General features: G+C 63.1%; 49 protein-coding genes (2 of these 49 only partly in view). 24 read left to right on the forward strand and 25 right to left on the reverse strand.

Annotation, left to right across the window (positions count from 1 at the left end; all coding sequences use genetic code 11):
- A protein-coding gene (locus tag FFS30_RS21030; protein WP_137915152.1) for an amidohydrolase family protein crosses the window boundary here: on the forward strand, positions 1 to 1,250 show its 3' portion. The gene continues 61 nt to the left of window position 1, outside the view; only the last 1,250 of its 1,311 coding nucleotides appear in the window; the start codon falls outside the window, past its left edge; the stop codon is at positions 1,248 to 1,250.
- A 264-nt stretch (positions 1,251 to 1,514) separates the two neighbouring features.
- Here the strand turns inward: FFS30_RS21030 and FFS30_RS21035 are convergent, their stop codons facing one another.
- Positions 1,515 to 2,096, reverse strand: coding sequence for a 2'-5' RNA ligase family protein (locus FFS30_RS21035; RefSeq protein ID WP_137915153.1), 582 nt, complete (start codon positions 2,094 to 2,096; stop codon positions 1,515 to 1,517).
- Positions 2,097 to 2,366: 270 nt separating this feature from the next.
- Between FFS30_RS21035 and FFS30_RS21040 the strand changes: the two genes are divergently transcribed.
- The 3 genes from FFS30_RS21040 (at position 2,367) to FFS30_RS21050 (ending at position 4,150) form a co-directional block, all read left to right on the forward strand.
- Positions 2,367 to 2,900 (forward strand): polymer-forming cytoskeletal protein, encoded by a 534-nt coding sequence (locus tag FFS30_RS21040; RefSeq protein WP_137915154.1) that lies wholly within the window; start codon positions 2,367 to 2,369, stop codon positions 2,898 to 2,900.
- The gene (locus FFS30_RS21045; RefSeq protein WP_137915155.1) at positions 2,897 to 3,262 is read left to right on the forward strand and encodes a hypothetical protein; all 366 of its coding nucleotides are present in this window, start codon (positions 2,897 to 2,899) and stop codon (positions 3,260 to 3,262) included. Before FFS30_RS21040 ends, FFS30_RS21045 begins: the two co-directional genes overlap by 4 nt.
- A 195-nt stretch (positions 3,263 to 3,457) precedes the next feature.
- Complete coding sequence (locus FFS30_RS21050; protein WP_137915156.1) at positions 3,458 to 4,150, forward strand: energy transducer TonB; 693 nt, start codon at positions 3,458 to 3,460, stop codon at positions 4,148 to 4,150.
- A 133-nt stretch (positions 4,151 to 4,283) separates the two neighbouring features.
- On the opposite strand, the gene FFS30_RS21055 is transcribed toward FFS30_RS21050, so the two are convergent.
- Entirely contained in the window at positions 4,284 to 5,204 is a 921-nt protein-coding gene (locus FFS30_RS21055; RefSeq protein ID WP_137915157.1) for a M14 family metallocarboxypeptidase, read from the reverse strand.
- Between the two features lie 434 nt (positions 5,205 to 5,638).
- On the opposite strand from FFS30_RS21055, the gene FFS30_RS21060 reads away from it, so the two are divergent.
- A complete protein-coding gene (locus FFS30_RS21060) occupies positions 5,639 to 8,944 on the forward strand; it encodes an Ig-like domain repeat protein (protein ID WP_212742532.1) in 3,306 nt (1,101 codons plus the stop codon).
- A gap of 85 nt (positions 8,945 to 9,029) precedes the next feature.
- On the opposite strand, the gene FFS30_RS21065 is transcribed toward FFS30_RS21060, so the two are convergent.
- Positions 9,030 to 10,256: an MFS transporter gene (locus FFS30_RS21065; protein WP_137915159.1), complete on the reverse strand. Its 1,227-nt coding sequence runs from the start codon at positions 10,254 to 10,256 to the stop codon at positions 9,030 to 9,032.
- Between the two features lie 185 nt (positions 10,257 to 10,441).
- Between FFS30_RS21065 and rhtA the strand changes: the two genes are divergently transcribed.
- On the forward strand, positions 10,442 to 11,329 hold the full coding sequence (gene rhtA, locus FFS30_RS21070; protein WP_137915160.1) for a threonine/homoserine exporter RhtA: 888 nt from the start codon (positions 10,442 to 10,444) through the stop codon (positions 11,327 to 11,329).
- Positions 11,330 to 11,341: 12 nt separating this feature from the next.
- On the opposite strand, the gene FFS30_RS21075 is transcribed toward rhtA, so the two are convergent.
- Both FFS30_RS21075 and FFS30_RS21080 read right to left on the reverse strand, forming a co-directional pair.
- Positions 11,342 to 12,127: an ABC transporter permease gene (locus FFS30_RS21075; protein WP_137915161.1), complete on the reverse strand. Its 786-nt coding sequence runs from the start codon at positions 12,125 to 12,127 to the stop codon at positions 11,342 to 11,344.
- Positions 12,124 to 13,047, reverse strand: coding sequence for an ABC transporter ATP-binding protein (locus FFS30_RS21080; RefSeq protein ID WP_137915162.1), 924 nt, complete (start codon positions 13,045 to 13,047; stop codon positions 12,124 to 12,126). Before FFS30_RS21080 ends, FFS30_RS21075 begins: the two co-directional genes overlap by 4 nt.
- Positions 13,048 to 13,057: 10 nt before the next feature.
- Between FFS30_RS21080 and FFS30_RS21085 the strand changes: the two genes are divergently transcribed.
- The 3 genes from FFS30_RS21085 to FFS30_RS21095 all read left to right on the forward strand — a co-directional run bounded on the left by FFS30_RS21085 (position 13,058) and on the right by FFS30_RS21095 (position 15,203).
- Entirely contained in the window at positions 13,058 to 13,684 is a 627-nt protein-coding gene (locus FFS30_RS21085) for a DUF2975 domain-containing protein (protein ID WP_137915163.1), read from the forward strand.
- Positions 13,684 to 13,929, forward strand: a complete 246-nt coding sequence (locus FFS30_RS21090; protein ID WP_137915164.1) for a helix-turn-helix transcriptional regulator — start codon at positions 13,684 to 13,686, stop codon at positions 13,927 to 13,929. The genes FFS30_RS21085 and FFS30_RS21090 overlap by 1 nt, the downstream gene beginning before the upstream one ends.
- Positions 13,930 to 14,120: 191 nt before the next feature.
- Positions 14,121 to 15,203, forward strand: coding sequence for an ionic transporter y4hA (locus tag FFS30_RS21095; protein WP_137915165.1), 1,083 nt, complete (start codon positions 14,121 to 14,123; stop codon positions 15,201 to 15,203).
- Positions 15,204 to 15,271: 68 nt separating this feature from the next.
- On the opposite strand, the gene FFS30_RS21100 is transcribed toward FFS30_RS21095, so the two are convergent.
- Entirely contained in the window at positions 15,272 to 16,135 is an 864-nt protein-coding gene (locus FFS30_RS21100; protein WP_137915166.1) for a DMT family transporter, read from the reverse strand.
- Between the two features lie 129 nt (positions 16,136 to 16,264).
- On the opposite strand from FFS30_RS21100, the gene FFS30_RS21105 reads away from it, so the two are divergent.
- Positions 16,265 to 17,647: a PLP-dependent aminotransferase family protein gene (locus FFS30_RS21105; protein WP_137915167.1), complete on the forward strand. Its 1,383-nt coding sequence runs from the start codon at positions 16,265 to 16,267 to the stop codon at positions 17,645 to 17,647.
- A 73-nt stretch (positions 17,648 to 17,720) separates the two neighbouring features.
- On the opposite strand, the gene FFS30_RS21110 is transcribed toward FFS30_RS21105, so the two are convergent.
- From FFS30_RS21110 to FFS30_RS21140, 7 genes are all read right to left on the reverse strand, one after another.
- The gene (locus FFS30_RS21110) at positions 17,721 to 18,290 is read right to left on the reverse strand and encodes a 2'-5' RNA ligase family protein (RefSeq protein WP_137915168.1); all 570 of its coding nucleotides are present in this window, start codon (positions 18,288 to 18,290) and stop codon (positions 17,721 to 17,723) included.
- 29 nt (positions 18,291 to 18,319) lie between these two features.
- Positions 18,320 to 19,237 carry a VOC family protein gene (locus FFS30_RS21115; protein ID WP_137915169.1) on the reverse strand — a complete coding sequence of 306 codons (918 nt, stop codon included), beginning with the start codon at positions 19,235 to 19,237 and terminating at the stop codon, positions 18,320 to 18,322.
- A gap of 202 nt (positions 19,238 to 19,439) precedes the next feature.
- The gene (locus tag FFS30_RS21120) at positions 19,440 to 19,925 is read right to left on the reverse strand and encodes a DUF1801 domain-containing protein (RefSeq protein WP_137915170.1); all 486 of its coding nucleotides are present in this window, start codon (positions 19,923 to 19,925) and stop codon (positions 19,440 to 19,442) included.
- Positions 19,926 to 19,958: 33 nt separating this feature from the next.
- Positions 19,959 to 20,384, reverse strand: coding sequence for a VOC family protein (locus tag FFS30_RS21125; RefSeq protein WP_249352575.1), 426 nt, complete (start codon positions 20,382 to 20,384; stop codon positions 19,959 to 19,961).
- 31 nt (positions 20,385 to 20,415) lie between these two features.
- Entirely contained in the window at positions 20,416 to 20,910 is a 495-nt protein-coding gene (locus FFS30_RS21130; RefSeq protein WP_249352576.1) for a helix-turn-helix transcriptional regulator, read from the reverse strand.
- Between the two features lie 142 nt (positions 20,911 to 21,052).
- The gene (locus FFS30_RS21135; RefSeq protein WP_137915171.1) at positions 21,053 to 22,066 is read right to left on the reverse strand and encodes an ATP-grasp domain-containing protein; all 1,014 of its coding nucleotides are present in this window, start codon (positions 22,064 to 22,066) and stop codon (positions 21,053 to 21,055) included.
- 552 nt (positions 22,067 to 22,618) lie between these two features.
- On the reverse strand, positions 22,619 to 23,686 hold the full coding sequence (locus FFS30_RS21140; RefSeq protein WP_137915172.1) for a hypothetical protein: 1,068 nt from the start codon (positions 23,684 to 23,686) through the stop codon (positions 22,619 to 22,621).
- Positions 23,687 to 23,914: 228 nt separating this feature from the next.
- Between FFS30_RS21140 and FFS30_RS21145 the strand changes: the two genes are divergently transcribed.
- A complete protein-coding gene (locus FFS30_RS21145) occupies positions 23,915 to 24,409 on the forward strand; it encodes a hypothetical protein (RefSeq protein WP_137915173.1) in 495 nt (164 codons plus the stop codon).
- A 108-nt stretch (positions 24,410 to 24,517) separates the two neighbouring features.
- Here the strand turns inward: FFS30_RS21145 and FFS30_RS21150 are convergent, their stop codons facing one another.
- The 3 genes from FFS30_RS21150 to FFS30_RS21160 form a co-directional block, all read right to left on the reverse strand.
- Positions 24,518 to 25,051, reverse strand: coding sequence for a hypothetical protein (locus FFS30_RS21150; protein WP_137915174.1), 534 nt, complete (start codon positions 25,049 to 25,051; stop codon positions 24,518 to 24,520).
- Positions 25,052 to 25,202: 151 nt separating this feature from the next.
- Positions 25,203 to 25,838 carry a Type 1 glutamine amidotransferase-like domain-containing protein gene (locus tag FFS30_RS21155; RefSeq protein ID WP_171014774.1) on the reverse strand — a complete coding sequence of 212 codons (636 nt, stop codon included), beginning with the start codon at positions 25,836 to 25,838 and terminating at the stop codon, positions 25,203 to 25,205.
- 121 nt (positions 25,839 to 25,959) lie between these two features.
- Positions 25,960 to 27,036 carry a hypothetical protein gene (locus tag FFS30_RS21160; RefSeq protein ID WP_212742533.1) on the reverse strand — a complete coding sequence of 359 codons (1,077 nt, stop codon included), beginning with the start codon at positions 27,034 to 27,036 and terminating at the stop codon, positions 25,960 to 25,962.
- 619 nt (positions 27,037 to 27,655) lie between these two features.
- Here FFS30_RS21160 and FFS30_RS21165 point away from each other — a divergent pair.
- Positions 27,656 to 29,722, forward strand: coding sequence for an alkaline phosphatase D family protein (locus tag FFS30_RS21165; protein WP_137915176.1), 2,067 nt, complete (start codon positions 27,656 to 27,658; stop codon positions 29,720 to 29,722).
- Positions 29,723 to 29,828: 106 nt separating this feature from the next.
- Here the strand turns inward: FFS30_RS21165 and FFS30_RS21170 are convergent, their stop codons facing one another.
- Entirely contained in the window at positions 29,829 to 30,623 is a 795-nt protein-coding gene (locus FFS30_RS21170; RefSeq protein ID WP_137915177.1) for a hypothetical protein, read from the reverse strand.
- Between the two features lie 154 nt (positions 30,624 to 30,777).
- Between FFS30_RS21170 and FFS30_RS21175 the strand changes: the two genes are divergently transcribed.
- Positions 30,778 to 32,265, forward strand: coding sequence for a S41 family peptidase (locus FFS30_RS21175; RefSeq protein WP_249352580.1), 1,488 nt, complete (start codon positions 30,778 to 30,780; stop codon positions 32,263 to 32,265).
- Between the two features lie 71 nt (positions 32,266 to 32,336).
- Here FFS30_RS21175 and FFS30_RS21180 read toward each other — a convergent pair whose 3' ends face one another.
- The gene (locus FFS30_RS21180; protein ID WP_137915179.1) at positions 32,337 to 32,942 is read right to left on the reverse strand and encodes a hypothetical protein; all 606 of its coding nucleotides are present in this window, start codon (positions 32,940 to 32,942) and stop codon (positions 32,337 to 32,339) included.
- Between the two features lie 234 nt (positions 32,943 to 33,176).
- Positions 33,177 to 33,767, reverse strand: a complete 591-nt coding sequence (locus tag FFS30_RS21185) for a hypothetical protein (protein ID WP_137915180.1) — start codon at positions 33,765 to 33,767, stop codon at positions 33,177 to 33,179.
- Positions 33,768 to 34,067: 300 nt separating this feature from the next.
- On the opposite strand from FFS30_RS21185, the gene FFS30_RS21190 reads away from it, so the two are divergent.
- Positions 34,068 to 34,790, forward strand: a complete 723-nt coding sequence (locus FFS30_RS21190) for an rRNA pseudouridine synthase (RefSeq protein ID WP_137915181.1) — start codon at positions 34,068 to 34,070, stop codon at positions 34,788 to 34,790.
- Between the two features lie 40 nt (positions 34,791 to 34,830).
- Here the strand turns inward: FFS30_RS21190 and FFS30_RS21195 are convergent, their stop codons facing one another.
- A complete protein-coding gene (locus tag FFS30_RS21195) occupies positions 34,831 to 35,301 on the reverse strand; it encodes a DUF1456 family protein (protein WP_137915182.1) in 471 nt (156 codons plus the stop codon).
- 266 nt (positions 35,302 to 35,567) lie between these two features.
- Between FFS30_RS21195 and FFS30_RS21200 the strand changes: the two genes are divergently transcribed.
- Positions 35,568 to 36,104, forward strand: coding sequence for a hypothetical protein (locus tag FFS30_RS21200; RefSeq protein ID WP_137915183.1), 537 nt, complete (start codon positions 35,568 to 35,570; stop codon positions 36,102 to 36,104).
- A 129-nt stretch (positions 36,105 to 36,233) separates the two neighbouring features.
- The gene (locus tag FFS30_RS21205) at positions 36,234 to 36,896 is read left to right on the forward strand and encodes a transposase (RefSeq protein WP_137915184.1); all 663 of its coding nucleotides are present in this window, start codon (positions 36,234 to 36,236) and stop codon (positions 36,894 to 36,896) included.
- An 80-nt stretch (positions 36,897 to 36,976) separates the two neighbouring features.
- Here the strand turns inward: FFS30_RS21205 and FFS30_RS21210 are convergent, their stop codons facing one another.
- From FFS30_RS21210 to FFS30_RS21230, 3 genes are all read right to left on the reverse strand, one after another.
- The gene (locus FFS30_RS21210; RefSeq protein WP_137915185.1) at positions 36,977 to 37,705 is read right to left on the reverse strand and encodes a retron Ec48 family effector membrane protein; all 729 of its coding nucleotides are present in this window, start codon (positions 37,703 to 37,705) and stop codon (positions 36,977 to 36,979) included.
- Between the two features lie 1,538 nt (positions 37,706 to 39,243).
- The gene (locus tag FFS30_RS24355) at positions 39,244 to 43,098 is read right to left on the reverse strand and encodes a methylmalonyl-CoA mutase family protein (protein WP_249352577.1); all 3,855 of its coding nucleotides are present in this window, start codon (positions 43,096 to 43,098) and stop codon (positions 39,244 to 39,246) included.
- A 136-nt stretch (positions 43,099 to 43,234) separates the two neighbouring features.
- Positions 43,235 to 43,846, reverse strand: coding sequence for a TetR/AcrR family transcriptional regulator (locus FFS30_RS21230; protein WP_171014776.1), 612 nt, complete (start codon positions 43,844 to 43,846; stop codon positions 43,235 to 43,237).
- A gap of 259 nt (positions 43,847 to 44,105) precedes the next feature.
- Here FFS30_RS21230 and FFS30_RS21235 point away from each other — a divergent pair, with 259 nt between their 5' ends.
- The 8 genes from FFS30_RS21235 to FFS30_RS21270 all read left to right on the forward strand — a co-directional run bounded on the left by FFS30_RS21235 (position 44,106) and on the right by FFS30_RS21270 (position 55,569).
- Positions 44,106 to 45,263, forward strand: a complete 1,158-nt coding sequence (locus tag FFS30_RS21235) for an isovaleryl-CoA dehydrogenase (protein ID WP_137915188.1) — start codon at positions 44,106 to 44,108, stop codon at positions 45,261 to 45,263.
- Between the two features lie 257 nt (positions 45,264 to 45,520).
- On the forward strand, positions 45,521 to 46,693 hold the full coding sequence (locus tag FFS30_RS21240) for an acetyl-CoA C-acyltransferase (RefSeq protein WP_137915189.1): 1,173 nt from the start codon (positions 45,521 to 45,523) through the stop codon (positions 46,691 to 46,693).
- Positions 46,694 to 46,746: 53 nt separating this feature from the next.
- Positions 46,747 to 47,238 (forward strand): hypothetical protein, encoded by a 492-nt coding sequence (locus FFS30_RS21245; protein ID WP_212742534.1) that lies wholly within the window; start codon positions 46,747 to 46,749, stop codon positions 47,236 to 47,238.
- A 330-nt stretch (positions 47,239 to 47,568) separates the two neighbouring features.
- Positions 47,569 to 49,176, forward strand: a complete 1,608-nt coding sequence (locus FFS30_RS21250; protein WP_137915190.1) for a carboxyl transferase domain-containing protein — start codon at positions 47,569 to 47,571, stop codon at positions 49,174 to 49,176.
- A gap of 105 nt (positions 49,177 to 49,281) precedes the next feature.
- Positions 49,282 to 49,884 (forward strand): hypothetical protein, encoded by a 603-nt coding sequence (locus tag FFS30_RS21255; RefSeq protein ID WP_171014777.1) that lies wholly within the window; start codon positions 49,282 to 49,284, stop codon positions 49,882 to 49,884.
- A 52-nt stretch (positions 49,885 to 49,936) separates the two neighbouring features.
- On the forward strand, positions 49,937 to 52,000 hold the full coding sequence (locus tag FFS30_RS21260; protein ID WP_137915192.1) for an alkaline phosphatase: 2,064 nt from the start codon (positions 49,937 to 49,939) through the stop codon (positions 51,998 to 52,000).
- A 354-nt stretch (positions 52,001 to 52,354) separates the two neighbouring features.
- Positions 52,355 to 54,034: a molecular chaperone HscC gene (locus tag FFS30_RS21265; RefSeq protein WP_137915193.1), complete on the forward strand. Its 1,680-nt coding sequence runs from the start codon at positions 52,355 to 52,357 to the stop codon at positions 54,032 to 54,034.
- Complete coding sequence (locus FFS30_RS21270; RefSeq protein ID WP_137915194.1) at positions 54,031 to 55,569, forward strand: hypothetical protein; 1,539 nt, start codon at positions 54,031 to 54,033, stop codon at positions 55,567 to 55,569. The genes FFS30_RS21265 and FFS30_RS21270 overlap by 4 nt, the downstream gene beginning before the upstream one ends.
- Before the next feature lie 15 nt (positions 55,570 to 55,584).
- Here FFS30_RS21270 and FFS30_RS21275 read toward each other — a convergent pair whose 3' ends face one another.
- Positions 55,585 to 57,357, reverse strand: coding sequence for a glucan ABC transporter ATP-binding protein/ permease (locus tag FFS30_RS21275; RefSeq protein WP_137915195.1), 1,773 nt, complete (start codon positions 57,355 to 57,357; stop codon positions 55,585 to 55,587).
- Positions 57,358 to 57,498: 141 nt separating this feature from the next.
- Positions 57,499 to 57,671, reverse strand: the final stretch of a protein-coding gene (locus tag FFS30_RS21280) for a hypothetical protein (protein WP_137915196.1). 901 nt of this gene lie beyond the right edge of the window; the window shows 173 of its 1,074 coding nt (coding positions 902-1,074); its start codon lies off the right edge, out of view; the stop codon is at positions 57,499 to 57,501.

The raw sequence follows: 57,671 nt of genomic DNA on the forward strand, positions 1-57,671 counted from the left end.
AGGCACCCGCCGCCAAAGCGCCCGCGCCTAAACCGCTCGTGCTCAAGGCCGCCCATCTATTCGACGGACGCAGCGGAGCGCTGGTCTCGCCGGGCATCGTCGTCGTCCAGGGCGAGCGCATCGCCGCGGTCGGCGCGAATGCGGCGATTCCGGCCGACGCCAAAGTGGTCGATCTCGGCGATGCCACCTTGCTGCCGGGCTTCATCGACGCGCATACGCACATCGCTTCCGACCACAACGACGATTGGGCGCAGGGCTTTTACGAAGGCATGCTGCGCTTCCCGGTCGAGCAATCGTTCCATGCCGAGCGCAACGCGCGCGCAACCCTGCGCGCCGGCGTGACCACGGTGCGCGAAGTCGGCGCCAGCGATTTCGTCGACGTCGCCCTGCGCAACGCGATCAACCAGCACATCGCCGAAGGCCCGACCATGCTGGTCGCCGCGCACGCGATCGGTTCCACCGGCGGCCATTGCGACTCCTCGCCGATGCCGCCCGACAAGGTGAAGCCGTCGGGCATCCTCGAAGGCGTGTGCAACGGCCCCGAACAATGCCGCGCCGCGGTGCGCGAACAAATGAAGTACGGCGCCGACGTGATCAAGATCTGCGCCTCGGGCGGCGTGCTCTCCGAAGCCGATCCGGTCGACGTGCCGCAGCTCACGCCGGAAGAACTCAAGGCGATCATGTCCGAAGCACATGCCTGGCGCCGCAAGGTCGCCGCGCACGCGCACGGCGATCTCGCCGCCAAGCTCGCGGTCGAAGCCGGCGTCGACTCGATCGAGCACGGCAGCTTCCTGACTCCGGCGACGCTGCAGTTGATGAAGCAGAAAGGCGTCTATCTCGTGCCGACGCGCATGACCCAGGAATGGGTGTTGGCGAAAGCCGACACGTATCCGCCGAAGATCGCCGGCAAGGCGCGCGCCGCGGCGACCGCGCACACCGACATGATGAAGAACGCGTTGAAGATCGGCGTGCTGATGGCCTTCGGCACCGATGCCGCAGTGTATCCGCACGGCAAGAACGCCGAGGAGTTCGGCGATCTCGTCGCGCTCGGCATGACGCCCGCCACGGCGCTGATGACCAGCAGCATCGGCTCGGCCAAGCTGCTCGGCATCGACGCGGACACCGGCACGCTCGAAGCCGGCAAGTACGCCGACATCGTCGCCGTGCCGGGCGACGTGCTCAAGAATGTGCGCGCAACCGAGAAGCCGCTGTACGTGGTCAAGCACGGCGAGTCCGTGCGCATGGAGTGAGTCGTCGCGAGCGACATCGAGTTCGCCTTGAGCCGCTCGTCGCGAGAACAGAACAGGCGCCGGAGTCTGCTTCCGGCGCTTCTTCAATCGGTCAAGTACCGCCCCACGGGAAGAGCACGAGCTGAGCGTCCGCTTGAAACGCACCGACGCGTTCCTCGGGCGGCGTGATAAAGCGAAGCACTTCCGTTTGAATCCGCTTCCGTTCGCAGTGCAGCGTTGGACCGCGAACGGCGATCACAATGTGCCGGCCGATTGCCGCACAGTTCAGTCGCGCAGGGTCCACCTCTGCAGAATCCGATGCTCGGTCTTGCCGAGCAGGCTGTGCACGAGGGCGAATTCGCGCACGTTCCAGCTTATCGGCCCGATCGCCTGCGCAGGCAGCAGCTCGCGGTCGTAAAGCAAGGTCACGTGCGGAGTGAAATCGCGCGTGACGTGTTTGCCCTGCCCGGTCTCGATCAAGCATTCGCCGAGCAGTTTGCGCAATCGGCGCAGCGGCGAGTCGCCGTCCTCGCCGAGCAAGACGCAGGGTTTCTTTTCCGCACGCGTGGCGAAGCTGGCGACACGATCGAAGGCGACGTCGAACGGCGCCGCGATGATGCGCTTGGCCGCGAGCGCCGCGCCGTCGATCAGACTCGTCGGCAATTCGGCGTAGTCGCCCAGATGGTGCAAAGTGATATGGAAGCGATCGACCTGCAGCGGCTTGCCGCGCAGGCCGTGCTGCTGGCCGATCTCGAGCGCCAGCCGCGCGATCGCCGCGCTCGCCGTTGCATCGGGGAAGATCGCGAAGAACAGGCGATCGGTCGGTTCTGCTGGCGCGAAGCCACCGAAAGACATTTGTCCGGGCATGGGCGAAGTTTAACGGTTGTGAGGATTTCGCAGGTTGAGCAATAACGCGATCGGTTCGGCTTTTTGCCGGCTTCCGCGTACGCGCGGCGTATCGGCAAACTCGTGAATCCAGCGTACGGAACAGTACGCAAGCCCAAGACTTGCAAGGAATTTTAACGAGAATTTCCTTTTTTCTCCGGTCGAATCGCGTAATCTCCAGGCACCGGACAGCGCAGGGGGCGATCGAACGCCGCTGCCGGGACGTCAGCACACCTCGACCAGGAGCGCCCCATGGCACTGTGGAAAGATCAGCCCAAGCAGTCCCCTTCCCCGGCCTTTGCGCCGGAGCCCGTCAACCCCACTCGCTTCGATGCGCCGGTCGCCGCGCCGGAAGCAAAAACCGAACCGGCCCCTGCCGCCGTACAGACCCCGGTGCGCCCGCCGCAGCGCGCGGCGGAGAAGTCCGAATCGCTGATCGCGCCCGACATCGCCATCGAAGGCAAGATCGAAGGCGCCGGGCACGTGCGCGTCGCCGGCCGCTTCAAGGGTGACATCAACGTGCATGGCGATCTGTCGATCGATCCGCGCGCGAACGTGACCGGCAGCGTGCGCGCCGAGAAAGTCGTTATCGCCGGCGAGCTCGTCGGCAACATCGACGCGGCCCAGCATGTCGAACTCACTCAAAGCGGCGCGCTGACCGGCGATCTCAAGGCGGCCACCCTGACCGTCGCCGCCGGTTCGCGCATGCGCGGCCACGCCGAGTTCGGTTGGGGCGACGAGAAGACCGCCGCCGCGCCCAAGACCGCCAACGGCACGGCCTCGTGAGCGGCCCGCGCGCGGGCCTGCCCGGCGCGACGCGCACTTGTCCGCACTGCAGGGAAACCATCCTCGACAGCGCGACGGTGTGTCCGTCGTGCAAGCATCATCTGCGCTACGGCGCGCCGCCGGCCGCAGGCGATGCGCAGGGTGCCGAGGCGATCACGCCGCTGCGCGTCGAAGGCAGCTTTCGCAATGCCGAAAGCAGCGCCTGGGAGTATTCGATGGTGCTGACGATCCGCAACGAACGCGGCGAGGAAATCGCGCGACGCCTGGTCGGCGTCGGCGCGATTCATCCCGACGAGATGCGCGCCTTCACGCTGAGCGTGGAAATGACCCCGACCGCGGGCCGAAATCGCACGCGGCACTGATCACCTCGCGCCCATGCCCTACTTGAAACGGCTCGCGTCCGCAAGAAACGGTCGCGAGCCGTTCTACAAACCGAACCTGAACGGAGCGAACGCCGATAACAGAATGCAAACCTTTGCTGCGGTGCACGCGTGCCAAGCTCGAATTGCCGGGAATGCCGTGTCCGCGCGGCATCCCATTCGAGAGGAGACGCTAACATGGCTCAATCCGAACAATCCGTAGCCCACGCGAACATGCCGCAGGAAGGTTCCGCTTCCCAGGGCAGCCGGTATCCGCTGATCGTGGGACTGATCGCCGTGGCATTCGCTGCGAATGCCTGGTTCTTCTATCACCAGGGCCAGCAGGACGGAGTAAACATCGGCTCGACGGCAACACCGATCGCAACCCCGATCGTGTCGCCGGAAGGCACTTCGCCGGTATCTCAGGCGACGACGGACAACGCCGCCGCAACCACAACCGAAACGCCTCAGCCCACGATGACCGGTGAAGCAAGCAAGTCCGCTGCGCTTGCCATGGGCGACAAGCGTGCGCAGCAACCTGCAGCGAAAACCAAGCCGACGAATCGGCTGGTGGCGAAGGCCACCAAGCCTGTTTCTGCTGGCGACGCCAGAACTCACGACCGTCAGGCCGCCCTGCTGCGCCGTCCGAACCCGGCGTATCCGGTGCAGGCTTTGCGTGCGCATGAGCAAGGCACCGTGCTTGTGCTTGCCCAGGTCGATGTCAACGGCCGCGTCAGTGACGCGCGTATCGCCCGCCACAGTGGTTCGAAGACTCTCGATCGCGCCGCGACCGCCGAAGTGCGCCGCTGGAAGTTCGAGCCCGCGCTGCACGACGGCCGCCCTGTCGTCGCCAGCGTAGAGGTGCCGGTGAGCTATCGTCTCGGCGACTAACCACAAGCCGCCGTCGGCAATATTTTAGTCACCCCCGATGGCGCGAGCGGAGCCCGCTCCGGAACTTGTCCGGAGCGGGCGATACATGGGATGCAGTCGAGAAATCGCACGCTGAATCCCCTTATCCGAAAATCTACTTGCGATGCGCCAGCACGTAGTCGATCGCCGCGCAGACAGCTGCCACCTGCGCGGCGTTGCACTGTTCGGGTGTCGCGCGCGGACTGTCGGGATAAACCTCGGTCGTGGTCTTGTATGGCGCATTGGTAATGCCTGCGCAGAGACCGAGATGGGACAACGCATATTCGATCACGCCGGGCGAGATCACAGGCGAACCGATGATCTCACCCTTCTCGTCCGCCGGCGCGATGTGGGTGACCTTAGCGACCTCAGCGATCACTGCCTGCTGGAACTCAGGCTGCGGGCGCGCGGCATCGTCGACCAGATAGAACCCGTCGGGCACGCCTTCGGGCTTGAAGTCTTTACCGTCGCGCGCGGCCAGCGCGGGACCAAACTCGGATTCGTCGGTGTCTGTCGTTTCGTGCAGGTCGATGTGCAGAAGAAAACGATCGCGCAGCGGTGCAACGAGGCGCAGCAAGGCGGCCGACTCGGCAGCCGGGCTGTTCTCGCGGAACGAACGGTTCGGATCGATCGCCTGCGGATTCCAGCGGTGAATTCGCTCATAGGCCCACGGGCTGATGCACGGTGCGACGAGCAGGTTGACGCGTCCGGCATAGTCCGCGGCGCGCGTGTCGACGAATTGCAAAGCGCCGTGCACGCCGCTGGTTTCATAGCCGTGCACGCCGCCGGTGACGAGCACGTATGGAAGATCCTCGCGCCAGCCGCGGTTGCGGATCGCGAACAGCGGATAACTGTCGGGCGCATAGTCGAGATGGCCGTACTCGGCCACGTCGAAGCGTTCGCGCAGACGATCGATCGCGCTCAGTACATCGGTCTCGTAACTGCGCCTGCGCGTCTGGCTCGCAAGCCAGGTAGCGACCTCGGCACTACCCCAGGGATGCCCAGGCGTGCCGATGGGATATGTCGTGGTGTTCAAAGGTTCGACTCACTTAAAGACTGCGGACCTTCGACTCTAACATTCGTGCGGCGCCACGACACCTCACGCACTTGTGATCTCGTTCCATTTTTGCGCATCCCGCTCGCCACGATCCTCCTTGCGCCACGTTCACGAAGAACGCCGTATATGCCCGCGCACCGCTCTCACGTATAGTCGCGCCGCCGCATGCAGCTCGCGCAGGTTAGGGGAATCTCCGGCCGAGTCCTGTGCAGGTGGCTATCGCCTTCGTCGCGCGCCTCCGTGTCGGTCCGACACGGATGGCCCGGTATTGCGTCGGCGTGGGCAAAGAGCATCCGACTCGGGGCAGCGTGCTTTTCCGCTTCGGGCGCAGCTCAAAACGGGGAATTTTTTCTGGGCTTGGTTCATTCAGGGGGAACTACGTGAAACGTTTGCTTCAAGGGGCCGTCATACTCGTGTCGACATGCCTCGCAGCGTCGACGGCGCAGGCCGCGCTTTCAAATGCCGACTTCGAGACCGGCGTCAACAACGAACCGCCGCCATCGTGGACGGTGAAATCTTTTCTCAACCCGGGCATCACTTTGCCGGTGCGCAGCTTGGCCGACCTGAATTTGCAGGTCGCGATAAACGGACATGCGGCTCCCGCCGCGCTGACGGTCACGGCGAGAACCAACGCCGGCAGCCGCTCGCAAACCGACCCGTTGCTCGGCTCCGGCGCCAGTTTCCGCTGGCCGCTGCTCGGACAAGGTGCGGCGGTCATCAACCAGAGCGGCAAAAATCAAAACGTCAACGTGCTCGAACAGACCGGAACGATGACGGTCGCCGACGTCGACCCGCACGACGGCCTGATCCATGTGCGTTTCGCGATCGCGCCGGTGCTGGAAAATCCCGCGCATCTGCCCACCCAACAGCCGTACACCTTCGTCGACATCACCAATCTCACGACGGGCAAGCCGCTCTATCGCATGTTCTACGGGCCGGATACGGCTCCGAACTATTGGAAGACATTGAACGTCGGTGGCACCTCGTACGGATATTTGAACTGGGAGCCGATCGACATCGCACCGGGCACGCCGGCGCTCAACCTCGGCGATCAAATCAAGGTGACGATCGTCGCCGCGGGATGCTCGCTCGGCAGTCACGTGGGCGAGGTCTACGTCGATTCCAGTCCCACCGCGTCGGGCAGCAGCAGCTTGTTCATCACGGCCAAGGCGACCGGGACGGTCTCGGCCGCCGGAACGATCACGTACAGTTATTCGTACGGCAACTACTCCGCGAATGTCGTCGGCGCGGCAAGCATCGAGATTCCGACGCCTGCCGGCCTCGCCTTCGGCTCGCTTTCCATTTCCGAGAGAGCGAGCTGTACGACACCGCCCGCGGGCATCGCCGGCACGATCAGTTGCCTTCTCAGCGATCCGTTGGCGGCAGGGGCATTCAAGCCCGGCGCTTTGACGGTCACGTTCAAGGTGCCATCGACCGCCACGCCGCCGCTCGTCCACACCGACTACACGATATCGGCCGCGGGATTTCCGGCGATCGCCGGGCCGCTCGTGCAGACGGCGTTTCAACAGACCCTCGCCTTTCCCGCGCAGACACCCGCACAACAGGCGTACGCGAACGGCAGCTTCCAGATCAATCCGCCGGCCGCGAGCGCATCGCCGAACTCGGGCAATCCGATCGTGTATTCGTCGAAGACGCCCGACGTGTGCACGCTGAGCGGCACCCAGGTGACGATCGTCGGCACCGGTCTTTGCACGATTGCGGCGAACCAGCCCGGAGACGATTCGCAGTACGAGCCTGCCGCCGAAGTGGCACAGAGCGTGACGATCGGCAACGCACCGGCGATCACGAGCGCCGACGGCGTGGCCTTCACGGTGGCGAACTTCGCCAGTTTCACCGTGTCGTCCACGGGCGCACCCGTGGCGAGTCTCGCGTTGTCTCCCGACGACACCTTGCCGAACGGAATCGCTTTCGCCGACAACGGCGACGGCACGGCGACTCTGTCGGGCACGGCCGCGCCGGGCACCGTCGGCAGCCATGTGCTGCATCTGACTGCGCACAACGCGATCGGGGCGGACGCCGCGCAGACGTTCACGCTGTCGATCGAGCCGGCGCCGAGCACGCTCGCGCTGACCGCAGCGCCGACGTCCACCGTGTACGGGCAGGCGACGACGTTGACGGCCTCGGTGGCCTCGGCGAATTCACAAGCCAGCGGCACGGTGGCTTTCACCGACGCCGGGACGACGCTTCCCGGCTGCGCCGCGGTCGCGCTATCCGCGGGCCACGCCCAGTGCGCGGTCGCAAGCCTTGCGTCCGGTGCGCATTCGATCAGCGCGACCTATTCGGGCGATGCGAACACGAGCGGATCGACCGGTCCGACGCCCGCAGCCGTGAGCGTGGCGAAGGCGACGACCGTGGTGAGTGTGGCATCACCCGGATCGATCGCCCTGGGCAGCCCGATCAGCATCGGCGCTACGGTCGCCGTCGCTCTCCCAGGCGCAGGCAGTCCGAGCGGCAGGATCGCGATCAGCGACGGGGGCACCGGCACCAGCGACCACTGCACGATCGTCCTGCCGGCAACGAGTTGCGCACTCGTTCCGAGCAGCGCCGGGGCCAAGACGCTGACCGCCACCTATGTCCCGGACACCGCCGCGGCGGTCAATTTCAACAGCAGCGACGGCACGGGCAGTCTGACGGTCGACGCGGCTGGCAGCAGTATCGCTTTGACAGCGAGCCGCAATCCGTCGACGTACGGCGAGGCCGTAACGTTCACCGCCACGGTATCCGCGGCGACGGGCAACCCGACGCCCGGCGGGCACCTCGCCTTCAGCGCGAGCGGCGTGCCGATCGACGGCTGCAGCGCAGCGATCTTGAACAACGGTGAAGCCATCTGCACGACGGCAACCCTCGCAGTCGGCGCGAACACGATCGCCGCGGCTTATTCGGGTGACACGAACAACCTGATGTCGCAAGGCTCGTTGACGCAGACCGTGGAGAAGGCGGCGACGACGCTGAGCATCGTGCCGGCCTCCGCGTCGATCCGCGCGGGAAGCAGTGTGAGCGTCAGCGCTAACTTGGCGGTGATGCGTCCGGGCACGGGCGTGCCGACCGGAACCATCGGCATAAGCGATGGCGGCGACGCTTCGACCGACCGTTGCACGATCGCGTTGCCGGCGGTCTCGTGCATTTTGACGCCGTCGCGATCGGGCAGCCTGACCTTGACCGCAGCTTATGCGGGCGACGCGAACTTCTCTGCGAGCGGCGCGAACGCGGCCCTCGCGGTCACGCTCAGTACGACTCGTTTGACCCTGACCAGCTCGCCGAACCCGTCGATGCTCGGCCAGGCGGTGACGTTCACCGTAACCGCATCCACCGTCGCGCCGAGCGAAGCACCGACGGCCAAAGCGGCGTCGGCATCGGCGGCGAACACAAACGGCCCGACGCCTCAGGCTTCGAGCCCGCCGACCGGCTCGGTCACGTTCAGCGACAACGGGACGATTTTGGCCATGATCGCGCTGAGCAACGGCGTGGCTTCTTATTCGACGACTGCTCTCGGCCAAGGCAACCACTCCATCACCGCGAACTACTCGGGCGACGGAAACAGCGCCGCTGCTTCGATCAGTCAAACGCAGCAAGTCAGCGCCGCGCCGGCACCCACGGTCGCCGCGCCCGCGCTGAACCGGTGGACGATGGGCTTACTCGGTTGCCTGATCGGCGTCGGCGCGTATCGGAATCGAAGGCGGCGCAACGCGCGCGGGTAGCGCCACGAAAAACCGGCGCATCGCAAAAAAAGTTCGAGTCGAACAGCAGCGGCGGTCCTGCACCACCGCTGCCGGCGTATTCGGATCAAACCGCAGGACATGCCTCCGTGCGCGGCCGGCGCAACGTAGCGGCGGCCCAGAGATAGATCAGCGTGCCGAGCAGTGCCGTCGTCGCACCGACGTAGCCGGTCGAAGTCCAGCCCCAGCCCGCCGTGATCGCCATGCCGCCGAGCGCCGGACCGAGCGCGTTCGCCGCGTTGAATGCTGCGTGATGCGAAGCGGCCGCAAGCGTCTGCGCCTCACCGGCCACGTCCATCAAATGCGTCTGCAGCACCGGACCGAGCGCGCCGAGCATGCCGATCGCCACCGTGATCGGCAGCAGGGTCCACAGCGAACCCGCCATGAGCGGGAACAACAACAGCATCGCCGCCGCGCCGAGCAGGATCACCGGCACCGCGCGAAAGCGCAGACGGTCGAACAACATGCCGCCGCCGAAGTTGCCGATCACACCGCCGAGGCCGAAGCCGGCAAGGCCGAGCGGAATCAGCGCCGGCGGCGCCTTCGTCACCTGCAGCATGGTCGGCGCGAGATAGCTGAATACACAGAACAAACCGGAGAAACCGACCGCGCCGATCGCCAGTGCCTGCCATACCGGCAGGCGGTTGAACGCGCGCAACTCGTCGAGCGGATGCTTCGGCGCTTCGGCGCGGTCGCGCGGCATGAACGCCGCGATCAATACGAGCGTGACCACGGCTACCGCCGACACCATCACGAAGGCCCAGCGCCAGCCGACGGTCTGCCCCATCCACGTCGCCACCGGATTGCCGACGAGGATCGCGATGGTCAACCCGAACATGGTCAGGCTCACTGCCTTGCCGCGCTCCTCGGGTTTGCTGATCGCCACCGCGGCAAGCGCGGCAACGCCGAAGTAGGCGCCATGCGGCAGGCCGGCAACGAAGCGCGCCAGCATCATACTCACATAGTCCGGCGCCGAAGCGCTGGCGAGATTGCCGAGCGCGTAGAAGCCCATCAGCAGGAGCAACAGCGCGCGGCGCGGCAGACGTCCGCCGAGAATCGCCAGCAGCGGCGCACCGACGACGACGCCGAGCGCATATGCGCTGATGATGTGGCCGACCTGCGGCTCGGTGACGCCGAAGCTCTTCACCATCTCCGGCATCAGGCCCATCGCGGAAAACTCGCTGGTGCCGATGGCGAAGCCGCCGAGAGTCAGTGCGGTCAGGATCAAGACGCGATGGCGCGGCGATACGGCCACGGCGGGCACCGCGGCTTGCACAGTAGAAATCGTTTCCATGACGTCATTATGCTGCACAGCAGCATAAGCCTCAAAGAACTCAACGTGAAAGAAACTTTAAGAAGCCTCGCGATTGCTGACAGAACCTGTCAGCAACGTGAGAATGCGGGCCCTTTCCCGCGTGACCCGAAGCCGGCAACCCAGGCATCATCCGATTCGCCCCTCTGATCCATTCCGCTCGCCCCATGTCTGCACGTTCCGGCTCCGCCCCCATTCTCGTCGCCATCGGCGCGCTGCTCGTCGCCATGGTGTCCTACCAGTGCGGTGCAAGCCTGGCCAAGCACCTGTTCCCGGCGGTCGGCGCGGCCGGGGCGACCGCGTACCGGCTCGGCCTCAGCGCGGTGCTTCTCATACTGCTGCGGCGACCGTGGCGATCGGCGCCGGCGAAGCCGAATCTGCGCGCGCTCTGGGGCTACGGCCTTGCGATCGGCGTGATGAACCTCGTGTTCTACATGTCGCTGCGCACGATTCCGCTCGGCATCGCCGTGGCGCTGGAATTCACCGGCCCGCTCGCGCTCGCCTTGTTCCACTCGCGCCGTCTGATCGACTTCGTCTGGGTCGCGCTCGTCGTGGTCGGACTGATCCTGTTGCTGCCGCTCGGCGACGTAGAAAAATCGCTCGATCCGATCGGCGTCATGTACGCGCTCGCCGCCGGCGTGGGCTGGGCGATCTACATCGTGCTCGGACAGAAGGCCGGCGCCGCTTACGGCGCGAACGCCGTCACCCTGGGCACGTCGATCGGCGCACTCGTGGCAATCCCCGCAGGCTTCGCCCAGGCCGGCACGGCTCTGTTCTCGATCGATCTGCTGCCCTATGCCTTCGGTGTCGCCGTGCTCAGCTCGGCGCTGCCGTACACGCTCGAAATGGTCGCGCTGACGCGCATGCCGGCGCGCACGTTCAGCACCCTGCTGAGCCTGGAGCCGGCGATCGCCGCGCTCGCCGGCGTGGTGTTGCTGAGCGAACACCTGGGCCCAATGCAATGGCTGGCAATCGGCGCGATCGTGGTAGCAGCGGCGGGCACGGCGCTGAGCGTGCGTCGTCCCACTACCGCCGACGAACCCGTGCCGAACTAGCTGCGTTTGGCTTCAGCCTTTCTGTCTGGCCGTGGCGAACAGCACATAGCCGGCAATGACGAAGATCGCGAAATACACCAGTGCCGTCGCGTGAATGTCGAATGCCGGCGCCGGTATTTTGCGCTCGCTGCCCTCGCCGATGTACTGGAGCATGGTCACAGAATAAGGGCTCAAAGAAGCCCAGCGCGTCGACAACATTCCAAGTGTTCCGACCCAGAGCAGGAAGCCGGCGCCGATCGGCACCATGGCGTTGCGATAGCGCAGCGCGATGGCGTACTGCAATGCCGCGATCGGCAGGCAGCCGGCGATATAGCCGAAATCGTCGAGCACAAAGTCGCGCCACGGAATCGGGGCGATCGGCATCTGCAAGCCCGGCACGATCACTGCCGGTATCGCTGCGGTCAGCCAAGTCGCCACGCTGAACAAGGCGACGAACAGCAACAGCATCGACAATATGATCGCGAGTTTGCAGAAATAGATCGTCGCTTTGCTCACCGGCAGCGCGTGTACCTGCTTCCAGGCGTTGTTGCGAAATTCGATCTGCACGATCAGGCTGGTCGCGAGCACGGCGCCCATCGGCAAGAAGAACACCGCCGAGGATTCCCAGGCGCTGTGCCATAGCCGCGTCCAATAGTCGGCACTCGCGTGCAACGCCGGCAGCTCGCGATAGCGCAGCAAACGCAGCGCGAGAATGATCGCCGGCGTGAACAATGCACCGGCAACAACCATCCACATCGCCAGGCTGCGGCGCTGCTTCAACCACTCGCCGCGCAGTACGTCGAAAAATGTCGCGGTCATGCGGCCTCCTTCACGCCGACGTCTTCGACCATGCCCATGAAGATGCTTTCGAGGTCACCGCGCACAGCGGCGACTTCGTGGACGCCGATGCCCGCACGCACCACGTCGCGGACAATCGCTGCAACAGCCACATCGTCGAGCGCAGGAAGGAGAAGGCCCCGCTCGGTCGACCTTGCACGGCATCCGTGCTGCATCAGGATCGTCGCCGCAGCGCGGTCGTCACCGGTGCGCAACGCGGTCGATTGCAGTCCGCGCTGGCGCTCGCACAGTTCGCGCAGGGTTCCCTGAAATCTCAATCGGCCGCGATGCAGGATACCGACGTGGGTCGCGAGCTTCTCGACCTCCGCGAGCAGATGGCTCGACACGAGCAGGGTGACGCCGCGCTCGCGATTGAGCCGCTGCAGCAGTTCGCGCATTTCGACGATGCCGCCCGGATCGAGGCCGTTGGTCGGCTCGTCGAGGATCACGAATTCCGGCTCGTGCAGTATCGCGATGGCGATGCCGAGCCGCTGCTTCATGCCGAGCGAAAACTGCGCCGTACGCTTGCGCCCGACATCCGCAAGCCCGACCAGGGCCAGTACGTCGTCGATGCGCTGCCGCGGACAGTGCAGGATTCGCTGCAAGAGCAACAGATTTTCGCGCGCGCTCAGATGATCGTAGAACGACGGGCTTTCGATCATCGAGCCGACCCGGCGCAGGATCGCGCAGCGGTCGTCCTGCAGGCGTTTGCCGAAGATTTCGATCTCGCCCTGCTGCTTGGTCAGCAGACCCAGCACCAGCCTGAGCGTCGTGGTCTTGCCGGCGCCGTTTGGGCCGAGAAAACCGTAGATGCTTCTTTGGGGAACTTGCAGATCGATGCCGTCGAGAACGACATCGTGGCGATAGCGGTATACGAGGTGGCGGGTTTGCAGACAAAACATATGGCGGCCTATGCGCGAGAAGGATGGCTCGCCGGCGGCAGCCGGCGCGGGTTTCGCAAGACAAAAATTTAGCTTTGAGTTAAATTACTCTCGCAAAAAATTTAAGTCAAACTTAAATTTCGGAGACGCCGTGTCACAATCCAGCCTTCCCGCCCCTCTGCGTGCCCGCAGCCGTGCCCTCGCCCGATGGCTGACCCTGCTGCTCGCGACCCTGAGTTTGTTGCTGTTGGCCGAACGCTTCAGTGCGGCCGGCATTGCGCTCTATCGCAACGACGCCGATGCCGGAACGTTCGGCCGCTTCGGTGCGCAGTTCGCCGCGGCCATTCCTGAAGCCTGCTATTTGATGGCGCTCTGGTGGATTCGCGCGGCGCTGCTCGAATTTGCCGACGGCGCGTTCCACACGCCGGTGATCGCCACGGCTCTGCGCAGAGTGGGCGTGACGCTCACGGTCGGCGCCGCAGTCGCGCTGTTTCTCGTGCCCGGCCTGCAGCGCCTATTTGGCGCCGGGCCGGGCTATCTGATTGCCTACGACATCGGCAGCGTCGCCCTGTGCGCGCTCGGCTGGTCGCTCGCCATGCTCGCGCAGGTGCTCAAGCGCGCCGCCGAAGTGCAATCCGAGCTCGACGAGATTTTCTGATGCCCGTCCGAATCACTCTCGATGCGCTGCTCGCACGCAAGGGCCTCAAGGCGAAACAGGTCGCCGCGCAGATCGGCGTCAGCGAGACCCATCTCTCGCTGTTCCGCTCGGGCAAGGTCCGCGGCGTGCGCTTCGCCACCCTGGCGAAACTCTGCGCAGTCCTCGAATGCCAGCCGGGCGACCTCATCGCCTACGATGCAGATCCAGCCGATCTGGCCGCGACGGACAGCACTGATGACGATTGAACGCCCTGCGTCGGCATCGCGGATATCGTTCGCTGCATTGCGGCCCGCGCCGTCCAAGAAGCCGATCCGATCGACCGCGGGAACCATTTTGTCGCCGGCGGAAATGAAACTGCTCGCGTAATCGCGTAACTTCCACCTGGGCAGGCGAACTTTGCCACCCGATACGACGGCCGAATGAAGGAGCGACACGCATGAGCCAACAGATTCGACACAATCCGCTGTGGACGCTGGCGGTGCCGCCGCTCGGCATCGCCCTGCTCGCGTTGTCCTGGGCCGTGCCTGGGCTGCCGGGCGTCCTCGTCCTGCTCGTGCTCGGACTCGTCGGCAGCGTGATCGCGTCGGTGCATCACGCCGAGGTGATCGCACACCGCGTCGGCGAGCCGTTCGGCACCCTCGTGCTCGCGCTCGCGGTCACCGTGATCGAGGTCGCGCTGATCGTGTCGATGATGTTGTCCGGCGGCGAGTCCACCTCGGGTCTCGCCCGCGACACTGTATTCGCCGCGGTGATGATTATCCTCAACGGCCTGATCGGCGCCAGCCTGCTCGTTGGCGGCCGCCGGCATCGCGTGCAGGACTTCAAGCTCGAAGGCATCAACGCCGCGCTCGGCACGCTCACCGTCATCGTCGTGTTCACCCTGATCCTGCCGAATTTCTCGACCAGCACGCCGGGCCCGATCTACACGCGCAGCCAATTGCTCTTCGTCGCTGCGGCGACCCTGGTACTGTTCGCCGCGTTCACCGTGTTCCAGACCGTGCGCCATCGCGACTACTTTCTGCCGGCGAAAGGCGATCCCGACGAACATGCGACGCAGCCGACCAACCAGGAGGCGATGACCAGCCTCGGCCTGCTGCTCGTCGCCCTCGTCGCCGTGGTGCTGAGCGCGAAAGGCATCTCGCCGTCGATGGAAGCAGCGCTGCAGGCCGCCGGCGCGCCGGCCGCGACGGTAGGCATTCTCATTGCCGCGATCGTGCTGCTGCCCGAGAGCGTCGCCGCGATCCGCGCCGCGCATGCGAATCGCCTGCAAACCAGCCTCAATCTCGCGATCGGTTCGGCCATTGCGAGCATCGGCCTGACCGTGCCCACCGTCGCCGTGCTCTCGGTGATGATGGGCTGGCCGCTCGCGCTCGGCGTCGACAACAAGTCGACCGTGCTGCTGATCCTGTCGCTGTTCGTCGTCTCGATCTCGCTGCGCACCGGCCGCACGACGATGCTGCCCGGCGTGGTTCATCTGGTCCTGTTCGCCGCGTATTTGTTCCTCAGTTTCGTGCCGTAGCAAACGCGGTCGGAATAAAACGCGATCGACCTGCGCGGAAAGAGGCTCGACGGCGCGCTCGCTCGGCCTCAGGTGGCGAATTTCTTCGCGCCGCTGACGCAGACCACGGCGCCCAAGGTCACGAGCAGCATCGCCGAACTCACGGTTTCGTGCAGCAGCAGCGCGGCAAGCGCGAGACCAAAGAACGGTTGCAGCAACTGCAACTGGCCAACCGCGGCGATGCCGCCCTGGACGAGACCGCGGTACCAGAACACGAAACCGATCAGCATGCTGAAGAGCGAGACGTAGGCGAGTCCGAACCAAGCCGGTGCCCTCACCTGCGCGAACGACGCAGGCATCGAGAAGATCGCCGCAGGCAGCATCACCGGCAGCGCCAACACCAGGGCCCAGCAGATGACCTGCCAGCCACCGAGGTCACGCGACAACCGCGCACCTTCCGCGTAGCCGAGGCCGCAGACGACGATCGCGGCGAGCATTAGCAGATCGCCGGTCAGCGAAGCCTCGATGCCGCCCCAGGCCGCGTAGCCAACGACGAAGGCGCTGCCGAGCAGCGAGAACAGCCAGAACGCCGGCCGCGGGCGTTCGCCGCCGCGGATCACGCCGAAGACAGCGGTGCACAGCGGCAGCAGTCCGACGAAGACGATCGAATGCGCCGAAGAGACGTGCTGCAAAGCCAGCGCGGTAAACAACGGAAAACCGACCACCACGCCGAACGCGACGACGGCCAGTGACGGCAGCTCTGCCCGGGTCGGCCAATGCTGGCGCAGCCCCAACAGCAGCGCCCCACCGAGCAAGGCGGCGATGCTCGCTCTCGCGCAGGTTAGAAACACCGGATCCAAATCCAGCACCGCCGCGCGCGTCGCCGGCAGCGAGCCGGCGAAGATGGCGACGCCGATGAAACCGTTGAGCCAGCCGCTTGCCGTTTTGTCCATTGCCGATGCCGTTTTCGATGGCTTGGTAGTACATCACGCGCGCCTTGGCTCGGCCACGCACAGTGCAATACAATTTCAAGTAACTGTTATGCTCTGAATGACCGTACAGATCGGACCAGAATTGAGCCCATGAAGCCGCAGCGAACGCGCATCGACGTTGTGATGGAGGCGATCCGCGCGAAGATCGCGTCGCGCTCCTATCTGCCGGGCATGCGCCTGCCCTCGGTGCGTGCGCAGGCGAAAACGATGGGGCTGTCGGTATCGACCGTGGTCGAAGCCTACGAACGGCTCGCCGCCGAAGAAGTCATCGCCGCGCGGCCCGGCTCGGGCTTCTACGTTTCCGGGCCGATCGCGCCGCTGGCGCTGTCCGAGATCGGCCCGCGTCTCGACCGCGAAGTCGATCCACTCTGGGTATCGCGCCAGTCGCTCGAAGCCGACACGTCGATGCTCAAGCCGGGCTGCGGCTGGCTTCCGCCCTCGTGGATGTACGAAGCCGGCATGCGCCGCGCCCTGCGCGTCGCCGCACGCGCCGACGCGACGGTGCTCGCCGACTACGCCACGCCGCTCGGGCTGCCCGCGCTGCGCCAGCTTCTCACCCGGCGGCTTGCCGCGAGCGACATCGACGCGACGCCCGAACGAATCCTGCTGACCGAATCCGGCACCCAGGCCGTCGATCTGATCTGCCGTTTCTTCCTTGAACCGGGCGACACCGTACTCGTGGACGATCCGTGCTACTTCAACTTCCACGCCTTGCTGCGCGCGCATCGCGCGAAAGCGATCGGTGTGCCGTTCACGCCGAACGGACCCGACCTCGCCGCCTTCGAAGCCGCGCTGCGCGAACACTCGCCGCGCCTCTACCTCACCAACTCCGGCATCCACAATCCCACCGGCGCCGCGCTGTCGCCGGTCGTCGCGCATCGCCTGCTCAAGCTGGCCGAAGACTCCAACCTGATCATCGTCGAAGACGACATCTTCGCCGACTTCGAAACCGACCCGGCACCGCGACTGGCCGCGTTCGACGGCCTCGCGCGCGTGATCCACATCGGCAGTTTCTCGAAGACGATTTCGGCCTCGTTGCGCTGCGGATTCATCGCGGCGCGCGCCGACTGGATCGACAGCCTCACCGACCTCAAGATCGCGACCAGCTTCGGCGGCGGCCAGCTCGCTTTTGCCGTTCTGCTCACCGCCCTGACCGACAGCGGCTACCGCAAGCACATGGAGGCGGTGCGTGTGCGCCTCGCCGCAGCAATGGACAAGACCCTCGCGCGGCTCGAAGCGATGGCCATCTCGCCCTGGATCGTGCCGCGGGCCGGCATGTTCGTCTGGGCCCGGCTGCCGAAAGGCATCGATGCGGCGAACATCGCACGCTCGTGCCTGCAAGACGGCATCGTGCTCGCGCCGGGCAATGCGTTCAGTCAGTCGCTCAACGCGAGCGGCTTCCTGCGCTTCAACGTTGCTCAATCATCGAATCCGCGCATCTTCGACGTGCTGGCGCGCGCTTTGGATCGCTAGAACTTCGACCCGGCGAGTCCGCTGCGCGCACGCTATCGCGGAATCCCCGCGCCCTATCCTATTCGCCAGCGAATCAGACGCCCGCAAGAGGAAAGCATTCCATCTGCTCGTGCCGCCGCTCGCCGTCATGGTGGCTATGGATAAGTTCAAATTCAGTCACACGCCAGCGGATCGGCGCAACAGATACTTGAGCAGCCCATGCTTCGGACGAACGCGAAACGGTGAGATGCGGTGCATACTGTTTCGGCGCACGCAGACCGTTGAATTCTTGCCCGATACGCAGCGACTCATGCAGCGTCCGCAACGCCCTCGTCGATTCTTCGTCAGGCAGCAGGACATTGGGAAATCCGCGACTGCCGTTCGCGTATCCCGTCGCGCGATCCAAGGTCACAAAAAACGGCTCGATCTTCACCGTCTGTGCCGACCGTAGAAGTGCGGCTGGCCACGGCTCACGCAGGCGATGAAATCGCCCGATCTCGCACAACGTGATATGAAAATGCCTGCCGTCGAATATCCGACCGGGCATCCGATGAACCTTCGCCAGCTCGGCCGCGGCGGTCCGGATCGTGTGCTGCACTTCGATCGGGACGTGAATACCGAAGAAGATGCTTTCGCTGTGTGGAAACGCGCTCGCGACGGACATGTTGCCTCCCGATATCGATTCGCAGAACCTTACTTCGTGCCCGCCGACGCCGCTTCGAGCTTGGCGAGATCGAGCTTGCGCATCGACATCACTGCCTGAATGAAGCGTTCGATCCGCTCCGAGTCGCCCGAGGCCATGACTTCGTCGACCAGCATCGGCGAGACCTGCCAGGACAAACCGAAGCGGTCTTTGCACCAACCGCAGATTTCGGCCTCCGGCACGCTGGAAAGCTGCGCCCAGTAGCGGTCGATCTCGGCCTGATCGCGGCACGACAGGAAGAACGAGACCGTTTCGTTGAAACCGAAGCCGTGCGGATGCGCGCTGTCCATCGCGGCGATCCAGGTGTCGCCGATGCGAAAGTCGGAGAACATCGTCGTGCCTTCGCGGTCGGGCTCGGCGCCGGCCGGATACGGCACGCGTAAGCCTGCACGCGAATCGTCAAATACGGAGCGGTAGAACGCCCCCGCTTCCTCGGCTTTGCCGCAGACATCGCCGGTGAACATCAGCGCCGGCACGATCGTCGGCCGCGGCTCACCGTCCGGATTGGACAAAATTAATTGCCACGATAGCCCAAAGCGATCCTGCACCCAGCCGAAGTGCGGACTGAACGAATAAGCATCGAGCGGCATCAGTGCCCGGCCGCCGTCGCTCAGTGCGGCCCATAGCATGTCGAGATGCTCGCGCGCATGCGCATCGCGCGACGGATCGAAATTGACGAGGAACGACAGCGACGGGTTGAAGCGCAGCGTCGAGCCGGCTCTCAGCGCCATGAAAGGCTGGCCGCACAGACGAAAGTAGAACAGATTGCAATCGCTCGATGGCCCGGTGCGGATGTGGGTCGCGACATCGATATGCGAATCCGGGAACACCGAGCAATAGAACTCAGTGGCTTCGCGCGCGTCGGTATCGAACCAGAGGCACGGCGTGATCGGCTTTACGAGCGACATGAGGACGTCTCCTGATTTGGGGGCTTCATCATGACGACGATCCAGGCAGCGCGTATTCGACACACTCCGCGCGAAAAATTGTCCGAGGCACGCTGCGTGCCTACCTCTGCGCTTTGTCGCCGCTTTCTCCACCGAGATATGCGGCACGCTGAGCCAAGATCGTTCCCGCCGACGCGGGAATGATCCGCGATGAAACGCATCTTTAGCCCACAGCCTTTTTCACGAGTGCAGCGATCCTCGCCTCTTCGGCCGCGCCCAACTGCGCGAGCGCAAAAGCGACCGGCCACATCGCGCCATCGTCGAGCTTCGCCGTCGCAGTGAACCCGAGCGTGGCGTATCTCGTGCCGAATTTCTGCGCGCTTTGGAAGAAGCAGACGATCTTCTCGTCCTTCGCGTAAGCAGGCATGCCGTACCAGGTTTTCGGCGCAAGGCCCGGTGCCGTGGCCGCGACGATGGCGTGGACCTTCTTTGCCAGAGCGCGGTCCGGTTCCTTCATCGCGGCAATTGCCGCAAGCGCGACTTTCTCGCCCTCTGCCCTGCTCTTGTTTGCGCGCTCTTCGGCCTTCAGCTCTTTGGCGCGCTCCTTCATCGCGGCGCGTTCGTCGTCGGTAAAACCCTGCGACGACTTAGCCGCCGCGGTGCCGCTCTTGACCGATTTGGCCGCGGCCTTCTTTGCCGGTTGGCTCATAAGAAATTCCTCGTTCGTATTCGGTTTGTCGATTCAACCGCGCTGCTGCACGCGGATCAAATTGCCGGCCGGATCGCGCACGGCACAGTCGCGCACGCCGTACGGCTGGTCGGTCGGTTCCTCGACGATCTCGGCGCCGCCGGCCTGGATCCGCTCGAACGCCGCGTCGACGTTCTTCGTCGCCAGCAGCACGATCGCGTAGGTGCCCTTGGCCATCATCTCGGCGACGGTGCGCTTTTCATCGTCGGTCACGCCGGGGCTTGCGGCGGGCGGATACAGGACGATCGACGTGCCGGGCTGGCCGGGCGGGCCGACGGTGATCCAGCGCAGGCCGTTGTAGCCGACGTCGTTGCGCACTTCGAAGCCGAGCACGTCGCGGTAGAACGCCAGCGAGGCGTCCGGGTCGTTGTGCGGGAGGAAACTCGCGTGGATGTTGATGTCCATAGTCTGCGTATTCATGCCGAATCGGGCTCGGTTGTGGATGGAGACGTCATGCTAGATCGGTCTCGGTGGGCGGCGCTTCTCGATTCCTGATCGGTCGTGTCACCTGCCGCGCCACGCACGACGGCATTCCGGCCGTGGCCTGCGCGGCCTTGTCCCGATAGACGCTCGGCGACATGCCGACCAGCTCGGCGAAGCGCGTGCTGAACGTGCCGAGCGACGAGCAGCCGACGACGAAGCAGACCTCGGTGACGCTGAGATCGCCGCGGCGCAGCAGCGCCATCGCGCGCTCGATGCGCCGCGTCATCAAATAGCTGTACGGCGATTCGCCGAAAGCCAGTTTGAACTGGCGGCTGAGATGCCCGGCCGACATATGCACGCCCGCAGCGAGCGCTTCGACGTTGAGCGGCTGCGCGTATTCGCGGTCGATACGGTCGCGCACGCGGCGCAGCCGGGCCAGGTCGCGCAGGGAGTGAGTGTCGGGTTTACTGGTCACCGCGAGATCGTCCCACTTCGCATCGTCGTGCTCAAGCGCACTTGCCACTCCCGCGAAAGCAGCGTTCTCCACATCCGGGGCCGGTTGTCCCGTTTCCGAGCTTCGCGAGCTGTCGACAAGAACCGGACTTCGAGCCACCGGCTTCGCACGGCCTCGCAACGACGGCGCACGCACCGCCGACGAAAACTGCCTAACCTTTCTGACGCAAAGCCTGGTTGACCACCTTGCGGATCAGGCTCGGATAGCTGATGCCGGCCTTCAACGCCGACTGCGCGAGTTCGTCGTCCTTGGCAATGCAGGGATTCGCATTCGGTTCGATCACATAGACGTTGCCGGCCGCGGTGACGCGCAGGTCGAAACGCGCGTAGCTGCGGATATTGAGTGCGCGATAGGCGCGCTTGCACACGTCGTCGATACGCTTCTGCAGTTCCGCTTCGAGCGATTTCGCGTAGTGATTCTTGATGCCCCAGCGCTTGCGATATTTTTCGTCCCATTTGGCCTTGTACGTCGCGATGCGCGGCTCGTCCTCGGCCATTTCGCCGAAGGTCATTTCGCGCGCAGGCAAGGTGCGCAGCGCGCGGTCGCCGATGACGCTGACGTACAGCTCGCGGCCTTCGATGTATTCCTCGGCGATCGCGTCGAGCTCCATACGTTCCTGGATCATTTTCACGCGAGCAAGAAAGCTCGCCTCGTCGTCGACGATCGACGCCTGCGAAATGCCGCGCGAGGCTTCCTCGGTCAGCGGTTTGATGATGCACGGCAGCTTGAGCCGCTTCGGCAGCCAGACCTTATGGCCGCGGTAGAACGTATGGAAGCGCGGCGTGCGCACACGGTGAAAACGCAGGATTTTCTTGCACAGTCCTTTGTCGTTGCAGAGAAACACCGCGCTCGAACTGGCACCGGTCACCGGCACGCCGAGCAGCTCCATCGTCGCAATGATGTTCTTGTCCCAATGCGTGGTGTTGCGATAGGTCTCGCAGAGATTGAAGATCGCGTCGGGCTTGAAATCGCGAACCGCATCGAGCAACGGCCGCACGTCGTCGAACAGGCTGAGCCGGCGCACCTCGTAGCCGCATTCGAGCAGCGCCTGCCAGACGTCGTTCTCGGTATAGCTGCCGTCTGGGTCAGCGAATTCGGCGGCGAAGTCGTAGTCGGGCTTCACCGCGTAAGGCAGGTCGAACACCATCAGTACACGGGTAGGCATGTCAGCATCCCGATCCGAAAGAATCTTTTCGTTCGTGATGAGGTAGCGAACCACGAGCGGCAATTTTGAAGCGCTGCATCGACGTGCGGTTCGCCCTTCGATACCTCAGGGCGAACGGAGAGACGCCGGCGGCGCGTAACACCAAAGCTTTCCCCCAAGCCGCGGCGTCAAGCCGCATCGTGTAGCAATAATTCTTTAGGCGTATGCGGCAGCGTCGAACCCTATGACAAGCAAGCGTCATTCCGGACAGGCCCGCGCAGCGGGCGCGATCCGGTATCCAGCGCCTTTGAAGGCACTGGATACCGGCTTTCGCCGGTATGACGAGATAAAAATCTGCGCGATACCAGGTGCCGAATCTTTTCCGAAGCCGCCTCTTGTGGCAGCTAGTCATCATCCATCGGCGAGCCGGCGCACCAGCATCGCCATCCGGACAGCCCTTCCATTCGTGGTGAGGTATCGAACCACGAGCGGCAACCTCGGAATGTCGCACCGGCATGCCGTTTGCCCTTCGATACCTCGGGGCGAACGGAGAGGCATGCGCTGTACACGACACTACAACTTCCCCCGCAGTCGCGTGGTGTAGCGGTAATTCATCATCAGCGTCGTCAGATAAGTCGCGAGCTGCAGCACCGCCACCGTGTCTGCCTCCTCGGTGACCAGGCGCAGCGCGCGGCTGCGCTGCAGCACCGCTTTGTAGACCTTGTTGACCATGAAGCGCCGCTCGCCACTCCAGTTCGACACCGAAGTCAGCAGCGACTTGCGGTGCGACTGCAGCAGCCTGGCGACCGACCGCCGCGTCTCGCCTTTCGCGCTGCCTTCGTCGAACATGCGGCGCAAGTTGTCGTCGTGGAATTCCGGAAAATCCTCGGCCTCGGCCTGCCGGCGCTTCTTGTAGTAGCGGTCGAGCGTGCTGCGGATCGCCGACACCTTCCACAACTTGCGGCCGCTCGCGCGCAGCGGCGGCTTGCCGGCGATGCCTGCCATCAGCTTGTCCACGAACAGCAGCTTGTCGAGCGCCTTCCAGCCGGCGTATTTCTTGCGCCAGTCGAGTCCCGGCGTCAGCCAGACCGCGAATGTCTCGACGAAGTCCTCGTCCGGGTGATACTGCGCGTAGTAGTAGTCGAGATGGCGCACGTAACTCTTGCTGTACGGACGGAAGCGATACGTATCGCCATATTCCTCGGACGAATGACCGAACACGCGCTGCCAACTGCGCTTGCGGTTGAGGTCGTAAGCGTAAGTCAGCGCGTGACCGCATTCGTGGCGCAGCAGCTTCATGCACCAGTCGTCGGTGTCGCCTTCGGCTTCGAGCATCATCTTGCGCTGCAGTTCGATCAGCCGCGGATGCGCGAGATAGAACGGGATGCCGATCACCGGCTCGCCTTCCGGCGTCAGCCATTCGTCGGCCAGATAGCAGCGCGGCTTGAACGAGATATTGCGCGCTTCAAGTTCGCGGTACAGCTGCGCGATGCGCGCCTCGAGCCACGTCCCTTCGATGTGCAGCGGCAGCTCGGACAGGCGCAGCGCGAGCAATGCCGCTTCGGGAATCGTCGCGAGATCGACCGGCTGCGTTGCGGCCGGATCGGCTTTCCCCTTCACGACGTCCTTCGAGTTCGGCATTTCGCTTCGTCCTCCGTGCTGGCACTGCCAGGCGTATGCGTCTCCGAATGATTCTGCCAACCTGACTCAACGCCGCCGCGACACCGATTGGCGCAGATCGAAAGACCCTTGCGCCGCCCACTGCCACTCACCGCCGGGAAAAGTGTACTCTCAGCCGTGCCGCCGTGCGCAGCACCGCGGCATCGCGGCATCGCTTTGCACAACAGACTCATTCAACGGGAGATTGATTTGAAAGCACTGTTCGCCGTTCTTCTTGCCGCCAGCGCCATCCAGAGCACCGCGGCCCTCGCCGAGTCATCCGCCGCGAAAGCGTCCGCACCCTCGCCTCTGCTCGGCACTTGGGCCGTCGACGTCTCGCGCCTGCCGATGCCGCCCGAAGCGCGGCCGAAGAGCGTCACCATCGCATTCAGCGATGCGGGCGGCGAGAAGTGGAAGATCGACGTGAACATCGTCAACACCGGCGGCCCGACGATCAACGCCTACGGCACCTATCCGCTCGACGGCACCGCCGTACCGAGCCAAGGCAGCACGATCGAAGCCGATACCGGCGCGGTCAGAATGCCGGCGACCAACGTGCTCGTAATGGGACTCGGCAAAGGCAGCATGCCCGCTTCGACGCGCATCTACACCGTCAGCGCGGACGGCAAATCGATGATCGAAACCGCGGTCAACCACAACGGCGTTCCGGTGATGCGCACGAACTACTTCACGCGCGTTCGCTGAGCGGAAAGCACGAGCCAACTAGGCGCGCCTGCACCGAATGGGATTGCGGCAACCGATACCGCAATCCTTCACAACATCCTGGTGCAGACCGCATCGCGCCTCGTACGATCAGGACGCGCGCCGAAACGTCGAGCGGCTGCGCACGGCCAGCGCGTCGCAGGTCCGCCCTTCCTGCTTGACGATGTTCAGTTCCGTGCGACTCCAGCGCAACGTGTAGCGCGCGCATTGCGGTGCTTCGGCCTTCGCATCGGCAATCTCGGTCACGACGATCTCGATAAACCCGCTTTGCGACGAGGACGAATCGATGCGATAGCGCCGATCCTCCTTTGCCGCGAGCCCGTGCGCCCAGACCAGCGTCTTCGCATCGAAATCGAACTTCAGGCGTTCATAGGAATGCACGGTCTTCTTCGGGCCGTCGTCGTAAACATTGTGAAAGACCAACTCGTCGGGCGCGACCAGAGCGACGTTGGTCACCACCGGCAAAGTGACCTCACGCCGATCATCGCTGTAGTCGCGGTATGTCAGAGTGCCGCTCCAGCGCCCCTCCGCGTCGGGCAGCGGCGATTTCGGCGCGGGATCGTAGAGTGCGTGGGCGGAAGTAGCGAGAAAAGCGAGCAGCAGAACGGACAGGCGCAACGTCATCGGCGGTTCCCTATCGGCATGTCGATTGAAGCGGATTCGACTTCGATGCCTGGGAGTTTGGGAAGGTTTAGTTGCTGCGCGGATCAATCCGACGAACCGTGCTACCTAATCACCTCACCACTCGTCTATCGCGGTTTCGCGCGGCTCCCGATCAATACGCCGGCCCGCCAGGCTGAGTGGGGCCGGGCACGTCGGCCTCGGCGGACACGGAGTAAACCGCCTCTCCCATTCGTGTCCATGTGGCGAGATTGAAACTGTCGCCGGCCGCGATCCGCGCCACGCCGATATCGCGATAGGTCAGCGGCTGTTTCGTCGCACAGACCTGCGGCAGTCCCGGCGCTTGCAGGAAGTGGACGTGCCCGGTGCCGACCACGCTGGCGCTGCTGGCACCGGGCACCAGCAGCGCAGTCGCTTCGTCGACGGCGATACCGCGCGGTGCGCCGCTCCAACCGTTCGCAGCCACGCGACAAAGGAGGGCGACGTCGCGGCCCATGCGATCGCGCACGCCGAAGTGCGGGTCGCCGATGATGCTTTGCAACGTGCAGACCGCAGCGAAGTCGCGATCGAACGTCAGGTAGCGATTGAATGGATCGGCCAGCGCCTGGCTGCTGGTCGCACCTTGGCTGCCCCGCGCGGTGTACACGAACTGAGTGAGCACATTAAGCCCGGCGCTGGTGCCGCCCACCGGCACGCCCTGCGCAATGCGTGCGTTGAACGCGGTTTGCACGGCCGTGCCTTTCCAGAAATTGATGTAGCTGGACTGGTCGCCGCCGGCGATCCAGATCACTTCAGCGTTTCGCCGCCCGGGACCCCAGGCGTACGAATGCCGTCGCTGAGGAAATCGGCTCGCTGCGCGGATCTCGTTTGCGGACGAACCGCGCCCTTCCCGTCGGCGATCTATCGCATCCCTATGCGCTTCGTGCCGATCTTTGCAGAAACCTTTCACCGACCGCAGAGCCCAACTGGCGCATGCACAGGCTGTTGAGCGGGAATTCGAGCAGGACGTGAATCAAGCTGAGCAGAAGCAACACCATGAAGCCGTAGGCGTAGTTGAAAAAGTATAGTCCCGTGGCAGCCAGGCTCAGTGCCGCGATTCCGATAAGACGCGGCCTTGGAACCGCAGTCCAGCGAATCACATCGGCTTTGATAAACCAGTTCAGATAGTGATAGGTGTAGACGAACGAAAGCAGTCCGGTGATCCTGGCGTTGAACGTCAGATCAGGCATTCCGAGAACGGAGCCCAAAGCCGGCGCGATGTCGCCGAAATATTCCTTGCCGATGGCGCCGAGTTCCGGAACGACGGTCGCCCTCGATGGAGGGACAGCCAGTATCAGGACGATCGCCGCGAGATACACCGCGATCAACGCGAACTGCGCGGGGCTTCTCGAGCGCAAGGCCCCGGCGGTCATGAACAGCAGGGTGAAAAGCGACACGTGAATCAGCGTAGGCAGCAATATCCAGGCGATCCGGAACGGCGCGTCCAATTGACCCACGGCGGCGAAGCAGATACCGGCGACCGCGAGGCATGCCCATATGCGCCGCTGTGTCGGCGCGATCGCCAGGATCGCGCACGCAACGAAGCTGAAAGACACGATGAGCCCCAACCAGAACGAATCCGCGACGAACATCGCGCCCAGTGCAACCGCGCACAGCACCGCCGCGATCGCCCGGTGAGGCAGAAAATACTTTCGATCGTGCAGCCAGGAAATCTCGGTTAGATAGTGCGCGGGACCGAGTATGGCGTACGAAAGCACGAACAACTCGAACGGCAAAAGATACGAGAGCCCCAGCGCCGCGAGAAGCAGGATCAGGTGCGCGACATCGCCGCGCGCCCTGGTCGCCTGGCTGGTGTGCTCGGGCGAGCGCCGCGGTGAAGCGGAAGGCCCGGCGTCGTTCGTAGCAAGCGCCCTAATCGGCGGGGCACGTCGTTTGCGGCGCTTGGCAGTCATGGTCCGAATATCGCACAAACGCACCGCGGTTTGCATCGTCGCGTAGTACCGGAACAGCCGGCCCTCCGTCATGCGCCGGGTGAATTGCGACGGTGAAGAAGACGGACCCATTTTCTGCTATCGAGCCTGCGCCAAGCGAAGTACCGGCACCGCGGTATCGGCCCGGATTCTGGCCACCGCGGCAACGAAGATCTCGACCTTCCATCCCGGCTTCGCGAACCTGACCTCAACCGCCACGCGTGCTGGCGCGTTGCCAGGCGCGCTACGTGCATCCCATGCGTGACTCAAGCGGACGACATCGGCGATGCCGGCGAAAAAAACGATGCGCACAGAATGCGCGTCTTGCCGCTGCCCGCTTGCGCAAGCAACGCTTCGTTCACGGCCGACACTTCGCGCCGCCGCCCTAACCTGACTTCCATACTTTTGATCTCTTTTCTTCACAAGCCTCATCACATCCACGGGAACCATTCGGCCATGCGACAAGCACGTGATCGCTTCACGCGCGGTCATCCATGACTCTTGCCACAGGCAACTCGGCGAAGTTTTCTTCAGGCTTGCCGCCGGGGCTTTTTGGGCGCGCGAATCCACTCTTCGCTTGGGAAATGCCCGTGCAAATTTTTGCTCCCCATCTCGTCGTCCACGCCGGAGTGCAAACATGACGCAACTCTCTCGCCGTCGTTTTCTCGCCGGCGCCGCGGCGCTCGGCGCCGTTGCCGTCTGGAGCCGCGCGATCGCCGCACCCTCGCGGACGAAATGGCGTGAGCATCGCGAGTCGTTTCGCGAAGGGGTCGCCTCGGGCGATCCGACCTTCGACAGCGTGATGCTGTGGACACGCTATACGACGAACGCCGCGCAGCCCGTTTCGCTCGATCTCGAAGTGGCCGAGGACGCCGATTTCAAGCATGTCGTCGCGGTCAAGAAAACCACCGTCGCCGCCGACGCGGACTGGACCTGCCGCGTGCTCGTCGGCGGCCTCAAGCCCGCGCGCGAATACTGGTATCGCTTTACCGATGCCAACGGCAACGGCAGCCGCATCGGGCGCACGCTAACCGCGCCCGGCCTCGACGACTCGCGTCCGGTGCGCTTCGCCTTCGTTTCGTGCCAGAACGCGAATCTCGGGCCGCAGACGGCCTACCGGCGCATGATCTACGACGATCAGCACGCGGCAAGCGACGAGCGCCTCGGCTTCGTGCTGCATCTCGGCGACTTCATCTACGAACTCGTCTGGTATCCGGAAGACCGGCCGCAGGGCTACTACGATCGCCGCATCCGCGATCTCGTGCGCTATCCGCACGGCGAGAAGCATGGCGATTTCCATATTCCGACCACGGTAGACGACTATCGCGCCGTCTATCGGGCGTATCTCGCCGATCCCGATCTGCAAGACGCGCGCGCGTACTTTCCGTTCGTGTCGATGTGGGACAACCACGAGTTCAGCTGGCTCGGTTGGCAGAGCCTGCAAATATTCGAAGGCAAGACCCTGCCACGGCAAACGCGCAAGGTCGCCGCGATGCAGGCATGGTTCGAATACCAGCCCGCGCGCGTGAAGAAGCCGAACCCGTCGCTCGAACGTTTCGCGGCACCTCATGTCGTCGATGCGCCGATCAATCATTTCGATGACGACGGCCTGGGCCAGGAGCCGAACAACCTCGCCGCGCTCGCAAGCCTCACCGGTTATCGCGCGCTGCGCTGGGGCCGCCACATCGATCTCATCATCACCGACCAGCGCAGTTATCGCTCGGAGGACCCGACCGGCGACGATCGCGCGGATGTTTTCACGAGCAAGGATTTTCCGAATCTGTTCCCGCAGGAAGCGCAGGAAATTCTCGACGCCGGCCACACGGCGAACGGCGGAAAGCCGCCGGCGACGATTCGCTTCGGTGACAAGGAAATCGCGAACTTCCGCAAAGACAAGCCCGCACAAACGATCCTCGGCGCCACGCAGAAAAAGTGGTTCCTCGATCGGCTCAAAACATCGAACGCGACGTGGAAAATCTGGGGCAACACGACGGGTACGCTCGATTGGCGCGCCGATCCGCAGAATCTTCCGACTGGCCTCACCAAGCCCTGGCCCGGCGCCGGCTACGCCGGTTTCGGCGGCGGCGATCACGGCAGCGCGTATGTCGAGCGTGCGCAAATTTACGACTTTGTCGCGAACGAGGGCATCACCGGATTTGCCACGGTCGCGGGCGATCGCCACAGTTTCTGGGCCGGTCTTGCCGCGAAAGCCTTGCCACCTCAGAAATTCGAACCGGTGGGCATCGCGTTCGTCACGGGATCGATCTCGGCGCCCGGACTCGTCGAGTCCCTGGAGCACAAGTTTCCGAAAGACCACCCGCTGCGCCCGCTCTTCGTCGCCGATCGCGGCGGGCCCAAACCGGAGCCCGCGGTCAATATGCTGTTGCGGCACGGCGTGCGCAGCTGTCTAGAATATTCGAAGAGCGGCGACATCGGCAAAGCGCGCGCGCTATCGAATGCGGACAACGCGCCGCATCTGCGCTTCATCGACATGGGTGGGCACGGCTACACGGTCGTGCGCGCGAGTGCGGACGCGTTCGAGACTGAATTCGTCTGCATCCAACGACCGGTCGAAAGCAACACCTCGGCGGATGGCGGTGCACTGGTTTATCGCGTCAAACACCGCGCGCCACTGTGGAAAAAAGGCGAGGCGCCACAACTGGAACAACAGATCACCGAAGGCGATCCGAAACTTTCGGTCTGAAACTATCCCCGAAGGCGGTCGGGCTTATTTGAGATCGATGCTCATCAGCCGGCCCTGTTCATTGGCGATCGATAGCACGCACGGCAATCGCTCCGCATCGAATTCCTCAGTCGCGGTCCTCGAAGCCGACCGAGAGCGTGCCTACGTAGAGGGCGGACAAGGCTTTCGCGTATTTCTTGTCGTCGCTGCGGTAGGTGCCCTCGCCCAGGGGGATTCCCGAAGCATTCTCCGCATGCCTCAGGCCAACCGACTTCGGCGGAGAATCTTTGGTCATGGCTTCCAGTCGTCCGCCGTGCCAGTCGGTGATCGCGCCACCGTAGTCCCAATCCAGTCCCGTGTAACTGATCGGGGCACCGTTTTTCGCGGCGAGTTCAGCGAGAGTGACGCCGATGCGGAGACCGTTGTCGAAATGCCAACGCGATTTGTCGCCGATCACACGGATCGAGCCGATGCCGCGCTGGTTCGCGTCGTCGGCGAAAAAAATCTCCGCTCGGCGTTGCGGGTCATTGCCGAATAAAACAATGCCGTCGAACTGCTCGCCCTCCGCGCCGTTGACCTTCTCGATGCGCACATTTTTCGCGCCGAACCGGCGGCGCAGGTTCTCGAGCGTGACTTTGGCGTGGAAAAATCCCGGCAGCAGGTAGGTACTGTCGGCGTTGAGATCCGCGGGCGCGGCGTCTTCCCAAAGTTTGACGCCCTGCAGCGATGCCGAGCGCCGCACTTCGTCGGACTCGCTCGCCGTGGGCGGCGCAGCGATGGCAGACGAACATGCACAGACCACGGACCAGCCCAGCAACCAAAGTCTCCACCGTTTTCCGTTCCAGTTTTTCACTTTTCCCCCTTGATACTTAGCGAAATCATCGTCCGCGCCCGAGGGAATGGTATCCCTTGGGATCGCCATCGAGGCGTCGGATTATCGGCTTTCGGCAATAAGTATACCCAGCATTCGCAAAGTCCTTGCTCTCTCGATGGCCTGCCGCCTGTTCGCTACGCTATGGCAAAATCATCACAGCGTTTCATTCGAATGCCGCGCCGACCAAGGAGCCCGTCACTTGATGCGTTCAATCCAGAGGAACATCATCGCGCTCTCGCTACTAGCCGCAGGCCTTTGCGGAAACGGCCAGATCGAGGCCGGGCAGCGGCAACCACCGATATACAGCCCAGCGGAATTGCAAGAGGACTATGCCGTCCTCCGAAAGGCTTTGGAGACGACTTACCCCAGCCTGTACCGGTTCACCGACCGTTCGATCATGAGCCAATATCTGGACGACGCTTTTCGGTCGTTAGACAAACCTGAGACGGAAACTGAGTTTTATAAGCTTGTTGCTCTCACATGCGCCAGAGTGCACGACGAGCATCTGATACCGCGGCCCTCGGAGGCCTATTATCTTTCGCTCAAGGACACTCACCATTACTTCCCGTTTTCTTTGAAGATCATCGACCGAAGGCTTTACGTCCTTACGACGGCGCAACCGAATAGCGCAGTTCCCACGGGATCCGAGATCCTCTCCATAAACGGAAGGTCGGCCGAAGAGCTTCTCGCCACCTTGCTGCCCTCCATTCCGTCTGACGGCTACATTCAGAATTTCGATCTTCGTCACTTGGAAGACTACAGCATGACCGAAGAGGAGAACCTCTTCGATCTGAACTATCCAATCTTAGTCGAAGATACCGATTCCTATCGGATCGAATACATTGACAGGTCGGATCAATCAAAAATAAGCGTGGCAGTCGTAGCGGGACTAGGTCAAAGTGACTATAAGCGCTACCTCTACGATCGAGTAAAACTGAAAGCTCCGCTGGAGTTCAAATACCTCGCAAGCGACATAGCCTATCTGCGCATCGCTTCCTTCCTGCCCTGGCACAGAGCGCGCTTCAAACAAGACTTCTACGCACTGTTTGAAAGCATATTCAAGGATTTGAACGCGCATCACACGGGTAATCTGATATTGGATTTGCGCAACAACGAAGGCGGAGACGGAACTGGCGAAAAATTGCTGACCTACTTATTGAACAAGCCGTATCGGCACTTTGCATCTGCCGAGTTCAAGTTCGTGGGCTCTCCGCCGGTGTCCGCCTATCTGCAAAACGGCAAAGACTTATCCGTTGACGAATCGTCGGTCGAGCGGACGGATTCCGGAATGTACCGGCTGAAGAAGACGTCGATGCCTCTGCTAGATGAGCAGCGACCGGACGTGAACCACTACAGCGGAAAACTGTATGTTCTGATCAATGGCGCTACAGGTTCGATGGCGTCGGTCGTTGCCGATTTTCTGAAGGGTAACGGCAGGGGGACATTCATCGGCGAGGAGAGCGGCGGCACCATGGAAGGCAATACGTCGCACAGCATTGCCAGGCTGGTCCTGCCTCATTCGAAGATCAGAGTGGCTGTACCGTTGCTCAAGACGGTGAATGCCGTCGCCTTCACCAAGGGAAGGGGCGTAGAGCCGGACTATCGGGTCGGCCCGACGATCGATGACCTCATGAAGGGTGTCGATACGGAGTTGATGTTCACCATCAATCTGATCGGATCAAAGAATTGAAACGCCAAAGAATGGAGCGCGCAAGCGTTCTGCATCCGGCCGGCACCGACCTTTTCCGCCGTCAGAAAGGTCTACTCGGACCCCGGCTTTGTTTCTCCGGCGCGGCTCTTTGAAAACGGGATCAACGAGCGCCACCGTTCTTTTGAATCCAGTTCAACGACCCGGCTGCCGAAACCGGTTTCGTAGCGCGTTAGGTTGAGTCCGAGGATATATGCCGCGTACGCAACGGCAAACCACAACACCGGGCCGTGCCCTTTCTCCGGCCACCAAGCGAACCAGGTTGCCGCATCGACCAAGGTCGTAATTTGGCCGCTCATCTTTTGCGCGATGAAATCGCCGATTCCCTTGTGGGACATATTCAGTAAGGTCGACGGATGCAGTACGGTGCCGACGAAGCCGCTCACTTCGATGTAGAGCAGCGTCCACGCCGCAGCCACACCATAGAATCCGCCGCCGAACTTCATCCACTTCGCGTGCATCAGGCTGTCCGAAGTTTCTTGGGATTCCTTCTCCGTCTTCCGCATTGCTTTAAGACGGGTATCGATCGACTTGTGGTCCCCGTCGCGTGCAAGTTCACCGCGGCTATACAACCGATAAAACAGCAACCAGCTCAACGCCATGACGGGCAAGCCAAGCTCGAAGACGGCGTGCAGAAGTTCGGACAACGTCAGCGACATACGGGTCCCCTGGAGTGAGCAACCCGTGAGTGTACTCCGACTCGCCCATTCGGTTGCGTAGCCCCGCGGCCGCTATCCTCTCCCGACAAACGAGCACAGAGTGTTCGACACGGCAAACAAAAAAATGGCGCTTGCGAAACAATGTGCAGGGCGGGTTCAAGCCCTAGACAAGGCACAGTTGCCTGGTTGAACCGTCCAGAAAATTAGGGGTGGTGCAAAGCCCCCTGCTTTTTCTCAGTGCCACCCGCGCGAGTTGCTGAAATTCCCTCGGCCCACATCGATGGACAGGCTCACGCCGCCGGTTGGGTGATCGCAACTGCCGAAATTTTTCGAGGCCTGGACACTGCCGGTCTGGTAGTTGCCGCTCATGTGGTTGCCGGCAACCACGCCCATACCGACACTGCCATGTACCTGCGGCTGGGTGTAGGCCGCGTCGTCGCATGCCGGCTTGCGCGAATCTGCGGCATCTACGGGCCGGTTGGCGGAATCTGCGGCGTCTACAATCCGATTGGCGGCTTCATCGTAGTGCGTGTCCGGCGGCGTCGAGTTTGCCGGCGATGGCTGCACCGTCGCTGTTGTCGGTGCCGGTACTGTTGCCACTGTTACCGGCGTTGTTGCCTGCGCTGTTCCCGATGCAGCTGATGCCGGGTCAGCGACCGTCGAAGCCGCCTTGGTGCTCGGCGCGGGCGTGGCAGCCGTGTTTGTTTGCGCCGATACGCTGTTGGGCGGCAGCCTCAGGTTCAGCGGTTTCGGTGCCGACTGCGCCCATGCCGACGTCGCCACAACGCTGGCGGCGAGAAGGATAAGGTTGCTTGTGCGTAGCATGTCGCCTCCGGAATACGTTGACCGCAATGACGTTGCCGGACCGACTCTACCGGAACGAGAGTTAACGAGCACCAAAGGCAACCGAGTCACTTCAGAGCCAGGCAACTGTCCTTAGAGAGACCGCGAATACGACCGTGGGAGGTCCCGCTCGCGTCGTAATGAGCCTACTCCTTTTTCCAACCGCTTCCTTCAGAGTCAGAGGTCTTCTCCAATCGGGAAAGTCCACTCCGATCCCAGTTTTGGCCCCCAGCTTCCCCTGACCGGTACACTGGTTGCCAAAGACACACTTGGCGCCGACTGATGACGAAACCGATTCGACTCTCAAAACACCTCGCCGACCTCGTCCAATGCTCACGCAGCGAGGCAGAGCAGTACATCATAGGCGGCTGGGTTTCGGTCGACGGGCGCGTGGTCGAAAACCCGGCGCATCCGGTGTCGGGCGAAGTGGTCACGCTCGATGCCACCGCACGGCTCGGCACCGTCGAGCCAGCCACTTTCCTGCTGCACAAGCCAGCCGGTTTCGACACGATCCACGGCCCCAAGCCCGCCGCAGAACTGGTCCAGGCCGCCACGCGCTGGCCTGACGATCCTTCCGGCGTGCGCCTGCTCCAGCGCCACTTCCATAACCTGACGCCGCTAGTGCCGCTCGACAACGAAGCCAGTGGCCTGATGGTGCTGACCCAGGACGGCCGCGTGTGGCGCCGGCTCACCGAAGACGGCGATGAGATCGAGCAGGAATTCGTGGTCGAGGTGAGCGGCGACATCGCGCCTTATGGCCTAAGCAAACTCAACCACGGGCTGCATTACGGCGGCCGCGCGCTGGCGCCGTGCAAGGTCAGCTGGCAGAACGAGGTGCGCCTGCGCTTCGCGATCAAGGGCGTGCAAGGCGGCCAGCTGCGCGACATGTGCGCGCAGGTTGGCCTCAACGTGGTGGCGATCAGGCGCATCCGCATCGGCAGGATCGCGCTGGCCAAGATGCCCGTCGGCACCTGGCGCTGTCTGCCCGTCGGCGAACGCTTCTGAGGCGAGCGTCAGGCCAGTGCGCGCCTGACATGGGCCGGACCTACGCGCCACGCACGCGCAGCGTCAGTCCCTTGAGAAAATTGCGCAGGATCTGGTCGCCGCATGGACGGAAGTTCTTTTGGCCGGCTTGTCGAAACAGCGCCGACAGCTCCGGCTTGGACAATGGAAATCCCGCATCCGCGAACACCTGGTGCATGTCCACGTCTTTCAGCTCGAAAGCCACCCGCAGCTTTTTCAACACCACGTTGTTGCTGATGCGCTTTTCCACCGGTCGCGGCGGCAGGCTGTCATCTCGTCCGCGAAGGTGGAAGATCAGCCCGTCGAGAAAATGCGCCAGCACCTCGTCGGTACAAGCGAGGTAACCGGGCTCACCTTCCTTCTGCAGGAAGCCACGCACATCGTCGCGTTCGATGACGAGCGACGAATCGGCCAGGCGCGCGATCTCGATCACCTTGGGTTCGCTCAGGTCGAGCATGTAACGGATGCTGCGCAGGACGTCGTTGTTGATCATCGATCCAAGATGCGGTCGGGGAATGCTGGCAGTCTAACGCACCGAGAGAAGTGCCGGCAGAAACACGGAGCCGGTGGCCGTCTACGCCGATGAGTTCCGCCATGATTGGAAAGTGCGCTCTGGAAGTGCCCTCTGCCCCCTGTTTTGGACCCCTGTTCTCGATTCTGCTATTGAACCCGTTTCCCTGCAGGCAGAAAATGAACTTGACCCCATTTCCCCTCCGAGCGACGGATTTGTGCGCCGGGTGGAGGCGATGGCGCGGGCCGATGATGCACGGGCGCGGTGGTCTGCGTCTGCGTGCGGATGACAACCAGGGGAATGCGATGAAGCGATATCGGGAAGTGTGCGCGTGGGCGGTGATGGCCGCGGCGGTGTTGTGCGTATTGTCGGGGTGTGCGTCGGTGGGCAAAGGCGACGTTGCGGGCTTGCCGATGGAACAGCGCGTGGGACCGGGCTTGTTGGGCGCTGGCTTGGTCGGCGCGCCGGCCGGTTGGCCAGAAGCAGTGCCGCTGCCCGAAGGCGCGCCGATCGACGGCTATCGCTGCGTGGGGCGGCATTGCACTTTGTGGTTCGGGCTGATGACTTTAGACGAGGTGATGGCGCTGAAGCGCAATTACATCAAGCTGCTGCGCGATAGCGGGCAATGGGAGCTGCTGGGCGCGGACGATCAGTACGAGCCGCAGGCTTTCCGCTATACCGGCAAGACGGAATCCGGCTGCGGCTACACCTTGGAAATCAAGCAAGGTTCCATCCCCAACGACTATTACCACCGTTGGCGGGTGTCGACGTCACTAACGTGGTGAGCGGGTGACGCGGCTAAATCGGGGTCAGAGTCGACTTTACCGAGGATTCCTACACTCAGCTTCGCGGTTCACGATATCGAACAAAGGCAGGTTACGGGACGCTGCGCACGCCCAGCACAGGATGACCACATGCCTCGCCCTCCTCGACTCGATCTAGCTGGCGTAGCGCAACACATAGTCCAGCGCGGCAACGACCGCCAACCCTGCTTCTTCACGGCCGACGATTATCGACGCTATCTGCGCGACCTCAAAGAGATTGCCCTGCACGAAGGCTGCGCGATCCATGCCTACGTGCTGATGACCAACCATGCTCACCTGCTCGTCACGCCGTCCGACGTTGGCCACGTCAGCCGCATGATGCAGGCACTCGGCCGACGCTACGTCCGCCACATCAACCAAGCGCACCACCGCACCGGTACGCTCTGGGAAGGCCGATACAAAGCCTGTTTGGTCGCCAGCGATGCCCATCTTCTGCAGTGCCATCGCTACATCGAGCTCAACCCGATGCGCGCCGCGATGGTGGCCGACCCGCGCGACTATCTGTGGTCAAGCCATAGGCACAATGCGTTCGGCGAGCATGATCCGCTGGTTCATCCGCATGCCGTCTACCGTGAACTTGCCGCCGACATTGAGCAGCGACGCGTGCACTATCGCGCCTTCGTCATGGACAACGTCACTCCCGAAGAAACCGACGCCATCCGCATTCATCTGCAGCGCCAGCACCTTTACGGTGCCGACCGCTTCCGCCGAGCCATCGAAGCGCGACTCGGCTGCACCGTTGGTCCTCGCTAGATAAAGTCTACTCTGACCCTGGTTTCCGGAGCCTAGTCTCCTATATTTGTTTCCCGCGCTTTCCTACCTCGCCCCGAAATCTATCGGTAGTTCCGCTGCGGCAGTGGGCCGATGGGATCTTCAGAGCAAAATACATTATTTAATGCGTCCAAAAGACCAAAGACTTCTTCCTCTACCTCAAAGAAATCAATTCTTGGCTGGGTCGTTAGTTTAATACCTAGATCAGCTAGCGCTATAATCAATCGATGCTGATGATCTTTGAAGCGGAAGCCATCAACGCTAGCGGACTGAATTAATGCATTTGAATCATCAATCACCTTCGCAACACCCCTCATCCTCCCCCTATATTTCATCGAAACTTGCATAACGCCGAGTCTGGAGTTTTCGAAAGCAAGCGCATAAATTCGATATATATCAACACTTGACAAATTCAGCCTATCGCGCTTTCCTATTTCTGCCGTCAAATAATCGTAGAATATTTTACTATGGGAAACGTGATTGCCGAAGGCGGTAGCGGCGGTAGAATTTATGTAGCTCAAAAGAGCAACCACAATTCCTCCGACGGTAGCGATCCAGGCACTAATTTTGGAAAAAACGTCGAGCACATCGATGGATCCAGCAAACAAGTCTTTGGTTGACTTGATGCAGTCGCTGCTGAGACAAAAAGATTGCCTCCAAAGCGACTTATTGAAGACAGTCCACGACACTGAAATGATTGAAAGCAACAGACCTAAACTTATCACAACCGCCAAGCTAAAAAATAAAGTCTGCAGTCCACGCCTTCTAATCCAATTGATAGTAGAATTCATGCACGAAGTCTCTTAATCAGTTAAATTCTGGCCTAATAATGTTCAGCTTTAAACGCAGACTCTTCGCGATTTTTGGATAGGTTCTTTGGATAAGATTTAATCGCTCCTGCAGAAGATAAAAACGACGATGATATCCATATGTTTCTTTATACCGACCGTATTCATTAGCCAATCTAGACGCAGTGGCATGCGCGCGAATTAGATCCTTTTTTGAAGCCAATGGTCTAACTCGAAGAAGCCGCCTCAATAACACCCCGTGTTGAGAGTGCCCTACCCGCTTGAGTTTGTTAACCCGCCCCAAACATCGATTAAACGCCTTCCGATAAGATGACGTAAATCTAAAATTTGCCTCCAAATAAATTAGCTCCGTATATCGAACAGATGCGCGAATTCTTCCGACCTCATCAGCTGGGAGACGTGGCTTATCAAATGCAATCCGCAACCCATGAACTATGAGCGGGGAAGTCGAAATTCGCTCAATGCGATTCTTCTTCAAATTGAGTGGAAGACCTCGCTCCACAAGCATGTTATCGACGATCTTTAATGCATATCCGAAGTCGTAGTTTAGAACCTTACTAGAAATAGTAATATCGTCAACATAACGAGTATAGACGAGCGACTTCAGACGGAGCCTTTCGACAACATATCCCTCAAGATCATGCAGACTCAACATTGCCAGATAGCTTGATGTTAAACCTCCCTGAGGGAGACTTCCTTTATGCGTGCACAGACACGCGAGCACCTTCGATACTCGACTGCCGTAGCCAAGTAGCTCACGAAAAATCCGATAGACAGTGTCGTGATGCACATTGCCAAAGAAATTTTTGATGTCCAACTTGAGCAGACTCTTCGCGCCGCAATGACGGCGAGCACAAGCGACGTAGTCCTTACTTTGGACCTCCCCATCCGGGCTAGACACGTTGGGAATGGACCCATAAAGATGATCGGGCCATTGGAAAGCGGCGGATCCGCTAAGCAGCCTAGTTACTAGCCTCCTCTGGATCTTTCGAATCAGAGGATGTGGGTTATATATTTCCCTAATCGTGCCATCAGGTTTTCGTTTTTCAGGGATTGGCTGAAAGCGAACATCATCTGTGAGCCGGAGAGCCTGGAACAACTCATCCTGCGTGATCGCCAAGACCCTGCATAATCTGCTGACGGACAGGATTGGACCTAAACGTCCACGAAGTCCATATATGGGTTTCGGTTGCATGTGTGAAACTCAGGCCTAGTCAACCCATGACTAAAGGGCTTGGTAGAGAGATGCCGTATTTGCAAGCGCTTCCGCCAACAACCGCCATCTCTCTATCCCTAGGCCTGATACCACACGCTTCTCCGGAACGGAGAGCGGGAGAGTATTACCTCCCAGACGTGCCCGAGATTAAAACATTCCTCGAGCGCTCATAGAGCAAAATTGGCGAAGCTTTACAGCTTGCTGCTACGGCCGAGCGATGCGCTCGGGCGCAATAAAATTACTGCATTCGAAGCAAACGAGCAACCTTTTCCGGCTCGTCATTAAGAAATCGTGGAACGGCACACTACATATTTCTTCGATACTCCCCACCGACACCATACAGCGCATGGCTGATCTGCCCTTCGCTGTTGTACTTCACCGCTTCCATCAACTGCGCAAACACATTCTCGCGATCACGCGCAGCCTGCTGTAGGCGCTTGAGGCTCTCCGGCGCAAGCGCATTGCGATTCACCCGATAAGCCTCGACATTCGCAATCTGCTGCCCCTTCTCCTCTTCGGTCGAGCGAATCAGCTCAATCGTCGTGGTGATATCCCCGCCATGCTCCTTCGGCAAGAACGTATTCACGCCGATCAGCGGCAGGCTGCCATCGTGCTTCTTGTGCTCGTAATACATCGACTCTTCCTGGATCTTGCCGCGCTGGTACATGGTGTCCATCGCGCCGAGCACGCCGCCGCGTTCGCTGATCGCCTCGAACTCCTTGTAGACGGCTTCTTCGACGATGTCGGTCAGTTTGTCGATGATGAAGCTGCCTTGCCATGGGTTCTCGCAGAAATTGAGGCCTAGCTCACGGTTGATGATGAGTTGGATGGCGACGGCGCGGCGCACCGATTCTTCGGTCGGCGTGGTGATCGCTTCGTCGTAGGCATTGGTGTGCAGGCTGTTGCAGTTGTCGAACAACGCGTACAGCGCCTGCAAGGTCGTGCGGATGTCGTTGAACTGGATTTCCTGCGCGTGCAGGGAGCGGCCGGAGGTCTGGATGTGATACTTCATCATCTGGCTGCGCTCGTTGGCGCCGTAGCGCTCGCGCATGGCGCGCGCCCAAATGCGCCGCGCGACGCGGCCGATAACGCTGTACTCGGGATCCATTCCATTGGAGAAGAAGAACGATAGGTTCGGGGCGAAGTCGTCGATGCGCATTCCGCGCGCGAGGTAGTACTCGACGATGGTGAAACCGTTCGACAGGGTGAAGGCGAGCTGCGAAATCGGGTTCGCGCCGGCCTCGGCGATGTGGTAGCCCGAGATCGACACCGAGTAGAAGTTGCGCACCTTGTGGTCGACGAAGTACTGCTGGATGTCGCCCATCATGCGCAGCGCGAATTCGGTGGAGAAGATGCAGGTGTTTTGCGCCTGGTCTTCCTTGAGGATGTCGGCCTGCACGGTGCCGCGCACGGCGGCGAGGGTTTCAGCCTTGAGGCGCGCGTAAGTGTCGACGTCGACGAGCTGGTCGCCGGTGACGCCGAGGAGGCCGAGACCGAGGCCGTTGTTGCCGGCGGGAAGCTCGCCACCATAAGTCGGCCGCGTTTTATCTTTGTATAGCTCGGCGATTTTCTTCTCTGCCGCGGCCCAACGTGGACCGTCTTCTTTCAGATACTTCTCGACGTTCTGATCGATCGCGGTGTTCATGAACATCGCGAGGATGATCGGCGCGGGGCCGTTGATCGTCATCGACACGGATGTGCTCGGCGCGGACAGGTCGAAGCCGGAGTACAGCTTCTTCATATCGTCGAGCGTCGGGATATTGACGCCCGAATTGCCGATCTTGCCGTAGATGTCGGGACGCGGATGCGGGTCTTCGCCGTAGAGCGTGACCGAGTCGAACGCGGTGGAGAGGCGCGTCGCCTTCTGCCCCTGCGAAAGATAATGGAAGCGGCGGTTAGTGCGCTCGGGCGTGCCCTCGCCCGCAAACATGCGCAGCGGGTCTTCGCCGGTGCGGCGGTACGGGTAGATGCCGCCGGTGTACGGATACGCGCCGGGTAGGTTTTCCTTCATGAGGAAGGTGACGAGTTCGCCCCAGCTCTTGTAGGTCGGCGCGGCGACTTTCGGCACCTTCTGATGCGACATCGATTCGACGTAGTTGTCGCCGTCTACGGGCTTGCCGCGCACGAGGTAGGTGTAGTGTTCGTCGGTGATCGACTTGAGGCGTGCGGGCCATTCGCGCAGCAGGTTGATCGCGTCGTTGCTGAGTTGTTTGACGGCGTCGTTGTAGTGCTGGCGCAGCGGAACAAGTATGTCGCTTTGCCTTCCTTCCCCCGTCGGGGGAAGCCGCGAGAGCCACGCGCCGGATGAGGGAGAGGCATCCCCCGATGCAGCGCCACTGTTTCCTTGCGAGGCTCTTCCCTCATCCGCCCTTCGGGCACCTTCTCCCGGTGGGAGAAGGGAATCGGAAGCGTACAGTTCCAATGGCTTCGGTAGATGCTGGTCGCCGAGTTCCTTGAGCGCCGTCCACAGCGCCTGGGCGCGATCGGCGATCTCGGCCTGGCGCGAGATCTGGCCGTTGATGCCGCGGCCGCCTTCGGCGATCTCGGCGAGGTAGCGCACGCGGCTGCCGGGGATCAGTACGGTGGCGCGCGGTTCTTTGATCGTGGTGTCGAGTTGCGGGTTGAAATCGCAGCGTGGGGCAATACCATCCCCACCCAACCCTCCCCTTGAAGGGGAGGGCTTAAGAGCGTTCTGCTCTTGGGGGGAGGTCCCAAAAACGTTTCGCTCTGAAGGGGATGGTTCCAGAGCGTTCTGCTTTGGGGCGGAGTGCTTCAGTGCGGAAGCGGCTGCCGTTGCCCCCCCTCCGGATGTCGCTTTTAAGCCCTCCCCTTCAAGGGGAGGGTTGGGTGGGGATGGTTTCGATTTGTCGCCAAGATGCAGCTTCTCGCGCAGCAGCCGGCACAGGTTGACGAACATCCAGGTCACGCCCGGATCGTTGAACTGGCTGGCGATGGTCGGGTAGACCGGCACCTGTTCGTCCTTGAGCGTGAAGGCAACGCGGTTGCGTTTCCATTGTTTGCGCACGTCGCGCAGCGCGTCTTCGGCGCCGCGCTTGTCGTATTTGTTGAGCACGACGAGTTCGGCGAAGTCGAGCATGTCGATCTTCTCGAGCTGGCTCGCTGCGCCGTAGTCGCTGGTCATTACGTAGATCGGGAAATCGACGAGATCGACGATCTCCGAGTCGGACTGGCCGATGCCCGCGGTTTCGACGATGACGAGGTCGTAGCCCTGCCCTTTCAAAAACGCGATGCAGTCTTTCAACAGCGCGTTCGTCGCCGCGTGCTGGCGGCGCGTCGCCATCGAGCGCATGAATACGCGCTTAGAGCGCAGCGAATTCATGCGGATGCGGTCGCCGAGCAGCGCGCCGCCCGAGCGGCGTCGGGTCGGATCGACCGCAAGCACAGCGATGCGCATCTGCGGGAACGCGTGCAGGAAGCGCAGCACGAGTTCGTCCACCGCGCTCGATTTGCCGGCGCCACCGGTGCCGGTGATGCCGAGCACGGGGGTCAGCGGTGAGCGGTGAGCGGTGAACGGCGAAGCGCCGCCTGCCCACTGCTTGCGCAATTTTGCGAGTTCCGCCTCGGAGAATTTGCCGTCCTCGATGGCGCTGAGCATGGCGCCGATGCCGATTTCGTCGTCCAGCGAGAGCGATGCGTCTTCCCGCTCACCGCTCACGGCTGACCGCTCACGCGCGTCGCGCCCAGCGTACGCGCGCGCCACCACATCTTCGATCATTTGCACCAGCCCCAGATGCATGCCGTCGTTGGGGTGGTAGATGCGCTCGACGCCGTAAGCCTGCAGCTCGGCGATCTCCTCGGGCGTGATCGTGCCGCCGCCGCCGCCGAACACGCGGATATGCTCCGCACCGTGCTGCTTGAGCATGTCGACCATGTACTTGAAGTACTCGACGTGGCCGCCCTGGTAGGAACTCAGCGCGATGGCGTCGGCGTCTTCTTGCAGCGCGGCGCGGACCACGTCCTCGACGCTGCGGTTGTGGCCGAGGTGGATCACCTCCGCGCCCTGCGCCTGGATCAGGCGGCGCATGATATTGATCGCGGCATCGTGGCCGTCGAACAGGCTGGCGGCTGTGACGAAGCGCAGCGGCGAGGTTTCCGCGGAACGGTCGGCGATCGGTAAGGACGAAGCGGGACGGGCCATGATGCGATCTCTAACGCGACGGTGATGCGGCCATTTTATGCCTTTGTCCGCCCCCGGGCGCTAGCGGTTTCGCGTGGATTTCGGGCCGTTTTGCACGATCGTACTTTTTTCGTCGAATCGGCCGGTAACGCGTTCGTCACGCGGCGGCTTTGCGGTAGTCGTCGAGCAGCCGCGTCAGCGCGCGGCTACAGCGCTGGCGCGTGTTCTTGTCGTTGAACAGGCGATGGTCGTGGTGGGTAGCGAGAGCGATGCCGAACAGCTCGAACGCGATCTGCGCCGGGTCGGCGTCGGTGCGCAGTTCGCCGGTCGTCTTCGCCAGACGCACCGCGCGCAGCAGTTCGTGGCGCAGGCGGCGCTCGAACATGACGATGCGGTCGTGGATCAGGCCGGGGCGGTCGTCGTACTCGATCGCCGCGCTGAGCAGCGGGCAGCCGCCCTTGGCCGAGCACAGCCATTCGAGCCAGGTGCTGACGATTGCCTGCAGGCGCGCCAATCCACGCGGCGCGCGCAGTGCCGGCACGAACACCTCGGTGCTGAACGCACGCGCGGCCGCGGTCAGCGCGGCGAGCTGCAGTTCTTCGAGCGAGCCGAAGTGAGCGAACACGCCGCTTTTCGACATGCCCACCGTCGCGGCGACGCCGCCGATCGACAGACTCTCGAAACCGCCGACGCGCACCATATCGACCGCGCGGTCGAGGATAAAGCCACGCGTGGTTTCGCCTTTGGACACGAAGGATTTGGACGGCATGCACCACCTTTGCGTAACGGAGCCGATTCGTCTTCCACAAGCCCGCCACGACCGCATCTGCGCGGTGTGAACGAGGAAAACAGAAGGCGCTTAAGCCACTCTAGCACGGTCGTGCTTTTTATTCCCTGCCGCTAGGATGCGCCGCCCTGCCGCCGCGGCACCGAAACGTGCCCGACGGCTTTTGCGCAGCGCAGAAAGCGAAACCGCGCCGCGCGGAGCACACTTGCAGAATTCGTCCGCCACACTCAAGGAGCAAGCCATGCGTCCGTTCCCCCTCGGCGAAGAACTCGATCTGCTGCGCGATTCGGTCGCGGCGTTCGCGGAAAAGGAGATCGCCCCGCGCGCGAACGCGATCGATCACGACAACGCGTTCCCGTCCGATCTGTGGCGCAAGCTCGGCGACATGGGCCTGCTCGGCATCACCGTCTCGCCCGACTACGGCGGCTCGGGCATGGGTTATCTGGCCCACCTCGTCGCGATGGAAGAGATCTCGCGCGCGTCGGGCTCGGTCGGCCTGTCCTACGGCGCGCACTCGAACCTCTGCGTAAACAATATCGCGCACAACGCCAACGAGGCGCAGAAGAAGAAGTACCTGCCGAAGCTGTGCAGCGGCGAGTTCGTCGGAGCGCTCGCGATGAGCGAACCGGGCGCCGGTTCCGACGTGGTCGGCTCGATGACCTGCCGCGCGGAACAGAAGGGCGACGTGTGGATCGCCAACGGCTCGAAGATGTGGATCACCAACGGTCCCGACGCCGACGTGCTGCTGGTCTATATGCGCACCGCGCACCGCCCGGCCGGCTCGCGCTGCATGACCGCCTTCATCGTCGAAAAAGGCATGAAGGGTTTCAGCACCGCGCAGAAGCTCGACAAGCTCGGCATGCGCGGCTCGAATACCTGCGAGCTGGTCTTTGACAGCTGCGAGATCCCCGACGAGAACCGCGTCGGCGAGGTCAACGAAGGCGTGCGCGTGCTGATGAGCGGCCTCGACACCGAGCGCCTCGTGCTCAGCGGCGGCCCGATCGGCCTGATGCAGTCCGCGCTCGACATCGCCCTGCCCTACGTGCGCGAGCGCAAGCAGTTCAACGCGCCGATCGGCACCTTCGGCCTGATGCAGGGCAAGATCGCCGACATGTACACCGCGCTGCAGTCTTCGCGCGGCTACGCCTACATGGTCGCGCAAAACTACGACGCCGGAGTGAAATCGCGCATCGACCCGGCCTCATGCCTGATGCACTGCTCGCAGAACGCCGTGCAGGTCGCGCTCGAAGCGATCCAGACGCTCGGCGGCAACGGCTACATCAACGAGTATCCGACCGGACGCATTCTGCGCGACGCCAAGCTCTACGAGATCGGCGCGGGCACGAACGAAATCCGCCGCATGCTGATCGGGCGCGAGCTGTTCCACGGCAAGAGCTAGGCATGGACCGTACGCCGCCGTCTCGTCGCGGCGGCGGAACGTCCAATTGCCGCACCGCGACAATGTGTCGATAATCACCAAGTTCTGTAACGCCGCAGTTCGAATATCGCTATTGCGCTCGGGGTGAGATAACGAACCACGAGCGACGATCCGGAAAGATGTCCGCCCTTCGATACCTCAGGGCGAACGGCCTCCGATTTTCAAACCGAAGCGTCATACGGAACTCACGAATCTTCTTTGCATACGAGGAAATCCCCATGTCAGACATCGTCATCGTCGGCGCTATGCGCACCGCCATCGGTTCCATGCTCGGCCAGTTCACCGGCGTACCGACGCCCACGCTCGGTGCCACGGCGATCAAGGCCGCGATCGAGCAATCCGGCGTCGCCGCGGACGACGTCGGCGAAGTCATCATGGGCTGCGTGCTGCCGGCCAATCTCGGCCAGGCGCCCGCGCGCCAGGCCGCGCTCGCCGCGGGCCTGCCGAAGTCGGCCGGCTGCACCACGATCAACAAGGTCTGCGGCTCGGGCATGAAGGCGATCATGCTCGCCAACGATCTGATCAAGGCCGGTTCGGCCAGCGTCGTCGTCGCCGGCGGCATGGAGTCGATGACCAACGCGCCGCACGTGGTCGCCGCGCGCACCGGCCTGCGCTACGGCGACGCCAAGCTCGTCGACCACATGGCGTGGGACGGCCTGACCAATCCGTACGACGGCAAGTCGATGGGCGTGTTCGCCGAAGCGACCGCGGCCAAGTACGGCTTCACGCGCGAAGCGCAGGACGCCTACACGATCGAATCGGTCAAGCGCGCGCAGGGCGCGATCGCCTCGGGCGCATTCAAGGACGAGATCGTCCCGGTCAAGGTCGCGACGAAGAAAGGCGACGTCGAGTTCGCCGTCGACGAACAGCCGGGCAAGTCCGATATCGCCAAGATCCCCACCCTCAAGGGTGCATTCGCGAAGGACGGCACGGTCACCGCCGCGTCCTCGTCGAGCATTTCCGACGGCGCCGCCGCGACCGTGCTGATGAGCGCCGACGAAGCCGCCAAGCGCGGCCTCAAGCCGATCGCGCGTATCGTCGCCCACGCGACCAATTCGCACGAGCCGGAATGGTTCACCACCGCGCCGGTCGGCGCGATCCAGAAGGTGCTCGACAAGGCCGGCTGGAAGGTCGGCGACGTCGATCTGTTCGAGGTCAACGAAGCCTTCGCCGTCGTCGCGATGGCGCCGATCAAGGACCTCGGCATCGCCCACGAGAAGCTGAACGTCAACGGCGGCGCCTGCGCGCTCGGCCATCCGATCGGCGCTTCGGGCGCGCGCCTCGTCGTCACCCTGCTGCACGCGCTGAAGAACCGCGGCGGCAAGAAGGGCGTGGCTGCGCTCTGCATCGGCGGCGGCGAAGCCACGGCGATCGCGGTCGAACTGGTGTAACCACTGGCGGCGCGTTGCGCGCCGCCACGTTGTCCAACTTTCGGGGAACTGCCATGAAAACCAAATCGATCTTCGTCTCGACCGCATTGACGCTCGCCCTCGCCGCCTGCGGCAATGCGCAGGACGCCAAGGAAGCCGCGGCCAAGGCCAAGGAATCGGCCCAGCAGGCTGCGCAGCAGGCGCAGCAGGCCGCACAACAGGCGGCGCAGGTCACTCAACAGGCGGCCCAGCAGGCCGGCCAGGCGGTGCAGCAGGCCGCGCAGACCGCGAGCGACGGCATGCAGCACGGCAGCGACTCGGCCAAGCAGGCGGTCAGCAGCGCGGTCGACGCGACCACGCAAGCCGCCGCCAACGCCGCGGCCGCCACCAAGGACGCAGCGGGCAAGGCCTACGACGCGACCAAGGAAGCGGCCGGCAAGACCGCCGACGCGGCCAAGGCCGGCGCGCACGAAGTGGCCGAAGGCGCGAAAGCGGTCGCGAGCGACGTCAAGGACGCTGCGGTCAAGACCAAGGAAGCGGTCGAAAAGAAGGCCGAAGAACGCTGAGCGTTCAGAGGCCGAGTCATGCAGTCCAGGCCGGCCGCCTCGCGCGGCCGGTTTTGCTTATCGATGCGGCACGAGCGGGTGGGCATCCGTTCGCGCTGAGCGCAGCGCCGACGGCGCGCAGTCGAAGCCGGTCGCAGCGGCACCTCGACTTCGCCGCGCGCGGCTCCGCTCGGTGCGAACGGTTGAAACTTCTTCGTGCCGGATCGACACGATCGTCATTCCGGCGCAAGCCGGAATCCAGCTTCTGTTTTGTTGACTTCGCTGGTCAGCGAGCTGGATTCCCGCTCACGTCGGAATAAGGCAACCGAGATCTTTCCAAGGTATCCGTCAATGCCCGTCATCGAATCGCAGATCGACCCGCGCTCCACCGAATTCCAGGCCAATGCGGTGCAATTGCGCGGCCTCGTCGACGAACTGAAAACCCAGCTTGCGCAAGTCGCGCAAGGCGGCGGCGAGAAGGCGCGCGCCAAGCACACCGAGCGCGGCAAGCTGCTGCCGCGCGAGCGCGTGCGCGCCCTGCTCGATCCCGGTTCGCCGTTCCTCGAATTCTCGCCGCTCGCCGCGCACGGCATGTACGACGGCGCCGCGCCGTGCGCGGGCGTGATCGCCGGCATCGGCCGCGTGCACGGCACCGAAGTCGTCGTCGTCGCCAACGATGCGACGGTCAAGGGCGGCACGTATTTCCCGATGACGGTGAAGAAGCATCTGCGTGCACAGGAGATCGCGCTCGAAAACCGCCTGCCGTGCATCTATCTGGTCGATTCGGGCGGCGCCTTCCTGCCGATGCAGGACGAAGTGTTTCCCGACAAGAATCATTTCGGCCGCATCTTCTATAACCAGGCGCGGCTGTCGGCGCTCAATATCCCGCAGATCGCCGTGGTGATGGGTTCGTGCACGGCCGGCGGCGCCTACGTGCCGGCGATGAGCGACGAGACGATCATCGTCAAGGAACAAGGCACGATCTTCCTCGGCGGCCCGCCGCTCGTGAAAGCGGCGACCGGCGAAGTCGTCGACGCCGAATCGCTCGGCGGCGCCGACGTGCACACGTCGATCTCGGGCGTCGCCGATCATTTCGCCGAGAACGATCAGCACGCGCTCGCGATCGCGCGCGACATCGTCGCCAGCCTGAACCGCAAAAAGCAGCTTCCGGTCGCGATCAAAGAACCTGTCGAACCGAAATACGCCGGCGAAGAAATCTACGGCTGCGTGCCGACCGACACGCGCAAGCCGTTCGACATCCGCGAAATCATCGCGCGCATCGTCGACGGTTCGGAGTTCCACGAGTTCAAGGCGCGCTACGGAAAGACCCTGGTCTGCGGCTTCGCGCATATCTACGGCTACCCGGTCGGCATCGTCGCCAACAACGGCATTCTGTTTCCCGAGTCCGCGCTCAAGGGTGCGCACTTCATCGAGCTGTGCAACCAGCGCGACATCCCGCTCGTGTTTCTGCAGAACATCACCGGCTTCATGGTCGGCAAGAAGTACGAGCAGGCCGGCATCGCCAAGGACGGCGCGAAGATGGTCACCGCGGTCGCCTGCTCGCACGTGCCGAAGTTCACCGTCATCATCGGCGGCAGTTTCGGCGCGGGCAACTACGCGATGTGCGGACGCGGATATCAGCCGCGCTTCCTGTGGATGTGGCCGAACTCGCGCATCAGCGTGATGGGCGGCGAGCAGGCCGCCTCGGTGCTCGCCACCGTACGCCGCGACGGCATCGAAGCCGCCGGCAAAGAGTGGCCGAAGGAAGATGAAGAAGCCTTCAAGGCGCCGATCCGCGAGCAGTACGAGCGTCAGGGCCATCCCTACTACGCCAGCGCGCGCCTCTGGGACGACGGCGTGATCGACCCGGCCGATACGCGGCGCGTGCTCGGCCTCGCCATCTCGGCGAGCTTCAACGCGCCGATCGAGAAAGAACGCTTCGGCGTGTTCCGTATGTAAAAAAACGTCAACGGCGTCATACGGGTTTCACATCGCGCGCCTAGTTTGCACGGGCCGATACGCGGGACGTATCGGCCTTGGTTTTGCAAATCGCGGGGTGCGGTTATGAACGGGGTCGTGGGGACGATCGCGAAGGCGATCGTCTGTGTTTGCGCCGTGTTTTCGGCGCCGCTGCACGCCGCCCAAGCGGCCGGCACCGGGACGCAGCGCGTCCCCAATCTGCTTGCCGTGCGCAAGGATCTCGGACCGCCGCCGAAGGGCGTCGCCGATCTCAAATTCCACGACATTTTCAAGACGCCGGTCGGCGACAAGGGCCTCGAAGCGAGCGCGACCCTGCTCGCACTCGACGGCAAGCGCGTGCGCATGGTCGGCTACATGGTGCATCAGCAGCCCGCGCCCAGCGGCGCGTTCCTGCTCTCGCCGCTGCCCGCCGAGATCAGCGACGAAGACGAGCCGCTCGCCGACGATCTGCCGCCGAGCGTCGTCAGCGTCGAGCTGGCCGACGCCGCGAATCGCTCCGTGCCGCTGCTGCCGGGATTGATCAAGATCACCGGCGTGCTCCACGTCGGTGCCAAGGCCGACGCCGCGAGCGGCCGCGTCTCGTCGGTGCGCATCGCGCTCGACGCGCCGGTGAGTAAGGCCCTGCTCGGCGCCGCGCCAGCCGCACCGAAACCCGCGTCGAAGCCGGCCGCCACCGCCGCGCGCTGATCCGCCGAATTCTTTTTCCCCCTCCCTGCCGACCTCCGAAAGGTATCCGCTCATGCACCAGAGTCGTTTGTTCCGCCGCAGCCTGAGCTGCGCTGTCCTCGCCGCGCTCTCGCTCGCCGGCGCCGACGCGTTCGCCGCGAAAGTTTCGCGCCTGACCCCGCCGAGCGAGCTGTTCGCTTCCGGCAACGCGAAAGGCCCGGTGATCTCCCGCTTTATGCAGGGCCAGCGCTTCGACCTGCAGGCCACCGTGCAGCCGGACGCAGGGCTGACCATCACCGACTTCTATTTCAGCGTCGACGGCACGACCACGAGTCCAGCCAGCCTCGACGGCAACTTCCAGCTCACCTATCCGTTCGCCAATCGCCTCGGCCGCGTCGACGAGTCCGCTTCGGATGCCACCTGCGTCGATGCGACGAGCGGCAAGACGACCGGCAAGTCCGGCTGCAAGCTCGCCGCGGGGCTGCCCGGCAACACGGTCGTCGTCTCGCAGCGTGCCTACGCGAACTATTCGGCCGGCGTGCATACGCTGAAGATCATCGCGACGCAGAGCGACGGCAGCAAGATCAGCGCCGAAGGCAATTTCGAAATCGTCGCGCCGGAAAGCGGCTACACCAAGGCGAAGAACGTCATCATCTTCCTCGGCGACGGCATGGGTGCCACCCACCGCACCGCGGCGCGCATCATGGCCAAGGGCTACGCGCAGGGCAAAGCCAAGGCGCCGCTGACCATGGACACGTTCCCGTACACCAGCATGGTGATGACCTCGTCGCTCAACTCGATCGTCACCGACTCCGCGCCGGGCATGCAGAACTACGTCACCGGCAACAAGGCCAACAACAACGAAGAAGGTGTGTTCCCCGACGACACGCTCGATGCGTTCGACAATCCCCGCGTCGAATACCTGTCCGAATACCTGCACAACCTGCAGGGCAAGTCGCTCGGCGTCGTCACCACGGCCGACGTGTTCGATGCGACGCCCGCGTCCACGGCGATCCACACTTCGGCACGCGGTAACGGCACCGGCATCGTCGACCAGTTCCTCGACGACCGCGCGCAGACCGGCCTGACCGTGCTCATGGGCGGCGGGCGCAAGTGGTTCCTGCCGAATCCGTCGAACAGCGTGAGCCCGCAGCCGGTCAACGGCTCGCAGCGGCGCAAGGCCAACGACTACGTCCTGTCCGACGACATCGTCAACGGCTGGGGCGTGGCGCGCGGCAAGCTCGATCCCGAGCGCGACGTGATCGCCGACTTCCAGAGCGCGGGCTACGCGTACGCACCGAACAACGCCGGCCTCAACGCCGCGTTCAAGAACGGCGTGCCGAACAAGCTGCTCGGCTTGTTCGCCTACTCGAACATGAACGTCGCCTACGACAAGATCGCCGGCCGCCGCGGCGACAGCACCGTGGTCGACGCGTTCGGTTTCCCCGACCAGCCGCTGCTCGAAGAAATGACCGACAAGGCCCTGCAGGTGCTGTCGAAGAACAAGGACGGCTTCGTCGCGATGATCGAAGGCGCGTCGATCGACAAGCAGGCGCATCTGATGGACACCGACCGCTGGATTCTCGATGTGATCGAGTTCGACCGCGCGATCGCGGTGGCCAAGGCGTTCGCCGCGAAGAACCCGGACACTCTGATCATCGTCACCGCCGACCACGAGTGCTCGGGCGCGGCGATCCTCGGTGCCGCCACGGCGAGCGCCGCCGAGCTGCAGGCCAAGCCGAACTCCGGCACCGGCATCGTCGGCGTGTACGAAGCGGCGAAGTTCCCGAAATACAAGATCGCCGCCGACGGTTTCCCGCAGTCGACCCTGATCGACAACAAGATGCTGATCGGCTACGGCGCCAACGCTGACCGCTACGAGACCTGGCTGCCAAACCTGTACCCGACCCTCGACACGCAGCAGCCGTTCCCGCCGTCGCAGTCGCCGCCGAGCCCGTCGACGCGCAACAAGGACATCGGCTACTTCGTCTCGGGCCAGGTCCCCGGCGACCAGGCCGTGCACACCGCGACCGACATCCCGCTGTCGGCCTACGGCGCGAGCGCCGCGCAGTTCCACGGCGTGATCGACAACACCGACGTGTTCTTCAAACTCGCTTCGGCGGCGATGGCGCAGTAACGCTTCGGCCGTTCGCGCCGCCTCGGCGCGAACGGCATCCGCCAGCGTCCAAACTGGTTAGCCCGGGCTTCCCTTCTCCCACCGGGAGAAGGTGCCCGCAGGGCGGATGAGGGAAAAGCGCCGCAAATCGACGCGGCGTGTCAAATCAAGAAGGCCGCTCCCTCACTCAGCGCTTTGAATCCCTCTTCCAGCGGGATTCGCGGGCCGCATCGACGACGAAACCAGCGACACGCCGGTCTCCGCGCCAAGGATTCCGCGCACCCGGTTTTTGCGAGCGCCACAGCGAGCCGATCGACAAATCGGCTTTCGCTGTCTTTAGAATGCTCGCCTCGCGCAACCCTTCCAAGCAAGGCAATGATTGTCGGCATCGATCTCGGCACCACGAACTCTTTGATAGGCACCTACGCCGAAAGCGGTTCCGTCCTTTTCCCCAACGCCCTCGGCAGCTTTCTCACTCCTTCCGCCGTCAGTGTCGACGACCACGGCGATATTCTCGTCGGCCAGGGTGCGCTCGACCGCCTGATCACGCATCCCGACCGCAGCGTGGCTGGATTCAAGCGCTGGATGGGCAGCCCGCGCGAGACGCGGCTCGGCGGCAAGCCGTTCCGCCCCGAGGAACTCTCCGCGCTGGTGCTGCGCTCCCTGCTCGCCGATGCCGAAGCCGCGCTCGACGCGAAGATCGAAGAAGCGGTGATCAGCGTGCCGGCCTATTTTTCCGACACGCAGCGCAAGGCGACACGCGCCGGGGGCGAACTCGCCGGCATCCGCGTCGAACGTCTGATCAACGAACCGACCGCCGCCGCTCTCGCCTACGGCCTGCAGGAGCGGCGCGACGGCGGCCGCTTCCTCGTTTTCGATCTCGGCGGCGGCACGTTCGATGTGTCGATCCTCGAACTCTTCGATGGCGTCGTCGAAGTGCACGCGAGCGCGGGCGACAATTTCCTCGGCGGTGAAGACTTTCTCGATGTGCTCGTCAACGCTTGCGCCGCCGATCTGAAACTCGACCTCAAGTCGCTGAAGCCCGGCGAGATCGGGCAACTGCGCCGGCGCCTGGAAAAGGTCAAACGCGACCTGTCGGCCGGCTCCTCTGCGCACCTCGACGGCGAGCTGGCCGGTCGGCAGCTCGATTGGGACATCGACGAAGAGCGCTTCGCCAAACTCGCCGAACCGCTGGTGCAGCGCATGCGCACGCCGCTGGAACGCGCGATGCGCGACTCGCGGCTGCAGCCGCAGCAGCTCGACGAAATCATCCTCGTCGGCGGCGCCAGCCGCATGCCGCTTGTCGCGCGCACCGTGTCGCGCATGTTCGGGCGCCTGCCGTTGCGCCACGTGAATCCCGACCAGGCGATCGCGCTCGGCGCGGTCGTCGCGTCAGGGCTGAAAAGGCGCGACGTGCGCCTCGAAGAAGTCATCCTCACCGACGTCTGCCCGTACACCCTCGGCACCGAGGTGTCCAAGCCCGACCACAACGGCAATCCGCAGCGCGGCTTCTTTCATCCGATCATTCAGCGCAACAGCACGGTTCCGGTCAGCCGCGAAGACGTGTTCTGGCCGGTCAGCGATGCGCAGAACCATCTCCGCATCGAGGTCTACCAGGGGGAGAACCCACTAGTCGCCAAAAACATCAAGCTCGGCGAAGTGGCCGCGCCGATCCCACCCCGCGGCGACCGCAGTGTGCACGTGCGCTTTACCTACGACGTCAACGGCATCCTCCAGGTCGAAGTCACCGTCGCCGGCACCGGCGCGAAACACGAGCTGATCGTCGAGCAGAATCCGGGCGTGCTGAGCGCGCAGGAAATCCAGTCGCGCCTGGCGACGCTCGCGAACATCAAGATCCATCCGCGCGAGAAGCAGGAAAATCTCGCCCTGATCGCACGCGCGGAGCGGCTCTACGAGGAAAATTTGCAACAGCGCGAGCAGATTCAGAACATGCTCGCGCATTTCCGCGCCGCAATCGAATCCCAGGACGAGCGTGTGATCGGCGAGCATCGCCGTGATTTCGCCAAGGCGTTGGACGGCATGGAGTTCCTGTGAGCGAATCTCTCGCCTACCTCGGCCTGCGCGCCGACGCCGACGAGCGCGCGGTCAAACGCGCTTATGCACAGCGTCTGAAGCAGATCCGCCCCGAGGACGATCCGGCAGGATTCCAGACGCTGCACGAACACTACCGAATTGCACTGGAGCAGGCCCGGCAGCGCGCGGAGACGACGACGCCCGACGTGTCCTCGGCGGAGGCGGCTTCGGCGATGCAGTGGTCTTCCGAAGCGGCCGATCCGCCGAAACCCGACGTCGCCGCTGCAGCGGTTGTCGAATCGTCGTCCATTGCGACGCCGGAGGAATCGGCACCGCTGCCTCTTTTTGATCTGGAGGCTTTCCTGCAAACGCTGCTCGCCAAAATCGGCGACGACGACCCCGAAAAGCTACGCGACTGGCTGCAATCAATTGATGCGTTCTGGTCGATCGCGGTCAAGAACCAAGCCGGACACGCGGCGCTGCACAAGCTGGCGAACGAACAGGTTGCGATGCGTGCCGAATTATTCGAGGTGCTGCTCGCCTATTTCGATCTCGACAATGCGCTGAGCGGCTACGATCACGTCGGCATCACGCGCCTGCGCGATGCTCTGCAATTGCGCTACGAATTGATGGATGCGCATCGCGGCGATCTGACCCAACGTATGCGGATCGAAGGCGGGTTCGACCCGTCGCAGACGCGGACGATGGTCAATGCGCTGCTGCGGCCGTTCGAGCTGTGGCGCGACTATGTCAGTGCGCTGCTACCCGGAAGGCCGACTTCCATGGTGCGATTCATCCATGTGCTCAGCCGTGGCCAGCCAGGCCTGCTCTGCCCTTTGGTCGATCCGCAGCATTTGCAGTTTTGGTACGGCGCGGTCGATCGCGGACGTTTCATGCGCCCTCGTGTCGCTCTCGGTTATTTGCGTATCGTCACCATGGTGGTGTCCGCCGCCGCGATCTTGTGCGCATTGACGCTGGCATTGCCGCCAACTCCGTCGAAGCGCTACGAGCTGACGGCCAGCACGCTGAATTTCTTCGGTTGGACTCTGGCCGGATTGATTGCGCTGTGGAGTGCATGGCTAGTCTGGCTAGTCGCGCTGCGCTGGCAGACCGGCCCTGAAGACGGGCGCCTCGATCGAAACGGCATCGGCCGGACGCTGTTCATTCCCACGGTCGCCGCAGCCGCAGCGGTCGTCTGCGTCTATAGCCCGTACGTCTGGCTGCTGAATCTCGGTCTCGCCGCTGCGACCGTCGTCGCCGCGCTTGCCGTCGTCCGTTTCTGGCGGCGTGCCGGACTGCGCTTTCCCAAAATTCATTTCGGCGGACTCGCCTGGGTGGTTCTAGTCGTCGCGGGCAACTTCTCACGCGTACTGTTCGAGCAAGGCTCACGCACCTCGCCGGACTACACGGGTGCATTGGTGCCCGACGGCGAAGAATGGCAGGCACGCGCGTTCATCGGCATCGTGTTTGCCTGCGTTGCCGGGTTCGCCTGGTTTGTCGATCTGGCCCGGCAGTGGCGCGTCTTCCACCGGCCGCAGACGGCGACCGGCCGCTGAAGAGCCCGAGCCGGCCTAGCCGGTCAGTTCCAGATCGGGCTCTTCGCTGACCGCATCGGCGACAAACTTGCCGCCGCGGTCGAGTTCGGCGAACAGGCCGCCGAGGCGCACGAGTTCGTCGTACTTGCCCTTCTCGACGAGTTGGCCGTCCTTGAGCACGAGGATCACGTCGGCATTGCGCACCGTCGACAGGCGGTGTGCGATGACGAAAGTGGTGCGGTCCTTGGTCAGCGTGCCGAGGGCGCGCTGGATGCGCGCTTCGGTGGCGTTGTCGAGCGCGCTCGTCGCTTCGTCGAGGATCAGGATCGGCGAGTCCTTGAGCATTGCGCGCGCGATCGACAGGCGCTGGCGCTCGCCGCCCGACAGCGAGCGGCCGCGCTCGGCGACGAAGGTGGCGTAGGCTTCCGGTTTGACGACGATGAAGTGATGCGCCTCGGCGGCGATCGCCGCGGCTTCGAGTTCTTCGTCGGTCGCATCGGGTTTGCCGATGCGCAGGTTGTCGGCGATCGAGCGGTAGAACAGACCGGGATCCTGGAACACCACGGCGATGTGTTCGCGCAGCGAATGCAGGCTGACATCGCGGATGTCGATGCCGTCGATCGTGATCTTGCCTCCGCTCGGATCGTAGGCGCGGTAGAGCAGCGACAGCGCCGTGGTCTTGCCGGCGCCGGTCGGACCGACGATGGCCGCGGTTCCGCCGGCCGGGATCTTGAAGCTCAAGTGCTTGAGCGCCGGATGCGAGACCTCGTAGCCGAACGAAACGTCGTGGAATTCGACTTCGCCGCGCACCGTCTCCGGCAGCGGCGGCGCACCGGGTTTTTCGTGCAGCACTTCCTGCGTGTCGAGCACGGCGAAGAAGTCGCGCAGCGAATGAGTCTGGAAAAACAGGTTCGAGATAAAGCCGGCAAACTGTTCGAGACGACCGATCAACTGCATCGAGAAACCGACGAAGGTGACGATCGCGCCGACCGTGACTTCGCCCTTGCCGTTGAGCTGCGCGCCGAGGGCGAACATCGCCACGATCGTGATCGTGCTCATCGCCCTGTTCGCGACCGACAGCCAGGCCCAGCCGCGCAGCACGGGATACTGTGCGGTGAGTACTTTCTTCACCATCGCCTTGATCTCGGCGACTTCGGCGGAAATGCGCGAGAAGCTCTGCACGACCATGACGTTGCCGAACACGTCGCCGACGCGCTCGGAGATTTCGTGATGCAGCTCTTCGACCTCGCCCTGGGCCTTGTGCGTGCGACGCACGGCGATCGCGTTGAACAAGGCGAAGCTGGTCATCAGGCCGATCATCAGCAGGGCGAGCTTCCAGTTCATCTTGATCGCGAGCGGAATCATCACCAGGATCGACAATATCGTCGTCAGGTGGTCGCGGAAGAAGTTGAGCCATATCTGGAACAGGTTGCTCGAACCCGCATGCAGGATGCGCAGCAGGCGTCCGGTGTGATGCTGGCCGTGGAACGCAAGCGGCAGTGCGATCGAGTGCTCGAAGAACTGGGTGATCACCGCGAGCCGGCGCCGGTGCGCGAGCCGGTCCGCATATAGGGACACGAGCACGCTCGCGGCCACGCCGGCAAAGCCGACGCCGGCCCACCAGGCGATGTAGTACCACGCGTCGCGCTGCCCCTTCGCGGTCAGCGCGTCGACGACGCGGCCGAACAGCCAGGGTTCGAGGAAAAATACGGCGGCGAGTCCGAGGTTGGCGACGGCGAGCACGATGGCCAGCCATTTTTCCGGCGCCAGCAAGGCGAGGACGCGCAGGTAGATTTTCAGAATGCTCATTGCTTACCGAATGAAGGCTGGGCCGGCGTTAGCTTAGCGACTCCGCGCACGTACGGAAAACTCTTCGCGGCGTCGGGCGAAAAAAAAAGCCGGCCACTCGCGTGGCCGGCTCGGGTTTCGGCATTGCGTAAGATATCGGCCTTACGGCAAGGTCGAGCAGGTTACCGTCGGCTTCGGACTGACGTTGGTTTCGAGGAACGCAATCGACGGCGTCGAACCGCCGTAAGTGCAGCACGGGGCAACGAGACTCAAATTGTTGGTCTCGCCCGTGGTGCCGTTGGCATTGCAGGTCGGTGCTGCGGTACTGCCGTTGT

The sequence above is a fragment of the Rudaea sp. 3F27F6 genome, assembly GCF_005503555.1.
GTDB lineage: Bacteria > Pseudomonadota > Gammaproteobacteria > Xanthomonadales > Rhodanobacteraceae > Rudaea.

Excerpts from the sequence above, each read along its gene's own strand:
- FFS30_RS21035 (WP_137915153.1), bottom strand. The coding sequence starts at position 2,096 with ATGCCCGGACAAATGTCTTTCGGTGGCTTCGCGCCAGCAGAACCGACC.
- FFS30_RS21040 (WP_137915154.1), top strand. The coding sequence starts at position 2,367 with ATGGCACTGTGGAAAGATCAGCCCAAGCAGTCCCCTTCCCCGGCCTTT.
- FFS30_RS21050 (WP_137915156.1), top strand. The coding sequence starts at position 3,458 with ATGGCTCAATCCGAACAATCCGTAGCCCACGCGAACATGCCGCAGGAA.
- FFS30_RS21065 (WP_137915159.1), bottom strand. The coding sequence starts at position 10,256 with ATGGAAACGATTTCTACTGTGCAAGCCGCGGTGCCCGCCGTGGCCGTA.
- rhtA (WP_137915160.1), top strand. The coding sequence starts at position 10,442 with ATGTCTGCACGTTCCGGCTCCGCCCCCATTCTCGTCGCCATCGGCGCG.
- FFS30_RS21075 (WP_137915161.1), bottom strand. The coding sequence starts at position 12,127 with ATGACCGCGACATTTTTCGACGTACTGCGCGGCGAGTGGTTGAAGCAG.
- FFS30_RS21080 (WP_137915162.1), bottom strand. The coding sequence starts at position 13,047 with ATGTTTTGTCTGCAAACCCGCCACCTCGTATACCGCTATCGCCACGAT.
- FFS30_RS21085 (WP_137915163.1), top strand. The coding sequence starts at position 13,058 with ATGCGCGAGAAGGATGGCTCGCCGGCGGCAGCCGGCGCGGGTTTCGCA.
- FFS30_RS21090 (WP_137915164.1), top strand. The coding sequence starts at position 13,684 with ATGCCCGTCCGAATCACTCTCGATGCGCTGCTCGCACGCAAGGGCCTC.
- FFS30_RS21095 (WP_137915165.1), top strand. The coding sequence starts at position 14,121 with ATGAGCCAACAGATTCGACACAATCCGCTGTGGACGCTGGCGGTGCCG.
- FFS30_RS21100 (WP_137915166.1), bottom strand. The coding sequence starts at position 16,135 with ATGGACAAAACGGCAAGCGGCTGGCTCAACGGTTTCATCGGCGTCGCC.
- FFS30_RS21105 (WP_137915167.1), top strand. The coding sequence starts at position 16,265 with ATGAAGCCGCAGCGAACGCGCATCGACGTTGTGATGGAGGCGATCCGC.
- FFS30_RS21110 (WP_137915168.1), bottom strand. The coding sequence starts at position 18,290 with ATGTCCGTCGCGAGCGCGTTTCCACACAGCGAAAGCATCTTCTTCGGT.
- FFS30_RS21115 (WP_137915169.1), bottom strand. The coding sequence starts at position 19,237 with ATGTCGCTCGTAAAGCCGATCACGCCGTGCCTCTGGTTCGATACCGAC.
- FFS30_RS21120 (WP_137915170.1), bottom strand. The coding sequence starts at position 19,925 with ATGAGCCAACCGGCAAAGAAGGCCGCGGCCAAATCGGTCAAGAGCGGC.
- FFS30_RS21125 (WP_249352575.1), bottom strand. The coding sequence starts at position 20,384 with ATGAATACGCAGACTATGGACATCAACATCCACGCGAGTTTCCTCCCG.
- FFS30_RS21135 (WP_137915171.1), bottom strand. The coding sequence starts at position 22,066 with ATGCCTACCCGTGTACTGATGGTGTTCGACCTGCCTTACGCGGTGAAG.
- FFS30_RS21140 (WP_137915172.1), bottom strand. The coding sequence starts at position 23,686 with ATGCCGAACTCGAAGGACGTCGTGAAGGGGAAAGCCGATCCGGCCGCA.
- FFS30_RS21150 (WP_137915174.1), bottom strand. The coding sequence starts at position 25,051 with ATGACGTTGCGCCTGTCCGTTCTGCTGCTCGCTTTTCTCGCTACTTCC.
- FFS30_RS21160 (WP_212742533.1), bottom strand. The coding sequence starts at position 27,036 with ATGCAAACCGCGGTGCGTTTGTGCGATATTCGGACCATGACTGCCAAG.
- FFS30_RS21165 (WP_137915176.1), top strand. The coding sequence starts at position 27,656 with ATGACGCAACTCTCTCGCCGTCGTTTTCTCGCCGGCGCCGCGGCGCTC.
- FFS30_RS21170 (WP_137915177.1), bottom strand. The coding sequence starts at position 30,623 with ATGGCGATCCCAAGGGATACCATTCCCTCGGGCGCGGACGATGATTTC.
- FFS30_RS21175 (WP_249352580.1), top strand. The coding sequence starts at position 30,778 with ATGCGTTCAATCCAGAGGAACATCATCGCGCTCTCGCTACTAGCCGCA.
- FFS30_RS21180 (WP_137915179.1), bottom strand. The coding sequence starts at position 32,942 with ATGTCGCTGACGTTGTCCGAACTTCTGCACGCCGTCTTCGAGCTTGGC.
- FFS30_RS21185 (WP_137915180.1), bottom strand. The coding sequence starts at position 33,767 with ATGCTACGCACAAGCAACCTTATCCTTCTCGCCGCCAGCGTTGTGGCG.
- FFS30_RS21190 (WP_137915181.1), top strand. The coding sequence starts at position 34,068 with ATGACGAAACCGATTCGACTCTCAAAACACCTCGCCGACCTCGTCCAA.
- FFS30_RS21195 (WP_137915182.1), bottom strand. The coding sequence starts at position 35,301 with ATGATCAACAACGACGTCCTGCGCAGCATCCGTTACATGCTCGACCTG.
- FFS30_RS21200 (WP_137915183.1), top strand. The coding sequence starts at position 35,568 with ATGATGCACGGGCGCGGTGGTCTGCGTCTGCGTGCGGATGACAACCAG.
- FFS30_RS21205 (WP_137915184.1), top strand. The coding sequence starts at position 36,234 with ATGCCTCGCCCTCCTCGACTCGATCTAGCTGGCGTAGCGCAACACATA.
- FFS30_RS21210 (WP_137915185.1), bottom strand. The coding sequence starts at position 37,705 with ATGAATTCTACTATCAATTGGATTAGAAGGCGTGGACTGCAGACTTTA.
- FFS30_RS24355 (WP_249352577.1), bottom strand. The coding sequence starts at position 43,098 with ATGGCCCGTCCCGCTTCGTCCTTACCGATCGCCGACCGTTCCGCGGAA.
- FFS30_RS21230 (WP_171014776.1), bottom strand. The coding sequence starts at position 43,846 with ATGCCGTCCAAATCCTTCGTGTCCAAAGGCGAAACCACGCGTGGCTTT.
- FFS30_RS21235 (WP_137915188.1), top strand. The coding sequence starts at position 44,106 with ATGCGTCCGTTCCCCCTCGGCGAAGAACTCGATCTGCTGCGCGATTCG.
- FFS30_RS21240 (WP_137915189.1), top strand. The coding sequence starts at position 45,521 with ATGTCAGACATCGTCATCGTCGGCGCTATGCGCACCGCCATCGGTTCC.
- FFS30_RS21245 (WP_212742534.1), top strand. The coding sequence starts at position 46,747 with ATGAAAACCAAATCGATCTTCGTCTCGACCGCATTGACGCTCGCCCTC.
- FFS30_RS21250 (WP_137915190.1), top strand. The coding sequence starts at position 47,569 with ATGCCCGTCATCGAATCGCAGATCGACCCGCGCTCCACCGAATTCCAG.
- FFS30_RS21255 (WP_171014777.1), top strand. The coding sequence starts at position 49,282 with ATGAACGGGGTCGTGGGGACGATCGCGAAGGCGATCGTCTGTGTTTGC.
- FFS30_RS21260 (WP_137915192.1), top strand. The coding sequence starts at position 49,937 with ATGCACCAGAGTCGTTTGTTCCGCCGCAGCCTGAGCTGCGCTGTCCTC.
- FFS30_RS21265 (WP_137915193.1), top strand. The coding sequence starts at position 52,355 with ATGATTGTCGGCATCGATCTCGGCACCACGAACTCTTTGATAGGCACC.
- FFS30_RS21275 (WP_137915195.1), bottom strand. The coding sequence starts at position 57,357 with ATGAGCATTCTGAAAATCTACCTGCGCGTCCTCGCCTTGCTGGCGCCG.